This is a genomic window from Roseateles sp. GW821-FHT09B06 (genome assembly GCF_059418245.1).
This window is the reverse complement of record NZ_JBWKPM010000015.1, coordinates 1-55,434: the sequence shown is the minus strand read 5'-3', so window position 1 is coordinate 55,434 and position 55,434 is coordinate 1. Positions and strand designations below refer to the sequence as shown.

The window sequence follows — 55,434 nt, the reverse complement described above, 5'->3', positions numbered from 1 at the left end:
GCCCAGCTTCGTCGTGAAGAAGGGGTCGAAGATGCGACGTCGCACCGACTCGTCCATGCCGCGGCCGTCATCCTCGATGCGCAGTTCGACGCTCTCGTCGTCGGCCGGCGCGCAGCTCACGCTCACCGAGCCGGATTCGCGCCCCTCGAAGCCGTGGATCAGCGCGTTCATCAGCAGATTGGTGAGGACCTGGCCCAGGGCGCCGGGGTAGGAGTTCATCGCCAGGCCTTCGCACAGCCCGGTCCGGACGGTGAAGGGCGTGTGCTTGAAGCTGGGCTCCACCATCACCAGCACATCCTCCACCACCTGAGCCAGATCGAAGTCGCGGCGCGAGTCGGTGGTCTGGTCGATCGCCACCTGCTTGAAGTCGCGCACCAGGTCGGCGGCCTTCTGCACATTGCGTTGCAGGATGTCCTGGCCGCGGCGAGTGTCCTTGGCCAGGTCTTCGAGCAGGCTGCGCCGCATCGGCACCTGGCCGGCCAGCATGGTCTCCAGCTTGCCCCAGCGGTCGCCCAGCGCCGACACCACGGTCAGCGCATTGCCCAGCGGCGTGTTGAGCTCGTGCGCGACACCGGCCACCAGGCGGCCCAGCGAGGCCAGCTTCTCCGATTCGACCAGGTCGCGCTGCGCGGTCTTCAGCGTGGCCAGGGCCAGGGTCAGCTCGGCATTGGCGGCGGTCAGCTCCGAGGTGCGCTCGGCCACCTGCGATTCCAGCGTGCTGGCATGCTGGCGCAGCTCGCCGAAGGCGGCCAGCAGGGCCTGGCGCATGCGTTCCATGGCCTGGCCGACGCGCGCGATCTCGTTGCTGCCGCGCATGTCCATGCGCTGGTCCAGCGGCTGCTCCAGCTTGCCGGCGGCCAGGCGCTCGGCGGCCTCGCTCAGGCGGTCCATCGGCTGCAGCACGCGGCGCTGCATCACGAGCAGGATCAGCCCCAGCGACAGGGTCAAGGTGGCGCCGCTGCGCCACAGGGTGCTCAGCATGTCGGCGCGCCGGCGCTCCAGCAGCGGCGCCGCGCTCATCGTGACGGTGAGCTGGGCGATCTCGCGGCCGTCGCGCAGCACCGCGCGGGTCTGGCTCAGCGTCAGGTTGCGGTCGCTGGCCTCGCGCTGGAACTCCAGGAAGGGGCGGGGCGAGGAGGGCTCGACCACCAGCACCGAGACGAAGCGCGGGTCGTCCACCTGGGCCTTGATCATCGGCTCGGCCAGGTCGGGCGAGACCTGCCAGATCGGTTCGGACAGCGACAGCGCCAGCACCTCCACCACGCGCGTCAGGTCGCGCTGGAGGTCGTCCATGGCCTCGCGACGCGTGGCCTGGGCGTCGTACAGCAGCACCAGGCCGGTGGGCACCAGCAGGCCGGCCACCAGGGCCAGCACCACCGCGTTGCGCAGCGAGGAGCGCGCCAGCCGCATCATGCGGGCAGCCCCGGCACGACGGCAGGGCGGAGCGGCAGGGCGGGGCGGCGGGAGGGCATGCGCGCGATTATGGCGGCGCCGCCGCCGGCAGCGGCGCCGCGCCGGGGCCAGGTCTTGCGCGAGCGGGGAGCGCGGCTCATGGGGCGCGCAGCCCGCGTCGCGGGATCGGGCTGCTCAGCACGATGGAGGTGCGGGTCTCGCCGAAGCCGTTGATGCGCGCCAGCAGCGCCTCCAGCTCGGCCAGGCCGGTGGCCACCACCGTCATCACATAGGAATCGGCGCCGGTGACATGGTGGCATTCCAGCACCTCGGGCAGCTCGCGCAGCTTGTCGAGCAGCCGCGCCTTGGCCGGCTGGGGCACGGTGATGCCGATGATGGCGCGCACCGCATAGCCCAGCACCAGCGGATCCAGCTCGGCATGGATGCCGCTGATCACGCCAGCCTCCTGCAGGCGTTTCAGGCGCTCGGCCGTGGCCGGGATGGACAGGCCGGCGGCCGCGGCCAGGCCCTTCAGCGGGGCGCGGCCGTCGGCCTGCAGGGCTTGCAGCAGCAGCCAGGCCTTCTCGTCGAGTTGCAGGGCAGATCCCATCCAGGCCTGAAAAATCGTTGGCGTTCCATCGATGTTGCCTGAAATCCTGGCTTTGTTGCAGCGAGGGCCTGCCCTAGAGTGAGGCCCATGGACAACACCGCTGCGCTGCTGCCGTCATTGCTGCTTTTTTCCCAGGCCCTGCTGATCGGGCTGTCGATCGCCGCGCCCGTGGGGCCGATCGGGCTGCTGACCATCCAGCGCAGCCTGCAGCAGGGCCCGCGTGCCGGCCTGGCCACCGGCCTGGGTGCGGCGGTGGCCGATGCGCTCTACGGCGCGCTGGGTGCCTACGGCGTCAGCGCGGTGATCCAGGCCCTGAGCGCGGCGCGCGTGCCGCTGGCGCTGGGCGGCGCGCTGTTCCTGCTGTGGATGGCCTGGGGTCTGTGGCGCGCGCCGGCCGCGCAGCAAAGCGCCAGGCCGCGCGTCGAAGGCGCCGGGCTGTGGTGCTACTTCTTCGGCACCGTGCTGCTGACCCTGTCCAACCCGGCCACGATCATCTCCTTCATTGCCGTGTTCGGCGCACTGTCGGCGCGCAGCGGCGGCGCGGCCTCGCCGGGCCTGGTGGTGCTGGGCGTGTTCGTCGGCTCGGCGCTGTGGTGGCTGCTGCTCAGCGCCGGCGTCGGCCGGCTGCGCGAGCGGTTCGACGCACGCTGGCAGCGCCGCGTGCAGCGCGCCAGCGCGCTGCTGCTGAGCGCCTTCGCGCTCTGGCAGCTCGGCGCATTGGCGTAGCGCCCCTCGGCCGCGCCGCCGCGGGCCGGGTGCGCTCGTCCTCGAAACGGCGCTAGCGATCGGGATTCCAGTCCTGCATCGGCGCGACCCCTCGAACGGCGTCGGGGTGAAACTTGTCTTAGGTCTCATATAGGAAATCAGGCGAGCCGATGTCGCGAAGTGGCTCCATCAATCTTCTTCAAAGTGGATCTTCAATGGAGCCTCTTGCAAGCCCATCATCGACCCATCACCGCAACCCGGGAGATCCAGATGACGAGCTTGCCCGATCCCGCCGTGCTGCCGAGCGCGGCCCCATTCATTGCAGCGGCCGCCGCGCGTGCCGGCACCGACTGGATGCCCGACGGCGCGGGCAAATGGTCGCTGCCGCTGCAGTTCCTGCCCGATGACGCCGGCTGGGTCGAGCTGATGCGCGTCGATCCCGGCGTGCGCATCGGCCTGCACCGCCATTCCGGCGCGGTGCATGCCTTGAACCTGCAGGGCGCGCGCCGGCTCAGCGACGGCCGCCATATCGAGGCGGGCGGCTATGTGTACGAGCCCGCCGGCAATGTCGACTGGTGGGAGGCCACCGGCGAGGTGCCGCTGATCGTGCTGGTGCTCGTCAACGGCCAGGTCGAATACCTGGGCCCGGACGGCGGGCCGACCCGCCGCATCGGCGCCGCCGACCTGCGGACCGGCTACGAGCGGCATTGCCGCGGCCTCGGCCGGCAGCCGCGCGCGGAGCTGTTCGCATGAGCCCGGCGCCGCTCCCGAGGCAGGGGCTGCCGGCCCTGTTGCCGGCCCTGGTGGTGGGCGGGACCATGGCGCGCTTCGATGCCCGGCCGGCGCTGGCGCGTCTGCAGGTGCCGACCCTGATCACCGCCGGCCGTTACGATCCGGTCTGCCCGCCGGTGGTGGCCTACGAGATTCGCGATGCCTTCCCGGCGGGCGTGGCCCGCGTGCGCATCTTCGAGCACAGTGCGCATCGGCCCTGGGCCGAGGAGGCTCCGGCCTATTTCAACGAGCTGCGGAATTTTCTTGCCGACCCCAGATCCTGAAACCCCGCCGCGCCCGGCCCGCCGCCCGGCTCCGTTCGCGCTGGCTATCGCCTTGCCGGCGCCCGGCATGGGCCGGCTGCAGCCGGCGCTGCATGCGCAGCTGCGGGCCGGCGTCGCCGAGGGACGGCTGCGGCCCGGGCTGAAGCTGCCCTCTACCCGCGCGCTGGCTGTCGAGCTGGGCCTGGCGCGCAACACGGTGTCGGCGGTCTACGAGCAGTTGGTCGGCGAGGGCTTTCTCGAGGTGCGCGCCGGTGCCGGCACCTTCGTCGCCGATGTGCTGCCGCCGCAGCAGCGCGCGAGTGGTCCGCGCCGCCCGGCGCCGGGCCCGAGGCCGGACCCCGCGGCAGCGCCGCCGCCGCGCTTCGACTTCGGCACCGGCATCCCCGATCTCTCGACCTTTCCCTGCGCCGGCTGGAGCCGCCTGCATGCGGCGGCCCTGCGCGAGATGGCGCGCGCCAATCTCGACTACGGCCCGGTGGAAGGTGCGCCGGCCCTGCGCGCCGCGATGGCCCGGCATGTCTCGGCCATCCGCGCGCTGGCCTGCGAGGCCGACGATCTCATCGTCACGGCCGGCGCGCAGCAGGCCTTCGAGCTGATCGCCCGTGTCCTGGTCAGACCGGGCGAGACCGTGGTGGCGGTCGAGGACCCGGGCTATCCGCCGCTGCGCGCGGCGCTGACGGCGGCGGGCGCGCGCCTGGCCTTCGTGCCGGTCGATGCCGAGGGGCTCGTGGTCGAGCGGCTGCCGCCGCAGGCGCGGCTGGTCTGCGTGACACCCTCGCACCAGTTCCCCTGCGGCGTGCCGCTGTCGGCGCGCCGCCGGCTGGCCCTGCTGGAGTTTTGCCGCGCGCGCGGCGCCAGCGTGATCGAGGACGACTACGACGGCGAATTCCGCTTCGAGGGCGCGCCGGCCGATGCGCTGCAGACCCTGGACCGCGCGGCCGCGGTGTTCTATGTCGGCACCTTCTCCAAGTCGATGTTCCCGGGCCTGCGCCTGGGCTATGTGCTGGCGCCGCCCTGGGCGCGCGCGGCACTCGTCGAGGCCAAGCGCGGCGCCGCCTGGTATGCGTCGCTGCCCGACCAACTGGCGCTGGCGCGCTTCATCGCCGACGGCCACCTGGGCCGGCATGTGCGCCGCATGCGCCGGGTCTACGGCGAGCGGCGCGAACGCCTGCTGCGGGCGCTGGCGCCGCAGGCCGCGCTGCGGCCGCTGTTCGGGCGCGCCGGCCCGGCGGGCCTGACGCTGGCGCTGCGGCTCGATCCCGGGTTGCCGGCGCCGGCGCTGGCCGCCGCCGCGGCGGCCGGCGGCGTGGCGCTCGAGCCGCTGCAGCGCTATGCCGCCGACGCCGGGCCGGCCGTGCATCTCAACGGCCTGGCGCTGGGCTTCGGCCGCCTGCCGACCGCGCAGGTCGATGCGGCGGTGCGGGCGCTGCTGGATGGCGTGCATCGGCTCGCGCGCGCGGGTCTCGCCTGATCCTGCACAAGGCCGGTCCGGTCGCGCTCAGTGCGACATCAACACGGGCACCGTCATCGCCTCCAGCAGGCCGCGGGTCGCGCCGCCCAGCACGCGCTCGGTCCAGCGGGCGTGGCCGTAGGCCCCCATCACGATCAGATCGCTGCCCAGATCGGCCGCGCGCGACAGCAGGGCCTCGGCCACGCCGATGTTACTGATCTCCTCGCGCGCCTCCGCGGCCACGCCTTGCCAGGCCAGCCATTGCTTGAGCGCGGCCAGGCGCGGCGCCATCGGTTCGGCCGCCGCGCCTTCGCGCCAGCTCAGCACCTGCACCTCGTCGGCGCGGCGCAGCAGCGGCAGGGCATCGCTGAGCGCGCGCGCCGCTTCGCGGCTGTCGTCCCAGGCCACCAGGGCGCGGCGGCCCAGGCGCTCGCCCGCTGCCGCCGCATGGGCGGCATAGGGGAGCAGCAGGGTGGGGCGGGCGCTGTGCAGCAGCACCTGCTCGGCCATCGCGCGCAGCTGGCCGTGGCCGCTACGGGCCGGATCGGGCTGACTCAGGATCACCAGGTCCGAGCAATGCGCGTGGCGCACCAGCGAGGTCGCGGTGTCGGCGCTGTCGCTCAGCGCTTCGCAGGATTTCAGGCCGGCCGTCTGGCAGGCCGCGCCGAAGCGCGCAACGGCCAGCTGGGACTGCTCGAGCAGCAACTCCCAGGCCATCGCATTGAACTGGCCCAGTGCGGCCGCGGCCTCGGGCGCGACCGGCATGCTCAGCAGGCCGGTCGGCGCCAGGCCGACCAGATGGCAGTCCATGGCCAGGGCCAGCTCGATGGCCTGGGTCGTGCGCGCCGCGCAACTGGGCTCGCTGTCCAGATGCACGAGAAGGCTGCGATAGGTCATGGCGGCTCCGGCGATGCGCTCACTGGACTGCGATTGTGCGACTCCCCGTGCCTTCGCGCTTGGACAGGGTCAGCCTGAGCACCCCGTCCTCGAACCTGGCGACGACGCGGCCGACATCGATTTCGTGCGCCAGCGAAAGGCCGCGCGAGACGCTGCCGTGGAAGCTCTCCTTGAGCCTAGGCAGCCCCGCGGCGAGCGTGTTGCGCTCGATCAAGCGTTCTTGCGCAAGGCCGGGCTTTCTTTTCCCGCGGGGCGCGCGGGGAGCCGCCGGCGCGCACCTCCGGGCCGAGCGCGCCATTGAGCCAGGCATTGCGCCAGGTCTTGCGCGGGGCAGGGCGGAGCCCACCGGCAGGACAGCATCATCCTGCCGGCAATCCAGGGCCGGCATGGCAGGGCGCCTGCCGCGATGAGCCGGCCGGCTCGGCCGCTCAGGCGAGCTGCTCGGTGCCCGGCTGCCAGATCAGCCAGGGCGGCGGCAGCTGCGGCCGGGCCCATGGGCTGGCCGCATAGCTGGTCTGCAGCGCCCAGACGGTGGCGAACCAGTTGGCTTGCAGCGTCAGCACCTGGCCCAGCCAGCGCCCATACTCGTCCAGCGCGGCCGCGCCATAGGGAAAAACCGTCTCGTCCATCAGAGTCTCCTCGCGGGCTTGTTGCGCCACTATTGCGCCCCTATTGCGCCAAAATGCCGCCGTCCGCCGCGTCATAGCTGCCGGGCATGAAAGAGGCCGCCGGCGAGGCCAGCCGCAGCGTCAAGGCGGCACTTCCCCTGGCCGCCCCGGGGCGACCCCGGGCGGCCGCCAGGACGCGGCGTGATCGGGCGCTGCAGGGGGGGCGGTTCTGGTCCAAGCGCTCGATCATCGGCGTGCGGATGAAGGCCGGCCCCTACCGCATTGATGCGTACGTCCTGACTACCATACTCCAATGCGGCGATGCTGCCAGCGCCGGCGGCGGAACAAGGTTACAATGCCTAGCTCATGGCGTGTCTTGCTCACTAGCACGTCATCTGTCGTCTGACATGGTCCCCGGCCGCCGCCGCGCACCAGCCCTCCCGACCCGAGTACCGCGGTTCGCCTGGTGTCAGCCACTTCAACTGGCGAGCTTCATCCCCGGTCCCTCCCACCCCTCGTGACCGGATCCCGGCCCTGCCCGCATGGCGGTGGGCCGCACACCCGAAGCCGCCCGCCTTCCCGGCGATTCCCACCCGTTTTCATCGCGCGACCCGCGCAGGGCCCGCGCGACCGTTCACCCTTTCACACCGATCAGCAAGGAGATCCGTTGGCTAAGGAAGACTTGATTGAAATGCACGGCAAGGTCGAGGAAGTGCTTCCCGACTCACGTTTCCGCGTCACGCTGGATAACGGCCACAGCCTCGTGGCCTACACCTCCGGCCGCATGCGCCGGCACCACATCCGCATCCTGGCGGGTGACAAGGTGTCGCTGGAGCTGTCGCCCTACGACCTGAGCAAGGGCCGCATCACCTTCCGCCACATCGAAACGCGTGGCGGCAGCAGCGGCCCGGTGCGCCGCAATACCCGTTGAGCGGGACGCCCGCGTCCACGCCCATCCCCTGTTTCCCGCGCCGCCGGCCGCACCGCGGTCATGCGCGCATCCACTGAAAGGCAACCCAAATGGGTAACAAACTCTACGTCGGCAATCTGGCCTATTCCGTGCGCGACGACGATCTGCAGCAGCGCTTCTCGGAGTTCGGCACGGTGTCCTCCGCCAAGGTCATGATGGACCGCGACAGCGGCCGCTCCAAGGGCTTCGGCTTTGTGGAGATGGGCTCGGACAGCGAGGCCCAGGCGGCGATCCGCGGCCTGAACGGCCAGTCGGTGGACGGCCGAGCCCTCGTCGTCAACGAGGCACGTCCGCGCGAAGAGCGCCCGGGCGGCTTTGGCGGCGGCGGCAATCGCGGCGGCGGTCATGGTGGCTATGGGGGCGGGCGCGGCTATTGAGCGCTGAGTCCCGGCATCGCATGAGCGCCAAAAGCTCCGCCGCCTCCGGCGTCAAGGCCAAGCCCTTGCGCATGAAGGTGCCCAAGTCCAAGGAACGGGCCCTGGTGCGCGAGTTCGGCCTGGAGGTGGCGACGCTCACCGAGGCCGAGGCCGAGAAGCGCCGCGCCGAGCTGAAGGCGCTGGTCACCTTGGGCAAGACGCGCGGCTTCCTCACCCAGCAGGAGGTCAACGACCATCTGCCCGAGCGCCTGGTCGATGCCGAGGGGCTGGAAGCGATCGCGAAGATGCTGCGCGAGATGGGCGTCGAGGTCTACGAGCGCGCGCCCGATGCGGGCACGCTGCTGGTGGCCGGCGGCGGCATCGCCGCGGCGAGCGAGGACGAAGCGGAGGAGGCGGCGGAAGCGGCGCTGTCCACGGTCGACTCCGAGTTCGGGCGCACCACCGATCCGGTGCGCATGTATATGCGCGAGATGGGCGGTTTCGAGCTGCTGACGCGCGAGGGCGAGATCGAGATCGCCAAGCGTATCGAGGCCGGGCAGCAGGCCATGATGCAGGCCATCTCGGCCTCGCCGATGGTGATGGCCGAGCTCCTGGCCTGCGGCGAACGCCTGGCCAGCGGTGCCGTCGGCGTCGCGGAGCTGATCGATGGCGTGGCCGGCGAGGCCGACGACTATGTCGCCGAGGAGGACGTCGACGCCTTCGACGAGGCCGACGATGACGACGGCAGCCGGGCCACGACCCGGCGACTCGAGGAGTTGCGCGCCACCGCCCTGGAGGCCTTCGCGGCCCTGCGCGCCGGTGTCGACAAGCTGCGCAAGGCGGGCGAGCGCTCGGGACATGGCTCCGCCGCCCATCTGCGGGCGCAGCAGGCGCTCAGCGTCCGGCTGATGGGCATCCGCTTCGGCGTCAAGACGATCGAACGGCTGTGCGGCCTGCTGCGCGCGCAGGTGGACGAGGTGCGCCGCTGCGAACGCGAGATCCGCAAGATCGCGGTGGATCGCTGCGGCATGCCGCAGCAGCAGTTCGTCGAGCGTTTCCCGCCCCGGGCGCTGGATCTGGCCTGGGTCGACGCGGAGGTGGCCGCAGGCCTGCCCTGCAGCGCCGCGCTGGGCCGCCATCGGCCCGCGATCCAGGAGCAGCAGCAGAAGCTGATCGAGCTGCAGGCCGCGGCCGCGGTGCCGCTGGACGAGCTGAAGGCGATCGCCAAGCGCATGAGCGAGGGCGAGCTGGCGGCGCTGGCGGCCAAGAAGGAGCTGATCGAGGCCAATCTGCGCCTGGTGATTTCGATCGCGAAGAAATACGTCAACCGCGGCATGCATTTCCTCGACCTGATCCAGGAAGGCAATGTCGGGCTGATGAAGGCGGTGGACAAGTTCGAGTACCGCCGCGGTTTCAAGTTTTCGACCTATGCGACCTGGTGGATACGCCAGGCCGTCACGCGCGCGATCGCCGACCAGGTGCGCACCATCCGCGTGCCGGTGCACATGATCGACGCGCTCAACAAGATGAACCGCCTGAGCCGGGCCCATCTGCACGAGTTCGGCTTCGAGCCCGATGTCGCGACCCTGGCGCTCAAGCTGGCGCTGTCCGAGGACCGGGTGCGCCAGATCATGAAGATCGCCAAGGAGCCGATCTCGCTGGAGCGGCCGATGGGCGAGGAGGGTGACGCCACCGTGGGCGACTTCATCGAGGACAGCCATGGCCTGGCGCCGGTGGACGCGGCGATGCAGGCGGGCCTGCGCACGGTCGTCTGCGACCTGCTGGACGGCCTCTCGACCCGCGAGGCCAAGATCCTGCGCATGCGCTTCGGCATCGACATGAGCACCGACCACACGCTCGAAGAGGTGAGCCAGCAGTTCGATGTGACCCGCGAGCGCGTGCGCCAGATCGAGGCCCGCGCCATGCGCAAGCTCAAGCAGCCGAGCCAGGTGGCCAAGCTGCGCGGCTATATCGAGGATTGAGTCGGGCCGGCCGGGGCGGCGACTCGCCGTCCGCGCCCGCCGGTGCGCCGATCTGCCTTCAGGCCGCCCTGGCGGCCAGCACCGTCACGCAGTTGCGGCCGCTGCGCTTGGAGGCGTAGAGCGCGCGGTCGGCGCGCTCGAAGAATTCGTTGGCACTCTCGCCGCGCGCCAGCTGGGTGACGCCCAGCGAGAGCGTGACGCGCTCCAGCGTCTGCGCCGATTCGCCGCGGCGGATGCGGCTGGCCGCGATATTGCTGCGCAGCTGCTCGGCCAGGGCCTGGGCCTGGGCCAAGCCAGCCTCGGGCAGCAGCAGCGCGAACTCCTCGCCGCCGACGCGGGCCGCCAGGCTCGGTTCCGCGGTCAGGCGCTTCATGCTCTGGGCCACGGCGCGCAGCACCTGGTCGCCGAAGGAATGGCCGAAGCTGTCATTGACGCGCTTGAAGAAATCGATGTCGCCCAGCACCAGGCAGGGCGCGCGGTCGGGCGCGTCGCCGACGCTGCTCATGCAGCGGGCCAGCCGCTGCTCGAAGGCGCGGCGATTTGCCAGACCGGTCAGCGCGTCCACCAGGGCCTCGCTGCGCGCCTGGCTGACCTCCTCGCGCAGCGCGGCGATCTCGGCCTGATTGGCATCCAGGCGCTGCTGCAGCGTGGCCATCGCCACACGCATCTCGCGCGTGCTGTCCACCAGGCCCTGCAGCTGCCGGGCCTGATCCTGGTCCTGCGATTCCAGCAGTTGGCGGCTCCATTGCAGCAGCGACTGGTCGAAGCGCGCGGTCTGGTCGCCGGCCTGGGCGGCGGTGCTGGCCATATTGTCCAGCACGCGGCTCAGGCCCTCGCTGACGCGGCGCGCCTCGTCGTGCTCCAGCGCCGGTGCGGCCACATGCTCGCGGTACAGCGCGGCGGTGCCGTCCTCGTCGAGCGCGGCGCCGTCGCGGGTGCGTTCCTGCAGCGCGAGGATCAGCGCCGCATTGCGGCCGCTGACGAATTCATACCAGACGGCATAGCTGATCGGGTGCAACGCGGTGCGCTGGCGCGTCATCAGGGGCAGGGCCAGGCGCAGGTATTCGGCGCTCCGTTCCATGCTGTCTTGGTATCGCATCCGCAGTCCCTCCATCTGTTGTTCGTCTCCGGCGTCGCGCTGCTGGTGGCGTGGTGGCCGGATCGTCATGGCTCACCGGCTGTATCGGCCGCCAGCCCGTCCGCTTGATGCGGCCTAATTCGCCGGACCGTGATTATTGTCAACTTTGCACGGGAGTCGCGGCCTTAGGGTGTGTGGCTTGTTCGTATGGCCTGACCCCTCCCATCATGTCCGACTCTATCTTGATCGATCCCCAGCTGCAGCCCTGGCTGACCCGCAGCGGGCTGGCCCCCTTGCGCCTGCGCGGCGATCGCACGCTGCTGCCCATCGTGCAGGGCGGCATGGGGGTGGGCGTCAGCGCCCAGGGCCTGGCCGGCGCGGTGGCGGCGGCCGGCGCGATGGGCACGCTCAGCTCGGTGGACCTGCGCCGCCTGCACCCGGACCTGATGGCGCGCTGCGAAGGCCGGCATGCGGGCGAGGCGGCCAAGCGCGTGATCGAGCAGGCCAACCAGGAGGCGCTGGCTCGAGAAATAGCCGGAGCCCGGGCGCGCAGCCAGGGCCGCGGCCTGCTGGCCCTGAACGTGATGCGGGCATTGAGCGACTACGCCGCTTCGGTGAAGACGGCGCTGGCCGCCGGCATCGACGCCCTGGTGGTGGGCGCCGGCCTGCCGCTGGACCTGCCCGAACTGGCCCAGGATCATCCCGACACCTTGCTGATCCCGATCCTGAGCGACGCTCGCGGCGTGCAGCTGATCGTCAAGAAATGGGAGCGCAAGAAGCGCCTGCCGGACGCCATCGTGATCGAGCATCCGCGCCTGGCCGGCGGGCATCTGGGCGCGGCCAAGGTGGCCGATCTTCGGGACCCGCGCTTCGACTTCGAGCGCGCCATTCCCGAGAGCCTGGAGTTCTTCGAGAAGGCCGGCCTCGCCGGCCGCATCCCGCTGATCGCGGCCGGCGGCATCCGCAGCCATGCCGAGATCCGCCATCTGCAGGGCCTGGGTGCGGCGGCGGTGCAACTGGGCACACCCTTCGCGGTGACGGCCGAGGGCGATGCACACCCCATGTTCAAGCGCGTGCTGGCCGAGGCGCAGGAGGGCGAGCTGGTGGAGTTCACCAGCGTGGCCGGCCTGCCGGCGCGCGCGCTGGCCACGCCCTGGCTGAAGGCGTATTTGAAGGCCGAACCGCGGCTGCAGGCGGTGGCCCAGGTGAAGGCGCGCTGCACCAAGGCCTTCGACTGCCTGGCGCAATGCGGGCTGCGCGACGGCCTCAAGGGCTGGGGCCAGTTCTGCATCGACAACCAGCTGGCCGCGGCGCTGCGCGGCGACGTGGCCAAGGGCCTGTTCTTCCGCGGCGCCGGCGCCTTGCCCTTCGGGCGCGAGATCCGCTCGGTGCGCGAACTGCTGCAGCGCCTGCTGGACGGACCGGCCGCGCCGGCGCTGGCCTAAGCGGCGCCGCGGCTACAGTCCTTCCCCAAGATCCGCTCGGAAGGAACCGTCGTTATGCTGAAGACCCGGCCGCTGCTTTGCGCCCTCTCGTTGCTGCTGCCGGCCACCCAGGCCCAGGCCCACCAGCTCTGGATCGAACAGGACGCCGCCGGCGCCCGCCTTTACCTGGGCGAGTTCGCCGACAAGCTGCGCGAGAGCTCGCCGGGCATGCCGGACAAGCTGAGCCGGCCCACGGCCACGCTGATCACCGCCCGGGGCGAGCAGGCGGCCCCGCTGGTCAAACGCGCCAACGCCTTCGGCATCGACGCGCGCGCCATCGCGGGCGAATCCATCCTGGCCCAGGAATCCGGCTACCCGGGCTGGGAGCACAAGCAGGGCGACAAGGTCGAGCGTCATGTCTGGATCCCGGCGGCGCGCTGGATCAGCGACTTCGTGGCGCGGCCGCCCAAGCTGGCGCTGGACCTGGTGCCCACCGGCAAGGCGGGCGAGTTCCAGGTCTTCTACAAGCAGCAGCCACTGCCCGAGGCCAAGGTGCAGGTGGTGGCCGCCTTCGGCTGGGGCCGCGCGGTGCAGGCCGACAAGAGCGGCGTCTTCAGCGTGGGGCTGCCCTGGAAGGGCGTCTATGCGCTGGAGGTCAGGCACACCGACAAAAGCGGTGGCCAGCGCGACGGCCAGGCCTGGGATGTCGGGATGTTCGTCACCACCCTGAGCTTCCGCCAGCCGCAGGGCCTTGAATCGCCGGCCCTGCCGCCCAAGTAAGCCGGCCGCTTCCGCTCTCCATTCTTCCCGCTGCCGAGCCCGCGGGCGCGCTGCTAAGCTGCGCGCATGACGAACAGCGCAAGCCCCACACGGCAGGCCCGTGGCCGGTTCACGGTCAAGATGACGCCCTGCGACGAAACCCAGACCGGCCCCGGCGCCAGCCTCGGCCGGCTGGCGCTGGACAAGCTGTTCAGCGGCGATCTGCAGGGCGAGGGCCATGGCCAGATGCTGACCGCGATGAGCGGCACCGAGGGCTCGGCCGGCTATGTGGCGATCGAACGCTTCAGCGGCAGCCTGCACGGCCGGCGCGGCGGCTTCGTGTTCCAGCACAGCGGGCTGATGGAGCGCGGCGCCCAGCAGCTGACGATCAGCGTGGTGCCCGATTCGGGCCATGGCGAGCTGAGCGGCATTACCGGCCGCTTCAGCATCGCGATCGTCGAGGGCCAGCATTGCTACGAGTTCGACTACAGCCTGCCGGGCTGAACCGGAAGAGGCACCGCATGTACACCTTGTTCGGCAGCCAGGGCTCGGGCTCGGCCATCGTCGAGCTGGCGCTGGAGCGCGCCGGCCTGCCCTTCCGTACCGTGCGGGCCTCGTCCTGGGAGGCCGATTCGGCCCGGGACGAGTTGCGCCGCCACAATCCGCTGCTGCAGATCCCGACCTTGCTGCTGCCGGACGGCTCGGTGCTGACCGAAAGCGCCGCCATTCTGATACATCTGGGCCTGGCACATCCCGACGCCAGGCTGCTGCCCGCGGATCCGGCGGCGCGCGCCCAGGTGCTGCGCGGCCTGGTCTTCATCGCGGCCAACTGCTACAGCGCGATCGGCATCATCGACTTCCCGCAGCGCTTTTGCGCCGACATCGACGCGTCGGCAGCCGCGCGCATCGACCGCGGCACGCGCGCCCAGCTGCATCGCCAATGGGAGATCTTTGCCGACCAGTTTGCCGGCCACCCCTTCCTGAACGGCGCATGGCCCGGCGCGCTGGATTTCATGGCGGTGATCGTGTCCAGATGGTCGGGCAGCCGGGCCCATCTGGCGAGCCAGCGGCCGGCGTTCCATGAACTGCTGCAGGGCATCGAGGCCCGGCCCGAGGTGGCCCCGGTGCTGGCCCGGCATTGGCCGGCGGCCTGAACAGGCATTTGCTCACACCTTTGCCGTCCGCGGTCCCGCCGCGGGCCGTGAGCTTTGCCACAATCCGCGCCCGGAGGTAAGCGAGACATGATGCGATTGCGTTCCATGATGACGGTGGCTGCCCTGATGGCCAGCAGCCTGGGCGGCAGCGCCTGGGCCCAGATCAAGATCGGCCAGACGGCGGGCTTCACCGGCCCCGTCGCCGCCGGTGTCAAGGAGGTGACCGACGGCGCCAAGCTGTTCTTCGATGCCGTGAACGCCCAGGGTGGCGTGCAGGGCCAGAAGATCGAGCTGATCTCGCTGGACGACAAGTTCGATCCCAAGCTCAGCGCGCCGAATGCCAAGCAGCTGATCGACCAGGGCGTGCTGGCCCTGTTCCTGACCCGCGGCACGCCGCAGAGCCAGACCATCCTGCCGCTGCTGGCCGAGCACAAGCTGGCGCTGGTGGGGCCGTCCACCGGCGCGATGCTGCTGCACAAGCCGGTGAACCCCTATGTGTTCAATGTGCGCGCGACCTACCAGCGCGAGGCCGAGCGCGCCGTCCAGCATCTGGCCGGCATGGGCGTCAAGCGCATCGGCCTGGTGCAGGTGGACGACACCTTTGGCGAGGACGGCACGACCGGTGCGCTGAAGGGCCTGCAGGGCGCCGGCCTGACGCCTGCCGCCCACCTGAAATATCCGCGCGCCAAGCCCGAGCTGACGCCGCTGATGAAGCAGATGGCCCAGGCCGACGTGCAGGCCGTGGTCTTCATCGGCGCGGCCGAGGCGGTGGCCGAGGGCGTCGAGGCGCTGCGCGCTGCCGGCTCGAACGCGCAGCTGGTGACCCTGTCGAACAATGCCTCCTCGGGCTTCATCAAGCTGCTGAAGGGCCAGGCGCGCGGCGTGGTGGTCAGCCAGGTGTTCCCGTCGGAACGCTCGATCAACACGCCGCTGGTGCGCGAGGCGCAGGGCCTGGCCAAGGCGCGCGGGGTCGAGCTGACGCCGCAGAACCTGGAGGGCTTCGCGGCCGCCAAGGTGCTGGTCGAGGGCCTGAGGAAGGCGGCCAAGGACAAGGACCTGAGCCGCACCGGCCTGTTGCGGGCGCTCGACTCGCTCGGCAAGTTCGACATCGGCGGGCTTGAGGTGAGTTTCAGCCCCAACGACCATTCCGGCCTGGACTATGCCGACGTCTCCATCGTGGGGCCGGACGGCAAGTTCTGGCGCTGAACTGAACCACCCCCTACGCGCTGCGCGCGCCCCCTCAAGGGGGCACGTCCGGCAGCCCGGCAAAGCCGGATCTGCGGACGCCGCTTGATCGGAGGCATCGCTTCGAGCGACGGAATCCGCATTGCGCCCTTGCGAAGGCTCGGGGCATCGGGGCTTTTCTAGAATGCCGGCGATGTCTTCCGATACCAAGCCGCTGTGGCCAGGCTTGGCGCTTGCTTCGCTGGGCGCCGTCGCTTTCTCGGGCAAGGCCATCATCGTCAAGCTGGCCTATCGGCATGGCGTCGATGCGGTCACCCTGATCATGCTGCGCATGCTGTTCGCGCTGCCGCTGTTCCTGCTGCTGTCCTGGTGGGCCGGGCGGGGCAGGCCGGCGCTGACCCGGCGCGACTGGATCGTCGTGCTGGGCCTGGGCTTCTCGGGCTACTACCTGGCGAGCTTCCTGGACTTCGCCGGCCTGGCCTATGTCTCGGCCAGTTTCGAGCGCCTGATCCTCTACCTCAATCCGACCCTGGTGCTGTTCCTGGGCTGGATCCTGTTCAAGCGGCGGGTCGGCGGCAGGCAGCTGCTGGCGCTGGGCGTCAGCTATGCCGGTGTGCTGCTGGTGTTCGGCCAGGAACTGCAGCTGCAGGGCGGCGATGTGGTACTGGGCGCGGCCCTGGTGTTCGGCAGCGCGGTCAGCTATGCGCTCTACCTGGTCTACAGCGGCGAGGAGGTCAAGCGCCTGGGCGCGATGCGCCTGACCGGCCTGGCCACCACGGTGGCCTGCCTGCTGTGCATCGCGCAGTTCCTCGTGCTGCGACCGGTCTCGGGCCTGGCCGATCTGGCCCCGCAGGTTTGGTGGCTGTCGGTGCTGAATGCGACGGCCTGCACCTTCGCACCGGTGCTGATGGTGATGATGGCAATCGAGCGCGTCGGCGCCACGATCGCGGCCCAGACCGGCATGATCGGCCCGATGTCCACGATACTGATGGGCGTGTGGATTCTCGGCGAGCCCTTCACCCCCTGGGTGGCGGCCGGCACGGGGCTGGTGCTGGGCGGGGTGTGGCTGCTGACCAAATGGAGATAGAGCAATGGACTTTGGACTGAAGGGCCGCTGGGCCCTGGTATGCGCGGCCAGCAAGGGCCTGGGCCGCGGCTGCGCCGAGGCGCTGGCGGGCGAGGGCGCGAACGTGGTGATCACGGCGCGCGGCGCCGAGGCGCTGGAGGCCACGGCCGCCGCGCTGCGGGCGGCCTATCCGGGCGTCGAGGTGCGCACGGTGGCCGGCGACATCGCCACCATCGAGGGCCGCACCGCGGCGCTGGCGGCCTGCCCGCAGGTGGACATCCTGGTCAACAACGCCGGCGGCCCGCCGCCCGGCGATTTCCGCGACTGGGGCCGCGAGCAGTGGCTGGCGGCGCTGGACGCGAACATGCTGACCCCGATCGAGCTGATCAGGACCACGGTGGACGGCATGGCGGCGCGCGGTTTCGGCCGCGTCGTGAACATCACGTCCGGCGCGGTGAAGGCGCCGATCGACGTGCTGGGCCTGTCGAACGGCGCGCGCTCGGGGCTGACCGGCTTTGTCGCCGGCCTGTCGCGCCAGGCCCGCCTCGCCGGCCGCAACGTGACGATCAACAACCTGCTGCCCGGCGCCTTCGACACCGAGCGCCTGCAGAAGACCATGGCCGCCGGCGCGGCCAAGAGCGGGCTGTCGGCCGAGGAAGTGGCGGACAAGCGCCGCGTCACGATCCCGGCGCAGCGCTTCGGCACGGCGGCCGAGTTCGGCGCGGTCTGCGCGATGTTGTGCAGCCAGCAGATGGGCTATCTGACCGGGCAGAACATCCTGCTGGACGGCGGGGCCTACCCGGGCACCTTCTGAGCCGGGCTACTGCTTGCGCACCAGCACCTTCTTGATCCAGCCCTCGCCCTTGCCGGCCTGGACCTTCAGGAAGCCGTCGCGTTCCTCGCCGAGGAACAGCACCTCGTCGCTGCGGGCCAGGGTCTGCAGTTCGGCCGCGCCGTCGCGCGGCTGGCGCAGCACCTTGGCGCCGCCGATCTTGGGCACCATCACATCGCCCTCGGCCGCGGCATTGGCCTGCACGCTGCCGACCGCATTGCGCTGCGCCGCCTCGCCGGCGCGGGCCTGGATCAGCGAGGGGCTCGAGCGGATCGCGCGCACGATGTTGTTCCAGTTGTCGATGAAGGAGGCGGCGATCACCTTGCCTTCATTGGTGTTGGAATAGCCGCCCAGGCCGGCACCGCCGCCGCCGCCGAACAGCGCGCCGCCCAGCGAGAAATCGGCCTTCTCGGCGCTGCCCTCGGCGGCCGCGACCTGGATGCCCGAGCGCGAGTCCGCCAGCAGCAGGCTGGTCTGCGCCTGCTTGAACTTGAGCCCGCCGGCGATGCCGCCGATCAGCCGCCCGGCGCTGCCGCCAAACACGCCCAGCAGGCCGCCGCCGACGCCGCCGGCGTTGTTCTCGCTGAACACCACATTGGGCGTGACCAGGAAGTCGGCCGTCACCATCTGGCCCTTGCCCATGTTCTGGTCGGCCTGCAGCTGGCCGGACTGGGCCAGCGCGCGCTCCTGCATCATGTTCTGCATGGCCATGCCGCGCTCGACCACCTGGAAGCAGTTGGACTGCTGGATCAGCATGCGGATCACGCTGGTGGGCGAACCGAGCTGGTAGCGCTGCAGGGCGACCGCCAGCGAGGACTGCGGCTCGACCACCGCGACCGTGCCCTTGGGGGCCTCGCATTTCTCCAGCTCGGCCGAGGCGTTCTGCGCGCCGTCGGGGCCGGCACTGCCGGTGGCCTTGGAGCCGCCCTTGCCCAACTCCTGGCCAAGGCCCGGCAGCGGGGCTGCCAGGGCGGCGCCGGCCAGGCCGCAGGCCATGAAACGCCAGGCCTTGTATCGCATTGCCATGACTGCCTCCTTCTGCTCGAAGCAGGGAGGATGCTGGCACGAATTTACATTCGATTACAAGCCCTAGCCGGTGACATCAGCGCCGCGCGGATACCGCGATGCCGGCGGCGATCAGCACGAAGGCCAGGCCGTGATACCAGGCCGGCCATTCGCCCAGCAGGGCGGCCGACATCAGCGCGGCGAACACCGGCGTCAGGTTGACAAAGAAGGCCGCCAGGGTCGGCCCGGCCTCGGCCACCCCCTGGCCCCAGCAGCGGTAGGCGATCAGCGAGGGGCCGATCGCGACATAGACCAGGGCCAGCGCAAGACCCGGCCCCCAGACCAGGGGCTGCTCGGTCCAGGCCTGTTCCAGCCCGGCGCTGCCGCCGGCGAACAGCAGGCCGAAGACCAGCTGGCTCATCATGGTCTCGGCCCAGTTCCAGGCCGGCTTGCGCTCGTCCAGCATATGGGCCGGCGGCTTGGCGAGCAGCCAGCTGTAGACGGCCCAGGAAAAGATGGCCAGCAGCATCAGCAGATCACCCGGCAGGAAATGCAGCGCGGCCAGTTGCCCGAGCTGCCCGCGCGTGATCACGAAGGCCACCCCCAGCAGCGACAGCAGGGCGCCCCAGAGCTGCTGGCGCGAGGGCCGCACGCCGTACATCAGGGCGCCGACGCCCAGCATCCAGACCGGCATGCTGGCCGTGATCAGCGTGACGTTGAGCGCGCTGGAACTGCGCAGCGCCTGGTACTGCAGGGCGTTGTAGCAGCCCATGCCGAGCACGCCGATCAGGCTCAGGTAGCGCCAGCGCGCCAACAGCGCGGCCGGATGGCGCAGGAAACGCCAGGCCAGCGGCAGCAGCAGCACGAACACCAGGGCCCAGCGCATCGCGTTGAGCAGCAGCGGCGGCACGCTGCCGGACACCATGCGCCCGACGACGGCATTGCCGGCCCACATCAGGGGCGGCAGGGTCAGCAGCAGGGCCAGGCGGGGCGTCAGCATCGCGAGCAGGAAAAAGCAAAGGCTGGCACGATAGCGGAATTCATCCATCCACTTGAGGAGCGAGTTCATGAGTCGTGGCGAAAAAGCCGTGCAGATCGAGGTTCCGGGCGGCCCCGAGGCGCTGCAGATCGTCGATGTCGAGGTGGGCGAGCCCGGCCCGGGCGAGATCCGCATCCGCCACAAGGCCATCGGCCTGAACTACATCGACGTCTATCACCGCAACGGCTCCTACCCACTGCCCCTGCCCGCGCGCCTGGGCATGGAAGGGGCAGGCATCGTCGAGGCGGTGGGCGAGGGCGTCGCGCACCTGCAGGCGGGTGACCGCGCCGCCTACGCCAGCCAGCCGCCCGGCGCCTATGCGACGGCGCGCGTGATGCCGGCGCGTTGCGTTGTGCGATTGCCGGAAGCCATCTCCTTCGAGACCGGCGCGGCGATGATGCTCAAGGGCCTGACGGCCCAGTACCTGCTGCGCCGCACCCTGCCGCAGGGCGGGCTGGCCGCCGGCGACTTCGTGCTCTTCCATGCGGCGGCCGGCGGCGTCGGTCTGATCGCCTGCCAATGGGCGCGCGCGCTCGGTCTGCAGCTGATCGCCACCGCCGGTTCGGACGAGAAATGCGCGCTGGCGCTGGCCTCGGGGGCCGCGCATGCGATCAACTACCGGCGCGAGGATTTCGCCACCCGGGTGCGCGAGATCACCGCGGGCAAGGGCGTCAAGGTGGTCTACGACTCGGTGGGCCTGGATACCTTCGAGGGCTCGCTGAACAGCCTGGCGCCCTTCGGCCTGATGGTCAGCTTCGGCAATGCCTCGGGCTTCGCGCCGCCGCTGGCGCTGGGCAGCCTGGCGGCCAAGGGCTCGCTGTATGTGACGCGGCCGACCCTGTTCACCCATCTGTCCAGCCGCGCGGCCACGCAGGAGATGGCCGACGACCTGTTCGGCGTGGTCGGCAGCGGCGCGGTGAAGATCCATGTGGAGCAGCGCTACGCGCTGGACCAGGTGGTGCAGGCCCATCAAGACCTGGAAGCCCGCAAGACCGTGGGCTCAGGCGTGCTGCTGGTCTGATTCGCTCAAGGCGGTCGGCAGCCCCGATGAGGCCGGCGCCATGATCGCCGCCCCGCGCGCCAGTTCCAGCTCGAAGCTGAAGCAGGACCCGGCGCCGGGCTGGCTTTCCACCGCGATGTCGCCGCCCATCAGGTGCACCAGGCGCTGCACGATGGTCAGGCCCAGGCCGGTGCCGCCATAGCGGCGCGTGATGCTGCCGTCGGCCTGGGTGAAGGGGTCGAAGATCTGCGCGATCTGTTCGCGCGTCATGCCGATGCCGGTGTCATGCACCGAGAAGCGCAGCCGTGCCGCCGCTTCCGGCCCGGTTTCCATGGCCGCCGGTTCCAGGCGCTGCACCTCCAGCCGCACCTCGCCCCGATCGGTGAATTTCAGCGCATTGCCGACCAGGTTCACCAGCACCTGGCGCAGCCGCAGCGCGTCGCCGAGCACATGCAGGGGCACGCCCGGCTGCACGCGCGCATGCAGCGCGATGCCCTTCTCGTGCGCATGCAGCAGCAGCGGCTGCAGGGCCTCGCGCAGGCAGTCGTGCAGCGAGAAGGGGTGCTGCTCGATGTGCACGCGGCCGGCCTCGATCTTGGCCACGTCCAGCAGGTCGTTGATGATGACCATCAGGCCCTTGGCCGAGTTGTGGGCCAGCTCGATGAACTTGCGCTGGCGATCGGACAGCTCGGTCTGCAGCACCAGCTCGGTTAGGCCCAGCACGCCGTTCATCGGCGTGCGGATCTCGTGGCTCATGTTTGCCAGGAAGCTGCTCTTGGCCTGGCTGGCGGTCTCGGCGGCCTCGCGCGCCGCCTCCAGCGCCGCCTGCGAGGCTTTCAGGTCGGCGATGTCGCGGGCATTGAACTGCATCACCAGCTCACCGGTGACCGGGTCGCGCATCGGCCGGGCATCGACGCCGTGCCAGCGCCGGCCACCGGTGGTCTCCAGTTCCAGGTCGGCGGCGAAGCTGTGGCCGCGCTGCACCTGGCCGAAGATGCGCCGCGCCAGGTCGGCGTCGGGAAACATGGTCAGGAAGGCCTTGTTGCCGCGCTCCTCCGCCAGACCGAAGGCGGTGGCCGCGGCCGGGTTGCGCATCAGCACCGAGCCGTCCTTCAGGCTGAACATGGCGATGCGCACCGAGGTGTGCTGCAGCGCCTCGACGCCGCGCAGCATGCTCTTGTCCACGCCGGTGGGCAGGGCGTCGGCGGCGAACAGCATGACCTGGCGCCGCTCCGGCGTGCGGATGCCGCGCGACACCAGCAGCACCGTGGTGGCCTGGCCCTTGGGGTAGAGCGTCCACTGTTCGCGCACGATCTTGCCCTGGCCATGGTCGGCCGCGGTGACGGCCAGGCGTTCGCGCACCATTGCGCTGGTGTCGGAAAAATCGCTGGAGAGGAACTCCTCGGCGCTCTCCACCCGCCAGAAGGACAGGGCCGCCGCATTGGCCCAGAGGTTGCGCTGACGCTCCTGGTCGAACACCCACATGGGTACGTCGAGCCAGTCGTAATGCGTCAAGCTGGAGAAGTCGAGCATGGGCGGCAGCGTTTTCAAGCGGCGCATTGTCGCGTGAGCCGGCGGCCCGCAGATGACGAATCGGCGCCGTATTGTTCAGTCCATCACGGCCGAGCGGTATGCATGCCAGCTGGCATGGCCCAGCACGGGGCCGACGACCAGCAGGCCGGCAAAGCCGGGCAGCAGGGCCAGCAGCACCAGGATCGTGATCAGCGCGCCCCACAGCAGCATCACGCCGGTCTGGGTGAGCACCAGGCGCAGGCTGGTCAGGCCGGCGGTGACGGCGTCGGTGGGGCGGTCCAGCAGCATTGGCATCGCGACCACGCTGATCGCGTAGATCAGGCCGGCGAACAGGCCGCCGACGCCCAGGTAGGCCGCCATGAAGCCCAGGTTCTCGGGATCCAGCAGCCTGCCCAGCGAGCCGGCGAAATCGGGCATGCCGTCGAAGCTGACCGCGAACACCACCAGGGCCGCGCGGCCCCAAAGCATTTCTAGGATCAGCAGCACGCCGCCGAACAGGGCCAGCTGCGACAGGCGCGCCTCCCAGGCCAGCAGGGAGTCGCCGAAATCGGGGCGCTCGCCGCGCTCCAGGCGCTGGCTCACCCGGTACAGGCCCAGGCACAGGAAGGGGCCCATCAAGAGGAAGCCGGCCGACAGCGCCAGCGTGTAGGCCGGCGCGTGCCTGAAGACTCCCAGCAGCGCCCAGCCCATGCCCGTGAAGCACAGACCGTAGAACAGGCCGATGCCGGGCGCACGACGGAAATCCCGCCAGCCGGCGGCCAGCCAGCGCAGCGGGTCGAACCAGTCCAGCCTGCGCAGCCGGATGTCGAAGGCCGTGCCGGTCTGCGGTTCGGTGGGGGACATGGCGCCAGCCTAGATCAAGCCGGCCCTGCGCCCAAGGGGGTTAGCCCTTTCGCACGCGCCGCAACTCGTCCCAGATCAGCAGGATGGCGCCGACCGTGATCGCACTGTCGGCGATGTTGAAGGAGGGGAAATACCAGCCGCCCCAGTGCAACTGGATGAAATCGACCACATAGCCGTGCAGCAGCCGGTCGACCACATTGCCGATGGCACCGCCCAGTATCAGCGACAAGGCCGTGGCGAACAGGGTCTGGTGGCCGTGGCGGCGCAGCATCCAGGTGATGAAGACGGTGGCCACCACGCCCAGGGCGACAAAGAACCAGCGCTGCCAGCCCGAGGCGCCGGCCAGGAAGCTGAAGGCCGCGCCGGTGTTGTGCACCCGCACGACATTGAAGAAACCGGTCACGAAGCGGCTGTCGCCGAGCTGGAAATGGCCCAGGATCAGGGTCTTGCTGAACTGGTCCAGCACGATGATCAGCAGGGCGATGCCCAGCCATTGCAGCAGGCGGGGCGAAGACGGCGAAGACGGCGAAGACGATAACTTTGACATGAAATAGGAGCACTGTGCACAAATCTGGGCGCTACTGTAGCCGCTCGCTTGATGGGCACCGGATTAAGGAGTAGAAGAAAACTCTGTCGTGCCATGCGACGCAAGGTGCTGTCGCGGACACCGACCTGGATAGAGGAGAACTCCCATGCGCAAACGCATCTACTGGTTGCTGCCCGATCTGGACTGCGCGACCAAGACCATGAACGATCTGTTGCTGGCGCGCATCGGCGAGCAGCACATCCATTTCGCGGCGCGCGATGGCGCCGACATGAAGGGCCTGCATGCGGCCAATTTTCTGCAGACCTCGGATGTGATCGAGGCCGCGCAGCGCGGCATGCTGATGGGCGCGGGCGTGGGCGCGGCGATGGGCGTGGTCGCGGCCTATGTGCTGGCGGGTCTGGCGGCACCGGCGGCCATCGTGCTCGCGCTGGCGGTGCTGGGCTCGGTGCTGGGCACCTGGTGGTCCAGCATGATCGGCAGCTCGACGCCGAGCCGGCGCCTGCAGCGCTTTGCGAACGCGATCGCGGCCGGCCAGTACCTGTTGATGGTCGATGTGCCGCGCACGCGCGTCACCGAGATCGAAGCCCTGCTGCAACAAACCCATCCGGAGGCGCATTTCGAGGGCGTGGAGCCCAATGTGCCGGCGTTTCCCTGACCTACGGCCTTCGGCCGCCCCCTCAAGGGGGCACGTCCGGAGGACCGGCGGAGCCGGATCCTCGGACGTCGCTGGGTCGAAAAACAAGGGGCGCCGCGGCGCCCCTTGCTTCGTTCAGGCCACGGTGCGGGTTTCGCCGCTGCCGTGCAGATTGCTGTCGCAGCGGCCGCAGATCGTCGGGTGCGCGGGGTTGGCGCCGACATCGCTGCGGTAGTGCCAGCAGCGTTCGCATTTCTGCTGCGTGGACGGCGTCACCGTCACCGTCAGTTCCGCCGCCGCGGCCAGGGTCGCGGCCGAGGTGATCAGCACGAACTTCAGGTCCTCGCCCAGGCTTTGCAGCAGGGCCAGGTCTTCGGCGTTGACGCCGAGCAGCACCTCGGCCTGCAGCGATGAACCGACGCCACCGGCGGCGCGCACCTCCTCGATGGCCTTGTTGACCGCATCGCGGATCTCGTGGATGCGGTTCCACTTGGGCGTCAACTCGCTGGCCGGGGCGTCGAAGCGCCAGTAGGTCTCGGTGAAGATGCTGCTGCCCGCCGGGCCGCCGTCGAACAGCTTCCAGGCCTCCTCGGCGGTGAAGCTCAGGAAGGGGGCCATCCAGCGCAGCATCGCGTTCGTGATGTGCCACAGCGCGGTCTGGGCCGAGCGGCGCGCCAGGCTCTTCGGCGCCGTCGTGTAGAGGCGGTCCTTCAGCACGTCCAGGTAGAAGGCGCCCAGGTCCTCGGAGCAGTAGACCTGCAGCTTGGCCACCACCGGATGGAACTCGTAGCGCTGGTAATGCGCCAGGATCTCGGCCTGGAACTCGGCCGCGCGGGCCAGCGCATAGCGGTCGGCCTCCAGCAGCTGGTCCAGCGGCACGGCGTCCGTCGCGGCGTCGAAGTCCGAGGTGTTGGCCAGCAGGAAGCGCAGGGTGTTGCGGATGCGGCGGTAGCCGTCCACGACGCGGGCCAGGATCTTGTCGTCGCCGGCGATGTCGCCCGAGTAGTCGGAGGCGGCCACCCACAGGCGGATGATCTCGGCGCCCAGCTTCTTGCTGGTGTCCTGCGGGTCGACGCCATTGCCCTTGGACTTGCTCATCTTGTGGCCCTTGCTGTCCACGGTGAAGCCGTGGGTTAGCAGGCCCTTGTAGGGCGCGCGGCCGTTGATCGCGCAGGAGATCAAGAGCGAGGAATGGAACCAGCCGCGATGCTGGTCATGGCCTTCCAGATACAGGTCGGCCTCGGGGCCGCTCTCATGCGCGGCGCCGGCATGGCTGCCCTTCAGCACATGCTGGAAGGTGGAGCCGGAGTCGAACCAGACATCCAGGATGTCCTGGCCCTTGCTGTACTGCTCGGCGTCCGCACCCAGCCACTCGGCCGGGTCCAGCTTGGACCAGGCCTCGATGCCGCTCACCTCGACCAGCTGGGCGGCGCGCTCGATGAAGTCCAGCGTGCTGGGGTGGGGCAGGCCCGTGTCCTTGTGCAGGAAGATCGGCAGCGGCACGCCCCAGCTGCGCTGGCGCGAGATGCACCAGTCGGGCCGGCCGGCGATCATGTCGCGCAGGCGCACCTTGCCGTTCTCGGGGTAGAAGCTGGTCTGCTCGATCGCCTCCAGCGCGGTCTGTCGCAGGGTCTTCGGAGCCTTGTCGACGGTGAACACGCCGTCGCCTTCATCCATGCGCACGAACCATTGGGCCGCGGCGCGGTAGATCACCGGGCTCTTGTGGCGCCAGCAATGCGGGTAGCTGTGCGTGATCTTGCTGTGCGCCAGCAGGCGGCCGGCCTTCTGCAGGGCCTCGGCGATGACGGGGTTGGCCTTCCAGATGTGCAGGCCGCCGAACAGCGGCAGGCCGGCCTCGTAAGCGCCATTGCCCTGCACCGGATTGAGGATGTCCTTGAACGGCAGGCCATGCGAGATGCAGGACTGGAAATCGTCCAGGCCATAAGCGGGCGCCGAGTGCACGATGCCGGTGCCGTCGTCGGCGGTGGCGTAGTCGGCCAGATAGACCGGGCTCTCGCGGTCATAGCCGGCGTCCACATGGGCCAGCGGATGCTTGAACTTCAGCAGTTCCAGCTTCCTGCCCTCGGTCGTGGCCAGCACCTTGCCTTCCAGGCCCCAGCGCGCCAGGCATTTCTCCACCAGGGCCTCGGCCACCAGGAAGATGCCGCGCTCCGTGTCCACCAGCGCGTAGATCAGCTCGGGGTTCAGGTTCAGCGCCTGGTTTGCGGGAATAGTCCAGGGGGTGGTGGTCCAGATGACGGTGAAGGCTTCCTTGGCCAGCGCAGCCAGGCCGAAGGCGGCGGCCAGCTTCTCGGGCTCGGCGCAGAGGAACGCCACGTCGACGGCCGGCGACTGCTTGTCGGCATACTCGATCTCGAATTCGGCCAGCGAGGAGCCGCAGTCGAAGCACCAGTAGACCGGCTTCAGGCCGCGGTAGACGAAGCCGCGTTCGAACAGGCGCTTCAGGACGCGCAGTTCGCCGGCCTCGTTCTTGAAGTCCATCGTGCGATAGGGACGGTCCCAGTCGCCCAGCACGCCCAGGCGCTTGAAATCGGCGCGCTGCTGGTCGATCTGCTCGGTCGCATAGGCGCGGCTCTTGGCCTGCACCTCGTCGCGCGGCAGGCCGCGGCCGAAGGTCTTCTCGATCTGGTTCTCGATCGGCAGGCCGTGGCAGTCCCAGCCGGGGATGTAGGCGGCGTCATAGCCTTCCAGCTGGCGCGCCTTGACGATCATGTCCTTCAGGATCTTGTTGACCGCATGGCCCATGTGGATCTGGCCGTTGGCATAGGGCGGGCCGTCGTGCAGCACGAACTTCGGCGCGCCGCAGCGCGCATCGCGCAGCTTCTTGTAGACGCCCTGGTCCTCCCATTCCTTGACCCAGCCCGGCTCGCGCTTGGGCAGATCGCCGCGCATCGGGAAGGGCGTGTCGGGCAGGTTCAGGGTGGAGCGGTAGTCCGTCTTGGAGGTGTCAGCGGCGTCGTTCATGGCGGGCGGCAGCAAGGGGTGGGCAGACTTGGGGCGTCTGCGAAGCGTGGCGGGGAAAGGAGCGCTCAGCGCTTCAAATTCGGTCGCGCGTGGTCTGGCGACTGACCTTCACATACGAGGCCGCCTGGCTGGCCAGGTAGGCGCGCGCCTCGGCCACGTCCCGGCGAATGGCCGCGGTCAGGGCCGGCAGGCCCTCGAAGCGGGCCTCGTCTCGCAGTTTGTGCAGCAGTTCCACGCGCACGAGTTTACCGTAGGCCCCGTCGGCACCCAGTTCGGCCGGCCATTCGAGGCAATGCGTTTCCAGCAGCACGCGGCCGGCATGCTCCACCGTGGGCCGCACGCCCAGCGAGGCCACGCCGGGCAGCGGCTCGGCCGCCAGCCCATGGACCTGGACCACGAAGATGCCCTGGGCCGCCACCTTGTCATGCGCGAAGCGCAGGTTCAAGGTGCGAAAGCCGTCGCCCAGGCCCGGGGCCGATTCGCTCAGGCGCCGGCCGAGCTTGCGGCCATGCACCACATGGCCGGAGATCGAATAGGGGCGGCCCAGCAGCATGGCCGCGGATTCCATGTCGCCGCGGTCCAGGGCCTCGCGCACCGCCGAGCTGCTGACGCGCTGGCCGTGCACCTCGTAGCTCATCATGCGCGCCACATCGAAGCCCAGCTGCCCGCCGGCCGCGTCCAGGGTGGCGTAGTCGCCCTGGCGCTTGGCGCCGAAGCGGAAGTCGTCGCCGACCAGCACATAGCGCGCGCCCAGGCCGCGGTGCAGCACCTGCTGGATGAAGTCCTGGGCGGCCAGCGAGGCAAGCGCCGCGTCGAAGCGCAGCACGACGACCTGGTCGATGCCGCAGCGCTGCAGTTCGCTGAGCTTATCGCGCAGGGTGGCGATGCGCGCCGGCGCCAGCTCGGGCTTGTTCAGCCGGGCGGCGAAGAAGTCGCGCGGATGCGGCTCGAAGCTCAGCACGCAGGACGGCAGGCCGCGGTGCTGGGCCTCGGAGCGCAGCAGCGCCAGCATGGCCTGATGGCCGCGGTGCACGCCGTCGAAGTTGCCGATCGTCAGCGCGCAAGCGGGCGCGATGCCGGGATGATGGAAGCCGCGGAATACCTGCATGCGGGGCATTATCCCCGCCCGTTCAGACCGGCGTTGCGACGCGCAGATGCCGCTGCACCATGGCCAGCAGATCGGCCATCTCGAAGGGCTTGACCAGGTAGTCGTCCATGCCGGCCGCGATGCAGCGCTGGCGGTCGCTGTTCACCGCGCTGGCGGTCAGCGCGACGATGGGCAGCGGCACCAGCCCCTGGCGGCGCTCATGCGCGCGCCAGCTCTGGGTGGCCTCGAAGCCGTCCAGCTCCGGCATCTGGCAGTCCATCAGCACCAGGTCGTAGGGACCGGCCTTGAGCCGCTCCAGCGCCTGCAGCCCGTCCTCGGCCTGCTCCACCGCCAGGCCGCAACGCTCCAGCATGCTGGCGGCCACCAGCAGGTTGACCGGGCTGTCGTCGACCAGCAGCACGCGGCCCTCCAGCTGCGGCAGCGGCATGGCCGCGGCGGCCGGGGCGGGCGCCTCGGCACAGACCTGCAGCGGCAGCGTGAATTCGAACACCGAGCCCTCGCCGGGCGTCGAGCCGCAGCGCAGGTCGCCGCCCATCGCGCGAGCCAGTTCGCGCGAGATCGTCAGGCCCAGGCCGGTGCCCTCGGGGCGCGGCGACTGCAGGCGGTAGCTGCGCTCGGCCTGCTCGAAGGGTGCGAAGACGCGCTCCATCTGGTCGGCCGCGATGCCCTCGCCGGTGTCGCGCACCGCGAAGCGCAAGAGGGTGCCGGCGCGCATGTCCAGCACCGTGCCGACCTCCACCGTGACGCTGCCGGCCTGGGTGAACTTGATCGCATTGCCCACCAGGTTGTGCAGCACCTGCTTGATGCGCGCGGTATCGCCCAGCACGCATTCGGGCAGGCTGGGGCTGCATTGCAGCCGGAAATCCAGCCCCTTCGCGCGCGCGCCGGCGGCCAGCAGCTGGCAGACATCGTCCACCGCCTCGCGCAGCAACAGCGGGCCGGGCTCGATCACCAGCTTGCCGGATTCGATGCGGGCCAGGTCGAGGATGTCGTTGATCAGGGTCAGCAGATGGCGGCCGGAGCGCCGCACGATGTCGACCTGCTCGCGCTGCTGGGGGTCCAGCGCGGAGCGCTCCAGCAACTGGGTGATGCCCAGGATGCCGTTCAGCGGCGTGCGGATCTCGTGGCTCATCATCGCGACGAAGCGGCTCTTGCTGCGGCTGTCGCGCTCGGCCGACTGCAGGGCCGCCTGGCGCTGCTCGGCGATCCAGGCGTTCTCGTGGCGCAGGCGCAGCAGTTCGGTGTTGCGCGCCTGCAGCCGGCGCGACGCGAACACCGACAGGCCCAGGAACACGAGCAGGCCCAAGGCCACGAAGCGGCCGGTGGGCGTGCCCTGGCTCAGGTGGTAGACGGTCAGCGGCGCGAACACGAGGGCGGAGAACAGCAGATGGGCGCGCCACATGCTGCCCAGCACAAACAGGCTGACGGCGCCCAGACCCACCAGGCTGGCCAGGATGATGCCGTCCAGCTCGGGCAGGGCGGGGCTCGGGTACAGCCAGCCGACCATGCCGGCCGCGCCCCAGCTCAGGGCGTCCAGCGCCAGCAGGACCATGAAGCGGCGGCGCCAGGAGGCGTCCCGGCCGGCGTCGGGGCGGGCGCGCTGGAACTGCAGCAGATCCAGGCAGCGTAAGGCGCTGACCAGGGTGCGCAGGGCCAGCCAGCCCAGCAGCACGCCGTGCGGCAGATGGGGCCAGAGCCAGACGACCGGCGCACAACAGAACAGCAGACCCACGATGGTGGGAGCCACGCTCATGTCGTGCATGGCGGCTAGGCGGTCGGATCGCATCTGCTGGGCGATCCATTCCGCATGCGCCGCATGACCTCCATCCTCGATGGGTGTGGCGCTCATTTTCTTGTCAATCTATCAAACCAACGACAGGCTCGTCTCTCTATCGGACGAAGCTCTGCGCGCTTTCTACCGGCGCAAGGTGACAAGAGGCCTAGTGGGAACCCTGGAGCGTGGCGTGGGCGCCGCAAAGCCGGGGGCAAACCCGGGGAGTTTCAGGTGCTGATCAGCGCGGGGCTGCTGACCCAGGTCCATTCCCCGGGCTTGAGCTCGGGCGGCAGCGCCAGGGCGCCGAAGCGCGGTCGGTGCAGGGCCTCGACGCGGTTGCCCACCGCGGCCACCATGCGCTTGACCTGGTGGTACTTGCCCTCGATCAGGGTCAGCCGCAGGCCCAACTCGTCATAGGCCTCGGCACCCTCGGCCCTGGTGAACTCGGGCTGCTGCTGCGGCCTGGCCGGCTTGGTGGCGGATTCGGGCTCGCGCAGCTCGACACCGGCCAGCAGCCGCGCGACCTGCTCGGCCGTGACCGGGTGCTTGCAGCGCGCCTCGTAGACCTTGGGCACATGGTGCTTGGGGCTGGTGAGCTTGTGGATCAGGCTGCCGTCATCGGTCAGCAGCAGCAGGCCGGTGGTGTCCTCGTCCAGGCGGCCCACCGGCTGCACATTGCGCTCGCGCAGCGGCGCGGGCAGCAGGCTCATCACGCTGGGGTGGTGCTTGGGCTTCTGCGAGCATTCATAGCCGGCCGGCTTGTGCAGCAGGATCAGGGCCTTCTCGTAATAGGGCCAGGACTTGCCGCTGACCTCGAACTCGAGGCCCTGGGGCTCGAAGTCGGCGTCGGGGTCGTCGACCAACTCGCCATGCACGCGCACCTCGCCGTGCTGGATCAGGCCGGCGCAGAGCCGACGGGTGCCGAAGCCTTGGGAAAACAGGATCTGGGACAAACGCATGCCGGGATTATCCGGGCAGCTCGCCGAGCGCCGGCAGACCGGGCAGTCCGGTGGCGGCGCGCAGCGCACGCAGCACCGCGCGGCTCGTGACCTCGGCCGCCAGCGGCCCGAGCAGGCGCAGGTCGCCGGCGGCGGCCCCGCCGGTGGCGAGGGCGAACATCACGTCGCCGTCGCTGACCGTGTGGACCGGGTTGATGCAGCGCGCCAGCCCGTCGTGCGACATCTGGGCCAGCTTGGTGGCGCCGGCCTTGGTGAGGCGCGCATTGGTGGCGACGATGCCCAGCGTGGTGGCGGTGCCGGTCAGTGGCACGCTGGGCAGCTCGCCGCGCAGCATCGCGGCCATCATGCCCAGCGGGCGGCCGTCGTCGCCGCGCGCGCCGGCCAGCAGCCGGCCGTCGGCGGGGTCGACGATGTCGCCGATGGCGTTGACGACCACCAGCGCGCCGACCGTGATGCCGCCCACGGTCGCCGAGGCGGTGCCGATGCCGCCCTTCATCGCATGGGCGATGCCGCGCAGCTTGCCGACCGTGGCGCCGGCACCGGCGCCGGCATTACCCTCGGCCGGCGCCGCCGTGCTGGCGGCCTGGCAGGCGGCATAGCCGGCGGCGGCGTCGGGCGTGATCGATGGATCGCCGAGCCAGAGGTCGAAGATCACCGCGGCCGGCACGATGGGCACGCGCGCCGGCCCGACCGGCAGGCCGTGGCCACGCTCGGCCAGCCAGCGCATCACGCCGGCCGCCGCATCCAGGCCGAAGGCGCTGCCACCGGCAAGCAGGATCGCGTGCACCTGCTCGACCGTGTTCTCGGGCGCCAGCAGATCGGTCTCGCGCGTGCCGGGGGCGGCGCCGCGCACGTCGACGCCGGCCACCGCGCCCTGCTCGCACAGCAGCACGGTGCAGCCGGTCGGGCGCTGCGCCGAGGTCCAGTGCCCGACTTTCAGGCCGGGGATGTCGCAGATGGAACTGGTGTCTGGGCTGGCCTGCATGGCACGTGATTGTGCCGTGCGGGCCGTGGTCACGCGAACGTCAGGCGAACACGCCGGCGCCGTCCTGCATGCGGGCGCTGACCTCGCCCAGATGGTGCAGGCTGTCGCCGAACTGCATCTCCATTGCGGTCAGGCGCTTGAAGTAATGGCTGCCGACATATTCGTCGGTGACGCCGATGCCGCCATGCAGCTGGATGCATTGCTGGCCGACGAAGCGCATCGACTGGCCCAGCTGCAGCTTGGCCTGCGACAGCGCGCGGCGCCGCGCGGCGGGTGCCTCGCCCAGCTTCAGGGTGGCGAAATAGCTCATCGAGCGCGCCAGCTCCAGCTGCATCTTCACATCGGCCATGCGGTGGCGCAGGGCCTGGAAGCTGGCGATCGCGACGCCGAACTGCTTGCGCGTGTTCAGGTACTCGACGGTCAGCCCGACCAGCTTGTCCATCGCGCCGACGGCTTCGGCGCACAGCGCGGCGATGCCCACGTCGACGGCCAGCTCCAGCACGGCCAGACCCTGCTCGGGCCCGACCAGCAGGGTGGCGGGCGCCTGGTCCAGGCTCAGCTCGGCGGCCCGCGAGCCGTCCTGCAGGCCGTAGGGTCGGGTCGCGACGCCGGCGGCGCCGCGCTCGACCAGGTAGAGCGCGATGCCGTCCGCGCCGCCGTCCGCCGTTCGGGCCGGCACGATGAAGGCGTCGGCCCGATCCCCGGCGGGCACCAGGCTCTTGGCGCCGCTGAGCGTCTGGCCCTCGGCGCGCGTCGCGACCCGGTCGAGCCGGTAGCGGGCGCCGCGTTCCTGATGGGCCAGCACGATCAGGGCCTCGCCGCCGGCGATCCTGGGCAGCCAGGCGGCCTGCACCGCAGCCGGCGCATGGCGCAGCACCGTGGGGGCGATCAGGCCGGCCTGGGCATAGGGCTCCATCACGATGCCGCGGCCCAGTTCCTCCATCACCACCATGGCCTCGACCGGGCCGAAACCCAGTCCGCCCTGGTCCTCGGGCACGGCCAGGGCCGTCAGGCCCAGGCCCACCAGGCCGTCCCAGGCCGCGCGGTCGAAGCCGCCGGCCCGGGCGATGGCATGGCGGCGCTCGAAGCCATAGTCCTTGTCCACCCAGCGGCGCACCGCATCGCGCAGCGATTCCTGGTCCTCGGTGAAATCGAAATCCATGTTGTCGTCTCCTGGTTCAGCCGAGCAGGGTCTGGGCCACGATATTGCGCTGCACCTCGTTGGAGCCGCCGTAGATCGTGGTCTTGCGATAGTTGAAATAGGTGCTGGCCAGCGGCGCGCAATGGGCGGCGGCGCCCGGCCAGAGGCCGCCCAGGGCCTGGTCGCCCTGCCAGCCGGCTTCCATGGCCTCGTGGATGAAGGGCAGGGCGTAGGGGCCGGCCGCCAGCATCATCAGCTCGGTATAGCGCTGCTGGATCTCGCTGCCGCGGATCTTCAAGAGACCGGCCACCTCCAGCGACTGCTTGCCCGATTTCTCGGCCGACAGCACGCGCAGCACCATCATCTCCAGCGCCACCAGGTCCACCTCCAGCTGGGCGATCTGGTCGCGGAAGCGGCTGTCCTCGAACACGCCCTCGGCCTTGGCGATGCGCTTCAGGCGCTCCAGCTCGCGCTTGCCGCGGTTCACGTCGGCGATATTGGTGCGCTCATGGGCCAGCAGGTATTTGGCATAGGTCCAGCCCTTGTTCTCCTCGCCGACCAGGTTCTCGGCGGGCACCTCGACATTGTCGAAGAACACCTCGTTCACTTCGTGCTCGCCATCCAGCATGATGATGGGGCGCACCGTGACGCCGGGCGACTTCATGTCGATCAGCAGGAAGGAAATGCCGGCCTGCGGCTTGACCGTTGGATCGGTGCGCACCAGGCAGAAGATCCAGTCGCCATACTGGCCCAGCGTGGTCCAGGTCTTCTGGCCGTTGACGATGTAGTGGTCGCCACGGCGCTCGGCGCGGGTCTTGACCGAGGCCAGGTCCGAGCCCGAGCCCGGCTCGCTATAGCCCTGGCTCCACCAGACCTCGCCGCTCATGATGCCCGGCAGGTGCTGGCGCTGCTGCTCTGGCGAACCGAAAGCCATGATCACCGGGGCCACCATCACCGGGCCGAAGGGCACGACCCGCGGTGCACCGGCCAGCGCGCACTCCTCCTCGAACAGATGGCGCTGCACCGCGTTCCAGCCCGGGCCGCCGAACTGCTTGGGCCAGGCCCAGCCATGCCAGCCCTTCTTGCCGAGGATCTTGGCCCAGCGCTGCAGATCGTCCTTGTTCAGGCGCAGGGCGTTGTGCACCTTGTGGCTGATGTCCTTGGGCAGGTTCTCGGCCACCCATTGCCGGATCTCGGCGCGGAAGGCCAGTTCCTCCGGGGTGAAGTTCAGGTCCATGATGTCGGTCTCCTCATTCGGCGCTGCTGAGGTTTTAGCACGATCGTTCGGTTTTTCCTTGTCTCTGGCGAGACAAGGGCCGGGTTTCTACCGACGGATGCCCTCATCGGAGACCGGCCGGCGCGGCGCGCCGGCGGGCGTCGTGGACCGGCTTCAGTAGCGCAGATCCAGCGTCATCAGGTCGTTCTCGCGCCGCATCTGGAAGCGCGTCAGGAAACTGTTGCCCAGCAGCACATGGCTCATCTGTGCGGGTACCACCAGGGCATCGACATTGCGCACCTCGACATCGCCGATGCGCAGCGTGGCCAGCTGCAGCAGATAGGCGGGCACCGAGCCGTTGGCGGTCTGCGTCATCACGCGCCGGCCTTCGCGGAAGTTCAGACCCAGGCGCTCGGCCTCGGCCTGGGCCAGCGACACATTGGTGGCGCCGGTGTCGACCAGGAACTGGGTGGCGCGGCCGTTGATGCTGCCGCTGGCGACGAAATGGCCGCCGGGTCCGGAGGACAGCACGATCTGCCGGCCCGAGCCGCCCGCGGCCTGGCCGCCGCCGACCCGCGCAGGCGAGGCACCCAGCAGCAGGGTCTGGCGCTTGCCGCCCGACTCCACCACGGCGCGGTCGTTTTCGAGAGAGAGCAACGTGATGCCGGCGACGGTCTGGCCCAAGGGCACGGTGCGCGGCTCGCCGTTGATCAGGAGCAGGGCGGCCTTCTGGCCCAGGCTGCCCTGCAGGCTCAGGCTGGGGCCGTCCTGCCGGGGCGCGGGCTGGGCTGGCGCCAGCAGCGGCACCAGCAGTGCGCACAGGATCAGCTTGCCGCAGAGTCCGGGGAAGGCGGGCCGCATGGGGCGACTACTTGCGGTAGTTGTCGAAGCTCAGCGGGAGCTCAGCCATGTCCTTGCGCAGCACGGCCTGGGCGGCCTGCAGATCGTCAAGGTTCTTGCCGGTGATGCGCACCATATCGCCTTCGATGGCGGCCTGCACCTTGAGCTTGCTGTTCTTGATGGCGGCGACGATCTTCTTGGCATCGGCCGCCTCCAGGCCGGCCTTGATCTTGTAGACCTGCTTGACCCGGTCGCCGCCCAGCTTCTCGATCTTGTCCTGCTTGTCGACGAAGCCCAGCACCACGCCCTGCTTGGTCAACTTGGCGTAGAGCACCGCCTCGATCTGCTCGAGCTGGAACTCGGCGTCGCCGGTGGCGTGGATCTCCTTGTCCTTGTCCTTGAACTCGATGGCGGCGCTGGTGCCCTTGAAATCGAAACGGGTGGCGATTTCCTTGGCGCTGGCGTCCACGCTGTTGCGGACCTTGACCATGTCGGGCTCTAGAACGGTGTCGAAGCTGGGCATCTTGAATCTGGCGGCTGGGTGGCTGGGACGGGCGGGGCCGGGCCCCGGGGAATCTTCTGGGAGAATTCTGCCATGCAGTCCGCCGCCTTCCCCCCGTCCGAACCGCGCGCCAGCGTCGCGATCGAGGCGGACGTCAATCTCAAGCCCTACAACAGCTTCGGCCTGCCGGCGCTCGCCCAGCGCCTGGTGCGCATCCGCGAGGAGGCCGATGTGCGCCGCGTCGTCGACCATCCCGAGCTGGGCCGCGCGCCCAAGTTCGTGCTGGGCGGCGGCAGCAATATCGTGCTGACGCGCGATGTGCAGGCGGTGGTGCTGAAGATGGAGATTCCCGGCATCCGCCTGCTGGAGGAGCGCGCCGACGCCTGGATCGTCGAGGCCGGCGCCGGCGTGGCCTGGCATGATCTGGTGGCCTGGACCGTCGAGCAGGGCTACCCCGGACTGGAGAATCTGGCCCTGATCCCGGGCACGGTGGGCGCCGCGCCGGTGCAGAACATCGGCGCCTATGGCATCGAGCTGAAGGACCGCTTCGACAGCCTGGACACGGTGGACCTGGTGACCGGCCGCAGCGTGTACCTGCCGGCCTCGGTGTGCCGCTTCGGCTACCGCGACAGCGTCTTCAAGCAGGAGGGCTTTGGCGGCCTGGCCGGCAAGAGCGTGATCACCAAGGTGCGGCTGCGCTGCCCCAAGCCCTGGGTGCCGCAGCTGGACTACCTGGACCTGCAGCGCAAGATCGCCGAGACCGGCATCACGGCGCCGGACGCGCGCCAGATCTTCGACTGGGTGTGCGAGATCCGCCGCGCCAAGCTGCCCGACCCGGCGCGCATCGGCAATGCCGGCAGCTTTTTCAAGAATCCGGTGGTCAGCGAGGAGCAATGCCGCGACATCATCGGCCGCGACCCCGGCATCGTGCATTACCCGATGCCCGACGGCAGCATCAAGCTGGCCGCCGGCTGGCTGATCGACGCCTGCGGCTGGAAGGGCAAGTCGGTGGGCGGTGCGGCGGTCTACGAGCGCCAGGCCCTGGTGCTGGTGAACCGCGGCGAGGCGCGCGGCGCCGAGGTCGTGACCTTGGCGCGGGCCATCCAGGAAAGCGTCTACGGGCGCTTCGGCATCCGCCTGGAGCCCGAGCCCCTGCTGCTCTGAGCCCTAGATCAGGCCGCGCTCGGCGCACAGCGCCGTGCTGCGCTCCAGCGCGGCGATCAGCGCGCTGCCGTGGCGGCCCAGCACCGGCGGCGCCGCACCGCGCTTGGCTTCCTGTTCCAGTTCGCGGGCCGCCGCGGTCACCTCGCTGAGGCCCAGGCTGGCGCTGGCGCCCTTGATCGCATGGGCGGTGGCGCGCAGCGCCGGCGCATCGACCGGCTGCAAGGCCTGGCGCAGGCGCTGCAGGCTGAGCGGCAGCTCGTCCACGAAGCTGCGGTACAGGCCCGGCACCTTGCCCGGCGGCAGGGTGCGGCGCAGGATCTGCAGCACCTGGTCGTCGAAGTCCGTGGCCGAGGGCGGCATGGGCGCGGCGGCCGGCGCCGGATGCGCCTGGCGATGGATCGCCGCCGCCAGGGTCTGCATGTCCACCGGCTTGGCCAGGAAGTCGACCATGCCGGCCTGCAGCGCGCGCTCGCGCGATTCCTCGAAGGCATCGGCCGACAGCGCGATGATCGGCACCCGCGCCCGGGCGCCGGGCAGCGCGCGGATCGCGCGGCAGGCCTCGTAGCCATCCATCACGGGCATGTGCAGGTCCATCAGCACCAGGTCGAAGCCCTGCAGCTCCAGGCGCTGCAGCGCCTCGAAGCCGTTCTCGCAGAACACCGCGCGGTGGCCCAGCCGCTCCAGCACGGCCTCCATGAACTGCCGGTTGGTGGCATGGTCCTCGGCCACCAGGATCTGCAGCGGGCGCGTCGCCGGCTGCGCGCCGGGCTGCGCCTCCAGGCGCGGCGCGGGCGCTGCGCAGGCGGGCAGCGGCAGTTCCACGCTGAAGCGCGAGCCGCGGCCCGGCTCGCTGCTCACCAGGATGTCGCCGCCCATGGCGCGCGCCAGATTGCGCGAGATCTCCAGGCCCAGGCCGGTGCCGCCATGGCGGCGCGAGCTGGTGGCGTCGCCCTGGCTGAAGCGCTGGAACAGGCGTTCCTGCAGCGCCGGTTCGATGCCGGCGCCGGTGTCGCTGATCGTGAAGCGCAGCCGCGCGCCGTCGCCGCGCGTGAGCTGAAGGTCCACGCGACCCTGCTCGGTGAACTTGAGCGCATTGCTGAGCAGGTTCAGCAGGATCTGGCGCAGCCGCGTCGGGTCGGCGCTGATCCAGGCCGGCACGTCGTCGGCCTGGCCGATGGCCAGACCCAGACCCTTGGCGCGCGCCTGCGGCTGGCACAGCTCCTCCAGCTCGCGCAACAGGCGGGCCGGCTGCACCGGCTCGGGCTGGATCGTGATCGCGCCGGCCTCCATCTTGGACACATCGAGGATGTCGTTCAGGATGGCCAGCAGGTGGCGCGCCGAGTTGCTGGCCGACTGCAGCTGCAGATGCTGATCGGGGCGCAGCGGCGTTTCCTTCAGCAGGCCCAGCATGCCCAGCAGGCCGTGCAGCGGCGTGCGCAGCTCGTGGCTCATATTGGCCAGGAACACGCTCTTGGCGCGGCTGCCGGCCTCGGCCTCCAGGCGCGCCTCGCGCAGGTTCTGCGTCAGCTTCTCCTGGGCGCGGGCATGGCGTTCCAGGCTGCGCAGCTGGCGCGCCACGATCAGCGCGAAACCGAGGATCAGCGCGCATTGCAGCACCGTCAGCCACAGGCTCAGCGCGCTCTGCCGGCGCACCAGCTCGTTGCGCTCGCTGACCTGGGCCGCCACATGATGGGAGGCGGTCAGCGACAGGTCGTGGATCGGGTGGGCCAGCGTGGCCAGCCGCGTCAGCGCCTCTTCCACGCGCGCCGGCTGCGCGGCGATCAGCGCGGCGTCCAGCGGCAGCGCGTCGGCCCATTGCACGAAGGCGCGGCTGCTTGTCAGCGTGGCGCGGTAGTCGGGGTGGTTGCTGAGCACCTTGGCGCCATGCTCGCCTTCCACCAGACTCAGCCGGCTGACAAAGATCTCATAGCGCTGCGCCGCCGCCTGGGCCGATCCCGGCCCGGGCAGGCGCAGGCTCTCGCCCAGCTGGGTGCGCAGCTTCAGGTATTCGCTCTCCAGCTGGAACAGGCTCCAGACCAGGTAGTCGTCCTGGTAGGAGCGGGTGGCGTTGAGCTGCTCCAGCTGGCGCGTCTGCAGCACGCCGACGGTGCCGAACACCAGCAGCAGCAGCGCGCCCATGGCCGCCAGCAGCCGGCGCAGGCGGCGGCGCGGATCGGGCTTGAGATCCTGGCCGCTCATGCTCACCGGATTTCCAGCGCCTTGAGCTGCCAGGCCGAGCGGCTGTAGTAGATGCTGTTGCGCAGCTTGGCGTCGCTGTCGAAGGGGTAGACGATGAACAGCGGGCCCTTGTCGCGCAAGGGCATCGGCCGCTCGTCCAGCAGCAGGGCCAGCAGCACATCGTGCTGGCGCACATCCTCCATCGGAATCGTCACCTTGTAGTCGTTCAGGGCGATCGCCTCGATGCTCCGGCCCTGGGCGCCCGCGGCGTCCAGCACGTCGCGCAGCAGCGGGCCGGTGAACTTGCGCGGCCCCGGATACCAGGGCGTTTTCTGGGTGATGCTGCGCTGGGGCAGGGCGGCCAGCATGTCCATGTCGAACAGGGCCTGGCCTTCGCGGTTGGGCTTGCCGACGCGGCCGCCGATGCTCAGCACCACCGCGCCGGCGGGCGATTGCAGGGCCTGCGCCGGGCCGGCGAGGCCCAGCAGGGGCAGGCCGAGCGCTCCCAGGGCGAAGCGGCGACGGGTCGGACGGGGCACGGAATCCCTCATGTTGTACTTTGTGCGATAGGCGGCGAGCGCATTCTAGGGGCGGGGCGGGGCGGGCCGTCTCAGCGCTCGCCCTAGTCCAAGGTGCGGCGATATCGTGCCAGCGCCAGCGCACCGGCCGCCAGCAGGAAGGCCAGCATCGGCCAGAGCTCGGGCAGCAACTCGGCCGCGCTGCTGCCCTTGAGCATGATGCCGCGCACGATACGCAGGAAATGTGTCAGCGGCAGCAGCTCGCCCAGGGTCTGGGCCCAGCCGGGCATGCCGCGGAAGGGGAACATGAAGCCCGACAGCAGGATCGAGGGCAGGAAGAAGAAAAAGGTCATCTGCAGGGCCTGCAGCTGGTTGCGCGCCAGGGTCGAGAAGGTGAAGCCCACGCCCAGATTGGCCAGCATGAACACGCCGATCAGGGCCAGCAGCAGCGGCAGGCTGCCCAGCATCGGCACCTCGAACAGCAGGAAGGCCGCCCCCATGATCACCGCCAGCTGCAGATAGCCGATCAGCACATAGGGCAGGATCTTGCCCGCCATCACTTCCAGCGGACGCACCGGCGTGGCCAGCAGGTTCTCCATCGTGCCGCGCTCGCGCTCGCGCGTCATCGCCAGCGCGGTCAGCATCACCATGGTCATGGTCAGGATGGTGCCGATCAGGCCCGGCACGATGTTGTAGCGCGACAGGCCCTCGGGGTTGTAGCGCCGGTGCAGGCGCAGCTCGAAGGGGGCGGGGTCGGCGCGTAGCGGCGCCAGCGCGCCGCTCAGTTCGCGGTTCAGCGCGGTCTGCGCCAGCTGCTGCAGCGCCGCGATCGCGTTGCCGGAGGCCGAGGGGTCGGTCGCGTCGGCCGCCACCAGCAGGGCCGGTCGTTCGCCGCGCAGCAGCGTGCGCGTGAAGCCGGGCGGCACCACGATGATGAACTGCAGCTCGCCGCGGGCCATCAGCGCGTCGGCCTCGGCCTCGCTGGCCGGCTGGGCCGCGAGGCGGAAATAGCCGCTCAGGGCCAGGCCGCTGACCAGGCTGCGCGCCAGCGGTCCGGGGTCCTGCACGATCACCGCGGTGGGCAGGCCCTTGGGGTCGGTGTTGATCGCGTAGCCGAACAGCACCAGCTGCAGCACCGGCACGCCGACCGCCATCGCGAAGGTCAGGCGGTCGCGCAGCATCTGCTGGAATTCCTTGACGAAGATCGCGCCCATGCGGGCCCAGGACCAGGCCTTCATGCGGCGCCGCCGGCGAAGTTGTCCTGCGCCCGCGCGATCAGGCTGATGAACACATCCTCCAGATTGGCCTCGGCGCGCGTGAGCCGCAGGCCCGGCGCGGCGCGCAGCGGCGCCAGCGCCCGCTCCAGCAGGGCCGGGTCCCGCCCCGCCACATGGATGGCATTGCCGAAGGCCGCCACGCTCAGCACCCCCGGCGCGGCCTTCAGCGGCTCGAGCCAGCGCTGCAGCCCCTCGCCCCGCAGCGACCAGACCGCCAGGCCGGCGTCGCGGATGATCTCGGCCTGGCTGCCGCGCGCCAGCAGCCGGCCGTAGGCGATGTAGACCAGCTCGTGGCAGCGCTCGGCCTCGTCCATGTAGTGGGTGGACACCAGCACCGTGATGCCCGCGTCGGCCAGGTGGTGGATCTGGTCCCAGAAGTCGCGCCGCGCCTTCGGGTCGACGCCGGCGGTCGGTTCGTCCAGCAGCAGCAGGCGCGGGGCGTGCAGCAGGCAGGCGGCCAGCGCCAGGCGCTGCTTCCAGCCCCCCGACAGCGCGCCCGCCAGCTGGCGCTGCCGGCTCGCCAGGCCCAGGCGTTCCAGCGCGTCGTCCACGGCCGCGCGCCGCTGCGGCAGCTCGAACAGGCGGGCGACGAAGTCCAGGTTCTCGCGGATCGACAGGTCCTCGTAGAGCCCGAACTTCTGCGTCATATAGCCCACCTGGCGCTTCAGCGCCGCAGCTTCGCGGCGGAAGTCCAGACCCAGGCAGCGCCCCTCGCCGGCATCCGGGGTCAGCAGGCCGCAGAGCATGCGCAGCGTGGTGGTCTTGCCGCTGCCGTTGGGGCCCAGGAAGCCGCAGATGCGGCCGCGCTGAACCTGCAGATCGATGCCGTCCACCACCGCGCGGCCGGCGTAGCGCTTCACCAGGCCGCGCACGTCGATCGCCAGTTCGGTGCTCATCGGGCGGCGGCCTCCGGCCGCACATCGAGCGGCTGACCCGGGTGCAGACGCTCGGCATCCGCGGTGCGCTCGGGCCGGGCCTCGACCATGAAGACCAGCTTGGCGCGCTGGGCGTTGGAGTAGATCACCGGCGGCGTGTACTCGGCCTGCGCCGCGATGAAGCTGATGCGTGCGGCGATCGGCGCGCCGCAGCCGTCGCAGGCCAGCCGCACCGGCTGACCCAGGGCCAGGCGTCCCAGCTCGGCCTCGGGCACGAAGAAGCGCGCCTTGCGTCGCTCGGCCGGCAACAGGGACAGCACCGGCTGGCCGGCCGGCACCCATTCGCCGCCGCGGTAGAAGACCCCGGTGATGCGGCCGGCCTGGGGGGCGTTCTGGCGCGTCTGCTGCAGGCGCCAGTCGCTCTGCGCGCGCACGCCGCTGGCCGCCTCGGCGAGCGCATGGGCGGCCTGGCGCGAGTCCTCGCGCGCCGGCAGGCGGGCGCTCAGCAGCGCGGCCTCCAGCTCGGCCACCCGGGCCTCGGCCTGGCGCAGCTGCAGCGCCGCGTCGTCGACGCGGGCCCGGGCCACGAAGCCCTGGCCCAGCAGCTCATGCTGGCGCTGCCATTCGGCGCGCGCCAGCGCGGCCTGGCTCTGGGCCTGGCGCAGCTGGGCCCGGCTGATGGCCAGCTCCTCGCGGCGCCGGCCCTTGTCGCTGTCCTCGGCCTGGAAGCGCGCGCTGTCCAGCCTTGCCCGCGCCTCGGCGGCGGCGGCGCGCTCCAGCGTGCCTTCCAGTGCGAACAGGGGCTGGTCCGCGCGCACCGCGTCGCCCTCGCGCACCGCCAGCTCGGCCAGGCGTCCGGCCACCGGCGCCGCCAGATAGAGGGTCTCGCCCTCGGCGTAGCCCGACCAGGCCGGCGGCTCGGCGTCGCGGCCGCAGGCGCTCAGGATCAGCAGCAGCGCGAGCGGGGCGGTCTTGTGCATGGGCCGATGCTAGCCCGATCGGCCGCGCCGCCACCGCTTGTCGCTCGCGCGACAAACGGGCGCGGCGTCGCATCGGAAGATGCGGCGAAACAAGGAGACCGACGGAATGACGCATGCGCAGCCCAGCCCGACCCAGCGCCCGACCCAGCATTACTGGCCCAGGCGCCTGCCGCGCCGCCTGGCCGTGCCGCAGACCTCGCTCTGGTTCAACCTGGAGGTGGCCGCGGCCCGCTATCCCGACAAGGCCGCCACGCTGTTCTGCGGCGCCGAGCTGAGCTACGCCGAGTTGCGGCGGCAGGCCGAGGCCCTGGCCGGCTGGCTGCGGGCCCAGGGCGTGGCCAAGGGCGACCGGGTGGCGCTGTTCATGCAGAACTGCCCGCAGTACCTGGTCGCCTTCTATGCGGTGAACCGCGCCGACGCGGTGGCCGTGCCGGTCAACCCGATGAACAAGGCCGAGGAGTTCGGCCACTACATCAGCGATCCCGAGACCAAGGTGGTGATCTGCAGCGCCGAGCTGGCCGGCATCGTCGAGAACGCCAACGCGGCCCTGCCCGAGGCGCGGCGCCTGCGGGCCCTGCTGGTGACCCGCTATGCCGACATGCTGCCGGCCGCGATCGATCCCGAGCTGGGCCTGCCCGGGCCGATGCTGGACTGGCTGCGCGCCGACCCGGCGCTGCCGGCCGGGGTCACGCGCTGGCAGGCGGCGCTGGACGCCGGTCTGGCGCCGGGGCCGCACAGCGCCGGCCCCGACGACCTGGCGCTGCTGCCCTACACCTCGGGCACCACAGGCCTGCCCAAGGGCTGCATGCACAGCAACGCCACCCTGATGAGCAATGCCTGCGGCGGCAGCCAATGGGGCTTCGCCTCGGCCGAGAGCGTCGCGCTGGCCGTGGTGCCGATGTTCCACATCACCGGCATGCTCTACGGTGTGCTGGGCCCCATCTATCAAGGCCTGACCCTGGTCATCATGCCGCGCTGGGATCGCGAGCTGGCGGGGCGCCTGATCTCGCGCTACCAGGTCACGCATTGGACCTGCATCCCGACCATGATCATCGACCTGTTCGGCAGCCCCAACTACCAGAGCTTCGACCTCTCCAGCCTCAAGTACCTCAGCGGCGGCGGCGCGGCCATGCCGCAGGCGGTGGCCGAGCGGCTGCAGCGGGAATTCGGCCTGACCTTCGCCGAGGGCTACGGCCTGACCGAGACGGCCGCGCCCACCCATGCCAACCCTCCCGAGCATGCCAAGCTGCAATGCCTGGGCATCCCGATCTTCGGGGTGGACTCGCGCGTGCTCGATCCCGAGACCCTGGACGAGCTGCCCGCCGGCGCGGTGGGCGAGATCGTCAGCCATGGCCCGATGGTGTTCAAGGGCTACTGGCGGCAGCCCGAGGCCACGGCCGCGGCCTTTGTCGAGATCGAGGGCAAGCGCTTCTTCCGCACCGGCGACCTGGGCCGGGTGGACGAGGAGGGCTTCTTCTTCATCACCGACCGCCTCAAGCGCATGATCAACGCCAGCGGGTACAAGGTCTGGCCCTCCGAGGTGGAGATGCTGCTTTACAAGCACCCGGCGGTGCAGGAGGCCTGCATCATCGCGGCCAAGGACGCCTACCGCGGCGAGACGGTCAAGGCCGTCGTCGTGCTGCGCGCCGGCGCCGAGGGCACGACGGCCGAGGACATCGTGGTCTGGGCGCGCGAGCACATGGCGGCCTACAAGGTGCCGCGCATCGTCGAATTCGCGCCGGCCCTGCCCAAGTCCGGCTCGGGCAAGGTGATGTGGCGCCTGCTGCAGGAGCGCGAGCAGGGCGCGGCCTGAGCCGGCCGGAACCAGGTCTCAGGCGCCGCCGAACTTCAGGAAGGCCGCGACCGCGGCTTTCGACATACTGGTTCGGCGTGTCGACGGCGGAGGGCATGGATTCGCGTGCGCTCATGGAGCTCCTGCGGCGTTCATAACGCCCGCGGCAGGGCCGCGAGCAGCTCCTCGGTGGACAGGATGGCGTGGGCGTAGCTGGGCCCGTTGATCTCGTGGGCGGCGCGCATCGCGTCGGCCGAGAAGGCGGCGGTGGCGTCGCGCACCAGGGTGACGTGGTAGCCCAGTTCGGCCGCGAAGCGGCCGGTCGTCTCCACGCAGGTGTTGGCCAGCATGCCGATCAGGATCAGCCGGTGCACGCGGTGCTGCTTGAGCTGCAGATCGAGATCGGTGTTGGCGAAGCCGCTGCCCGACCAATGCTCCTTGATCATCACGTCCGCGGCCTGCGGCGCGAAGTCCGGATGCCATTCGCCGCCCCAGCTGCCGGCGGCGAACACCTGCATCTTGTGGCCGCCCAGCTGATAGGGCGTCGGATGCTTCCAGCCCCTGAAGTCGTCGGGCAGGGCGCGGTGATGCGGCACGTAGAAGACCGTGATGCCGGCCGCGCGCGCGGCGGCGACGATGCTCCGCATATGGGCGACCGTCTGCACCGCGTCCGCCACCAGCCTGGCCAGCGCCTGCAGCTTGCCGCCATCGCTGAGGAAGTCGTTGTAGGGATCGATCAGCAGCAGGGCGGTGTCGTCGCGGGTGTAGGCGTTCATGGTCGGCTCGGGTGGATGGAGTCCCCCCAGCATGCCCGGCGCGCCCGCGGCACGCATGGCTGTTAAGCCCTGGAGCGCATCGTCCCGCCGGTCGGGGGCCGGGCTACTCCTTTTGGGGAATGGCGTTGGCGATCGCGCCCGGCTCGGCCATCATCCCGGCATGAACCCCGCTTCGATGCCGCGACGGCGCGCTTTGCTGTTGGCCATGCTGGCCGCCGCGACCGGGCGCGCCCGCGCCGAGGCGCCGCTGCGGCTGCTGGTGGCCTATGCCGCCGGCGGGCCGGCCGATCTGGTGGCGCGCCAGTTGATGAGCGTGCTGCAGCCCGGCCTGCCGCGGCCGGTGCGGGTCGAGAACCTGCCCGGCGCCGGCGGCGCCCTGGGCGTGCAGCGCCTGCTGGCCGGGCCCGCCGACGGCAGCCAACTGCTGGTGGGCACGCCCAGCGAAGCCATCGTCGCGCCGCTGCTGAACCCGGCCCTGCAGTACCGGCCCCGGCAGCTCCGGCTGCTGGGGCTGGCCAGCCGCGTGCCGATGGCCCTGGTCGGCGGTGTCCACCTGCCGCAGACCGGTCTGGCGAGCCTGCTCGCCGCGCACCGCTCCCAGGGGGCGCAGGGCCTGAACTACGGCAGCTTCGGCGTGGGCTCGCTGGCCCATCTGGCCGGACATGATTTTGCCGAGCGCACGGGCTTGCAAATGCTGCACGTGCCCTTTGGCGGCGCCGCGCCGCTGCAGCGCGAACTGCAGGCGGGGCGGGTCGATCTGGCCTTCCTGCCGCTGAGCGCCGGGCTGGCCGAGCAACTGGCCGCGGGCCGCCTGCGCCTGTACGGCCCGGCCACGGCGCAGCGCGATCCCCGCTACCCGGCCACGCCGACGGTGGACGAGGGGGCCGGCATTCAGGGCAGCAGGCACGGCATCTGGACCGGCCTGTTCCTGCCGGGCCAGGCCGGCGACGCCGCGGCGGGCGCGGCCAAGGAACTGCTGGACCGGGTGCTGCGCGGCCCGGCCTACCGCCAACTGAAGCTGTCCGAGGGCGTCGAGCCCGGAACCCCGCTGAGCCTGCCCGAGGCCCAGCGGTTCTACGATGAAGAGATTGCCCGCTACCAGGGCATCGTGGCCGGTGTCAGCCTGCGGCTTGACTGAGGCTGGCCTCGATCCGCCGGGTCCAGGCCGCGGCGCCCTGGGCCTGCGCCAGCGCCAGCGCCGCCGCCAGCCGCTGGCGCAGCGCGGCGAGGTCGATCTCGCCCCGCTGCCAGGCCGTGACGGCCAGCATGCGCTGCAACTCGGCCGCGCACCAGCCGGCCGCGCCCTGCCGCAGGCGCTGCAGGGCCTGCGGACTGACGAGGCGCGCGTCCAGCGTGGCCAGCAGGTCGGCGCGGCTGGGATGGCGGGCGAACTCGTCCAGCCAGTCGGGCGCCGCGTCGCCGCCCGGGGCCTCCAGCCAGTCCAGCAGGCATTCGTACATGCGGCTCCAGCCCAGCCAGAAGCCCAGCGAATGCTGGTGCACGCAGCGGCTCAGCAGCGCCGCGCGTTCGCGCGCCAGCGCGATGTCGCCGGCCCACAGCGCCAGCGGCAGGCCGATCAGGGCCAGGGTGAAGGTGAGCGTGAAGCCATGCTGCTGCTCGGTCGCGCGCCGGATCGCGTCGGCCACCAGGGCCTGGGCCTCGCCGGTCTCGCCCTGCAGCCACAGGATGCGCGCCAGCGTGGCCTGGGCCGCGGCCTGGTGATCGAGCTGGTGGATGCTGCCGTGCAGGAAGCGCAGCTGGGCCGCCCCCGGCTCCAGCGCGCGCCGTGCCAGGGCGCTGGCCTGCGGCTGCGCGCCGCGCATGTGCAGGCTCAGTGCCAGCAGGCGGTGCGCGGCCAGCTCGGCCTGGGCATCGCCCAACTCGGCCGCGAGCCGGGAAAAGTCTTCGGCAAAGCCCAGCGCGGCGGCATAGTCGGCGCGCATCACCTGCAGGGTGAACAGGCTCCACAGCGCGCGCAGCTGGTCGCGCGGCCGCGCCTGCGCGCGCGCCAGCGCCAGCGCCCGGCCCAGGGCGGCGGCGCCGGGCTCGCCAGGCCCCTCGATCTGCAGCCGCGCATGACCTTCGGCGAGGGCCAGGCGCAGGCCCTGCAGCGCATCCTCGGGCAGCCCGGCGGCCAGCGCCTGGGCCTGCCGCAGGCGCGGCAGGTACTCCTGCAGCAGGCCCAGATGGAACCACAGCGGCGCCGAGGCCCCGCACAGCGCCACGGCCAGCCCGGCATCGCCGCCGGGGCCGGCGGCCCAGTCCAGCGCGGCGCGCAGATCGGCAATGTCCTGTTCATGGGCGGCGCGCCAGGCGGCCGGCGAAGCCTGGCGATCGGCCTCCTGGGCCGCCTCCATCAGGCTCAGCAGGTGCTCGGCATGGCGGCGCGCCAGGGCCGCATCCTCGCCGCTGTGCTGCAGCCGGGCGAGCGCGAATTCGCGGGTGCTGGCCAGCAGGCGGAACTGCGGGTCGCTGCCGCCGGCATGCGGGCTTAGCAGCGATTTGGCCACCAGGCTGGCCAGGCCGGCGATCACCTGCTCGGCGGTCAGCGGTTCGCCTGCCGTGACCGCCAGCGCCGCGGCCAGCGTGAAGCGGCCGCGGAACTGCGCCAGGCGGCGCAGCAGGCGCTGCTCGGCGGGGGCCAGGGTCTCGTAGCTCCAGGCCAGCGTGGCCTGCAGGCTTTGCTGGCGTGCCGGCGCGGTGCGCGGTCCCGGGCCCAGCAGCGACAGGCGCCGCTGCAGCAGGGCGGCCAGCTCCGGCAGGCCGAAGGCCGCGAGCTTGGCGGCCGCCAGCTCGATGGCCAGCGGATTGCCCTCGAGCCGCTCGCAAAGCCCGACCAGCAGCGGCAGCTCGACGGCCGTGGGGCGGAACTCCTGCATCTGGGCCTGGGCGCAGTCGACGAACAGGGCCAGGGCCGGGTACTGCAGGGCCTGCTCCAGCGCGGCCTCGGGCGGCGGCGCCGACAGCGGCGCCAGGCGCAGCACCGCCTCGCCCCGGATGCGCAGCGGCTCCCGGCTGGTGGCCAGGATGCGCAGCCGCGGCGCCCCCTGCAGCAGCGCCTCGGCCAGGCCGGCGGCGGCGTCGATCACATGCTCGCAGTTGTCCAGCACCAGCAGCAGCGCGCGCTCGTGCAGATAGGCCAGCAGCCGCGCCAGCGGTGCATCCGGCACCGGCAGGCCCAGGGCCATCGCCACGGCGGCGGGCAGCAGCGCGGGATCGGTCAGCGGCGCCAGGTCCACGAAGCAGGGCGCGCCCAGGTCCATGCCCTGGTCCGCGGCGAGGCGCTCGGCCGCGGCGCAGGCCAGGGTGGTCTTGCCGATGCCGCCCGGGCCGGTCAGGGTCAGCAGGCGCTGGCCGGCCGCGCGCACCAGCAGGGCCTGCAACTCGGCCGCGCGCCCCAGCATGGGGCGCAGGCGCAGCGGCAGCGCCGTGCCCGGCACCGCTGCCGCCTCCGCAGGCGGCGTGACCGGTGCAATGAACCGGTAGCCGCGCCCCGGTATGTTCTCGATCCAGCGCTGGCCTGCGCTTTCGCCCAGGCTGCGGCGCAGGTTGGAGATGTGCACCCGCAGGCTGCCTTCCTCCACCACCGTGCCGGGCCAGGCCTGCGCCATCAGCGCGCGCTTGTCCTGCACCTGGCCGGGGCGCTCGGCCAGGGCCAGCAGCAGCGCCAGCTCGCGCGCGCCCAGCGGCACCGGCGTGCCATCGCGCAGCAGACGGCGCCGGGCCGGCTGCAGCAAGAAGGGGCCGAAGCGCAGCTCGACGGCCCCGGACGGAGAGGCGGGTTCGGGATTCAAGGCCGGCTCATGCTACGTCATTCGGGGTGGGGCCAGGTCTTGACATCGCATACCATGACGACAGCCCTCGAAAGCAGCACAACGCCATGCAGACAGAACCGGCGCTGAATTTCGGTCCCTTCACCCTGCAGCCGGCCCAGCGCGTGCTGCTGGAGGGCGCGCAGCCGGTGCACCTGGGCGGGCGCGCCTTCGACCTGCTGCTGGCCCTGCTGGAGCGGCCCGGCGAGGTGCTGTCGACGCCGGAGCTGCTGGCGCGGGTCTGGCCCGGCAGCGTGGTCGAGCCGGGCAGCGTGCGCGTGCACCTGTCGGCGCTGCGCAAGGCGCTGGGCGATGGGCGCAACGGCCGGCGCTTCATCATCAACGTGCCGCCCGGCGGCTACTGCTTTGTCGAGCCGCTGGGCACGGCCGCCGCCGCGGCGGCGGTCGCGGATCCTGCGCTGCTGCTGCCCGGCCTGCCGCCGGCGCCCATGCTGATCGGCCGCGCCGAGCTGGTCGACGAACTGGTGCGGCAACTGCCGCAGCGCCGCCTGCTCACCCTGGTTGGACCCGGCGGCATCGGCAAGACCTCGCTGGCCCTGGCCGCGCTGCCGCGCCTGGCGGGTGCCTATGCCCAGGGGCTGCGCTATGTGGAGCTGGCGCCGCTGAGCGACGAGCCGCGCGTGCTCGGCGCGCTGGCCGCGGCCCTGGGGCTGGCCTTGCCGGCGCGCGATCCGCTGCAGGGTCTGGCCGCCTATCTGCGCGACAAGAACATGCTGATCGTGCTGGACAACTGCGAGCAGGTGATCGACGCGGTGGCGCGCCTGGCCGAAGCCCTGCTGCTGGCCGCGCCCGAGGTGCATCTGCTGGCCACCAGCCGCGAGCCGCTGCGCATCCCGGGCGAATGGGTGCAGCGCCTGGGCTCGCTGCGCGTGCCGCCGGCCGGCGCGCTCGATGCGGCCGAGGTGCTGACCTATCCGGCCGCCCAGCTCTTCCTGGAGCGCGCCAGCGCCAGCCTCGGCGCGATCGAGCTGGCGGCCGACGAGGCCCAGGCGCTGGGCGCGATCTGCCGCGGGCTGGACGGCATCCCGCTGGCCATCGAGCTGGCCGCGGCCAGCGTCGACGCCTTCGGCCTGCGCGGCCTGGCCGGCCAGCTGGACCATGGCCTGGCGCTGCTGACCCATGGGCGGCGCACCGCGCTGCCGCGCCATCGCACCCTGCGCGCCACCTTGGACTGGAGCCATGGCCTGCTGTCCGAGGGCGAGCGGCGCCTGCTGCGCCGCCTGGCGGTGTTCCGCAGCCATTTCACGCTGGCGGGCGCGCTGGCCATCTGCGACGACGATGGCTGCGGCGACAGCGCCGAGCTGCTGGCCAGCCTGGTGGCCAAGTCGCTGCTGAATGCCGATATGCGCGGCGAGCCGGTGCAGTACTGGCTGCTGGAGGTCACGCGCGAATACGCGGCCGAGCGCCTGGCCGAGAGCGGCGAGGCGGCGCTGCTGGCGCGCCGCCACGCGGCCTATCTGTGCAGGCTGTTCGAGCAGGCCGCGGCCGAGCGCGAGCGCAGCGTGCCGGCGCAGTGGCTGGCCCGCTACGGCCGCGGCATCGCCGACCTGCGAACGGCCATGGCCTGGGCGCTGGGCCCCGCCGGCGATGCGGGGCTCGGCGCGGCCCTGCTGGCCCAGGCCGCGCCGCTGTGGTTCGGCCTGTCGCTGATGGCCGAGTTCCGCCAACTGGCCGAGCAGGTGCTGGCCCTGGACCTGGCCACGCCGGCCCAGGCCCTGGCCCTGCACGAGGCCTACGGCCATGCGCTGTGGCACACGGCCGGCGCCGATCCGGCCACGGCGCGCAGCTTCGGCCGTGCGCTGGAGCTGGCCGAGCAGTTGGGTGCCACGGCGCACCGGCTGCGCGCGCTGTGGGGCCTGTGGCTGATCTGCAATACCAACGGCGACTATGCCGGCTCGGTGAGCCTGGCCGAGCGCTTCGGCGACATCAGCGCGCGGCTGCCGGATCCCGCCACGCGCCTGACCCACGAGCGCATGATGGCGCTGGGCCTGCATCTGCACGGTCAGCAGGCGCGCGCCAGGACGCATGCGCAGCATCTGCTGGACCAGCCGGTCAGCATCAATCTGGCGGCGCGCAACAGCGGCTTCCAGTTCGACCAGCGCGTCGCCGCGCTGACGGTGATGGCGCGCACGCTGTGGATCCACGGCCGGGCCGAGCAGGCGCTGCGCTGCGCCGAGGCCGCCGTCGAGGAGGCGCTGAGCATCGGGCATGCGCTGTCGCTGTGCTACGCGGTGGCCAACGGCTGCGCGCCGGTGGCCTTCTGGGCCGGCGAGCTGGCGCTGGCGCGGCGCTTCAACGCGCTGCTGCTGGCGCGCGCGGGCGAGCATTCGCTGGCCTTCTGGCAGGCCTTTGGCGAGGGCTACGCCCTGCTGTTGCGCGAGGACGCGCCGTGCGCCAGCCTGCGCGAGTTGACGCATCCGGCGCAAAGCCTGCTGCTGCTGGAAACCATGTGCACGGTGCGGCCGCATCTGATGGACGAGCGCCTGAGCGCGCGCGCCGACAGCGGCCTGGGGGGCTGGTGCGCGGCCGAGCTGCTGCGCATCCGGGGCGAGCAGCGGCTGGCGCGCGCCGGGGCCGCCTCGCCCGACGCCCGGCCCGATGCCCAGTCCGATGCCGGGGTGCTGTTCCGCCGCGCCATGGCCCTGGCCGAGGGCCAGCAGGCGCTGGCCTGGGCGCTGCGCGCGGCGACGAGCCTGGCACGGCTGCTGCGCGAGCAGGACCGGCGCGCGGCCGCGCGCGCGACGCTGGAGCCGGTGCTGGCGCGCTTCACCGAGGGCTTCGACGGGCCCGATCCGCGCGCCGCCGATCAGCTGCTGCAATCGCTCTGACGCAATTGCTGCAGCAGGGCGGGCCTGTCCAGGAAGGCGCGCCCGAAGCCGACGGCGTCGGCCCGGCCCTCGGCCAGCAGCCGCTCGGCGCTCTCGGGGTCGAAGCCGCCGGAGACCAGCAGGGGGCAGGGCGGTCGCGCCGCCGGGACCGCGTCCGGCCGCGGCCCGTTCCCCGGCAGCGCCGGCCAGGGGGCGGCGAGGTGCAGATAGGCCAGCTGCGCCAGCGGCAGCTCCACCGGCAGCGCGCCGCGCTCCAGGCACAGGCCGATGCGGGACGCGCCCCACAGGCCGACCAGCATGGCCAGCAACTCCGTCAGCAGCGCCAGCTCGCCGTCCCGCAGCAGCCGCGCCGGCAGCGCGCCATGGGCGGCGAGCAGCTCGATGGCGTCGAAGCCGGCGTCGCCGGCGTTCTCGGCGGCATTGCGGTAGTCGTCCAGCGCGGTGTCGAGCTGGCGCGGGCTCAGCGCCATGTCGGCGGCCAGCGGCTGGCCCAGCTGGGCGACGAGCAGGCCGCCCTGCTGCTGCAGCGCCCGGCTGATGTCGCGCCAGGGGTTGACCTGGGCGGCGCAGTAAAGCCCGCTGCTGCCCGGGTCGTGATGCAGCCAGGGCGAGACCGCCAGCGCCGCGCTGATCTGCAGGCCGCCGGGGCTGGCGCGCGCCAGATGGTGGCCGGCCAGCGCGCTGCCGGGCCGCCCCTCCTCGGCCAGGCCCAGGCTCAGCGCCGGCAGCACGACGCGGTGCTGCAGCGCCAGCGCGCCCAGGCGCAGCGGGGCCAAGAGATGGGGCCAGCGCGATCCCGACATGCATACTCCCGAGCGAGACAAGCCCATCTTGGTGCGCCCGCGCTCGCGCGGCCAGTTAATTGCTGTCAAGACTTGCAAACGGCGCCGACGGTCGGGCGGCGTCGGGAGCGGCGTTAGGGCCGGACTTTGCAAGTCTTGACAAGAGATAACTGGCGCGCGCCGGGCCCGGCGCCGAACATGCAGATGCCGCGGAACTCGGGCCGCCGCCAGCCGCAGCCCGCCGCTACCAGTTTCCTTCTCAACCTTCTGCCAGGAGCCACGACGATGGAACGCCACGATTCATCCTCTTCCCTGCTACCCGCGATCAAGGTGCTGCTGATGCATGCCGACCCGCTGCTGGCCCTGGGGCTGGCCGCGGCCCTGCAGCAGCAGCGCGACGTGCGGCTGTGCGGCTCGGCGCTGGAGCGCGCCGATGTCGTGATCGCCGACTATCCGACCGGCCGCCGGCTCGCCGCCGCACGGCGCCGCGGCATGGACGGCGAGGCCCGCATCCTGGTCGTGACCATGCAGGACCGCGAGCAGGAGGTGCGCGCCGCGCTGGAGGGGGGCGTGCACGGCTATATGCTGCTGGGCGCCTCGGTGGACGAGCTGCTGCAGGGCGTGCGCAGCCTGGCCCAGGGCGGGCGCTATCTGAGCCAGGCGGTGGTGCAGCGCATGGCCGACAGCCTGACGCGCGAGGCGCTGACCGCCCGCGAGACCGACGTGCTGCGGCTGCTGGCCCGCGGCGACTGCAACAAGAGCATCGCGCGCGAGTTGGATATCGCGGTGGGCACGGTCAAGGCCCATGTGAAAGGCATCCTGAACAAGCTGGAGGCCAGCTGCCGTACCCAGGCCGCCAGCATCGCGGCACAGCGCGGCCTGGTGGCGGCTCCCGCCGCCCCGGCGCGGCGCCTGCAGCCGCGGCCTGCGCAGAGCGCCACGCCGGCCTACGCCTGAACGGGGACAAGGCGGCGGCTTGATCTGGATTAATCGCGGCGGCGCCCGGACAGGCTCCAATGCCTGTCGGCTTACCGATGATCTTCTGCTGACATGCCGCTTCTCTTGGGGCCCGAGCGGGCCAAGGCCTCGCGCCACGCCGCGGGGCTGATGTTCTTGCTGGCCCTGCCGGCGCTGCTGCCGGTCGCGGCCCATGCGGGCCTGGGCCTGCCGCAGGCGGCCGCGCTGGCGCTGGCCCTGCTGTTGAGCCTGCTGGCGCAGACCTACTGGCGCCGCCTGGCCTTGCGGCTGGAGCGGGCCGAGCGCCGCTGGCATCTGCTGGCCGACCAGCTGGACCAGATGGTCTGGGTGTCGCAGCCGGGCCGGTCGGGGCTGACGGTGCTGAGTTCGGCGGCAGAGCGGATCTGCGGCCGCGCGGCCGGCGAGCTGCAGACCGAGCCGCGTGCGTGGCTGGAGCTGGTGCATCCCGAGGACCGTGCCGGCGTCGAGGCCTGCTGGCCGCTGCGCCCGGGCAGCACGCGCCGCATCGAATACCGCATCCGTCACCGCGACGGCGGCTGGCGCTGGGTGCGCGACCGCGCCACCGAGTTGCGTGACGAGCGGGGCGCCCCGCTGGGGCGGGCCGGCATCGTCGAGGACATCACGCGCCAGCGCGAGGCCGAGCTGCGCCTGCAGGCCCGCCAGCAGCAGCTGCTGGGCATGGTGGAAACGGCGACGGATGCGGTGATCACGGTCGATGCGCGCCAGCGCGTCGTGCAGTTCAACCGCGCCGCGGCCGCGCTGTTCCGCCTGCCGCAGCGCAAGGCCCTGGGCCGGCGCCTGGACCGCTTCCTGCCCGATGCGCGGCGCCACGCCGAACTGGTGGCCGGCCCGGCCATGGCCGAGGGGATTGCGTGCCGTGTCGGCGAGCACCAGGTGATGAAGGGCCTGCGCGCCGATGGCGAGACCTTTCCCTTCGAGGGCTCGATCTCGCGCTTCGGCGAGGGCGCGCAGCAGCTGATGACCGTGGTGTTGCGCGATGTCAGCGAGGCGCGGGCCATGGAGGCCGCGCGCCGCGCCCAGGAGCTGGCCGAGGCGGCCAACCGTGCCAAGACCGATTTCCTCTCGCGCATGAGCCATGAGTTGCGCACGCCGCTGAATGCGGTGCTGGGCTTCGCGCAGCTGCTGCGTGGCGGCCACGAGCTGCCCGAGGCGCAGGGCCAGCAGCTGGCGCAGATCGAGCGCGCCGGCTGGCACCTGGCCGAGCTGATCGACGATGTGCTGGATGTCTCGCGCATCGAGGCCGGGCGGGTGGCGGTCAGCCTGGGCTGCGTCGGCGCGCGCGCGGCGCTGGCCGAGGCGCTGCAGCTGAGCCTGCCGGCGGCGCAGCAGCGCGGCCTGCGTGTCCGCGCAGCGTTCAACGAGGCGCCGGACCTGCGCCTGCGCGCCGATCCGGTGCGGCTGCGCCAGGTGCTGCTGAACCTGCTGTCCAACGCGACCAAATACAACCGCGAGGACGGCGAACTGAGCCTGAGCCTGCGCGCCGAGGCGGGGCAGGCGCTGATCGAGATCGCCGACACCGGCATCGGGATGAGCGAGCAGCAGCTGGCCCATCTGTTCGAGCCCTTCAACCGCCTGGGGCGCGAGCACAGCGGCATCCAGGGCACCGGCATCGGCCTGGTGCTGTCGCGCCAGCTGATGGCGCTGATGCAGGGCGCGCTGGAGGTCGACAGCCGGCCCGGCCAGGGCACCCGCGTGCGGTTGCGCCTGCCGCTGGCGCAACCGGCCGCCGAGCCGGAACCGGCCGCGAGGCCGGCGGCGGCGCCCGCGGCGCGCGGGGGCGCGCCGCGGGGCACGGTGC

49 protein-coding genes and 1 pseudogene (1 of these 50 only partly in view) are annotated in these 55,434 nt (G+C 71.3%); 22 read left to right on the top strand and 28 right to left on the bottom strand.

From position 1 onward, the window contains the following. Positions 1-1,413, bottom strand: the 5' portion of a protein-coding gene (locus AC07OQ_RS14450) for a sensor histidine kinase (protein WP_495053826.1). The gene continues 162 nt to the left of window position 1, outside the view; the window shows 1,413 of its 1,575 coding nt (coding positions 1-1,413); it begins with the start codon at positions 1,411-1,413; its stop codon lies off the left edge, out of view. A gap of 136 nt (positions 1,414-1,549) precedes the next feature. Beyond that, on the bottom strand, positions 1,550-2,002 hold the full coding sequence (locus AC07OQ_RS14445) for an Lrp/AsnC family transcriptional regulator (RefSeq protein ID WP_495053825.1): 453 nt from the start codon (positions 2,000-2,002) through the stop codon (positions 1,550-1,552). An 87-nt stretch (positions 2,003-2,089) separates the two neighbouring features. On the opposite strand from AC07OQ_RS14445, the gene AC07OQ_RS14440 reads away from it, so the two are divergent. The 4 genes from AC07OQ_RS14440 (at position 2,090) to pdxR (ending at position 5,233) form a co-directional block, all read left to right on the top strand. Further along, positions 2,090-2,728 carry a LysE family translocator gene (locus AC07OQ_RS14440; RefSeq protein ID WP_495053824.1) on the top strand — a complete coding sequence of 213 codons (639 nt, stop codon included), beginning with the start codon at positions 2,090-2,092 and terminating at the stop codon, positions 2,726-2,728. Between the two features lie 249 nt (positions 2,729-2,977). Continuing rightward, positions 2,978-3,460 carry a cupin domain-containing protein gene (locus tag AC07OQ_RS14435; RefSeq protein ID WP_495053823.1) on the top strand — a complete coding sequence of 161 codons (483 nt, stop codon included), beginning with the start codon at positions 2,978-2,980 and terminating at the stop codon, positions 3,458-3,460. Next, entirely contained in the window at positions 3,457-3,762 is a 306-nt protein-coding gene (locus AC07OQ_RS14430; protein WP_495053822.1) for an alpha/beta fold hydrolase, read from the top strand. The genes AC07OQ_RS14435 and AC07OQ_RS14430 overlap by 4 nt, the downstream gene beginning before the upstream one ends. 67 nt (positions 3,763-3,829) lie before the next feature. Further along, positions 3,830-5,233 (top strand): MocR-like pyridoxine biosynthesis transcription factor PdxR, encoded by a 1,404-nt coding sequence (gene pdxR / locus AC07OQ_RS14425; RefSeq protein WP_495053821.1) that lies wholly within the window; start codon positions 3,830-3,832, stop codon positions 5,231-5,233. 27 nt (positions 5,234-5,260) lie between these two features. On the opposite strand, the gene AC07OQ_RS14420 is transcribed toward pdxR, so the two are convergent. The 3 genes from AC07OQ_RS14420 to AC07OQ_RS14410 all read right to left on the bottom strand — a co-directional run bounded on the left by AC07OQ_RS14420 (position 5,261) and on the right by AC07OQ_RS14410 (position 6,738). Continuing rightward, positions 5,261-6,109 (bottom strand): universal stress protein, encoded by an 849-nt coding sequence (locus AC07OQ_RS14420; RefSeq protein WP_495053820.1) that lies wholly within the window; start codon positions 6,107-6,109, stop codon positions 5,261-5,263. 19 nt (positions 6,110-6,128) lie between these two features. After that, positions 6,129-6,323, bottom strand: coding sequence for an Hsp20/alpha crystallin family protein (locus AC07OQ_RS14415; protein WP_495053819.1), 195 nt, complete (start codon positions 6,321-6,323; stop codon positions 6,129-6,131). A 214-nt stretch (positions 6,324-6,537) separates the two neighbouring features. Beyond that, positions 6,538-6,738: a hypothetical protein gene (locus AC07OQ_RS14410; RefSeq protein ID WP_495053818.1), complete on the bottom strand. Its 201-nt coding sequence runs from the start codon at positions 6,736-6,738 to the stop codon at positions 6,538-6,540. 646 nt (positions 6,739-7,384) lie between these two features. On the opposite strand from AC07OQ_RS14410, the gene infA reads away from it, so the two are divergent. From infA to rpoD, 3 genes and pseudogenes are all read left to right on the top strand, one after another. Beyond that, positions 7,385-7,648, top strand: a complete 264-nt coding sequence (gene infA / locus AC07OQ_RS14405; protein WP_495053817.1) for a translation initiation factor IF-1 — start codon at positions 7,385-7,387, stop codon at positions 7,646-7,648. A gap of 89 nt (positions 7,649-7,737) precedes the next feature. Then, positions 7,738-8,058, top strand: a pseudogene (gene rbp, locus AC07OQ_RS14400) (RNA-binding regulator); the annotation flags it as partial. A 26-nt stretch (positions 8,059-8,084) separates the two neighbouring features. Beyond that, a complete protein-coding gene (gene rpoD / locus AC07OQ_RS14395; protein WP_495053816.1) occupies positions 8,085-10,025 on the top strand; it encodes an RNA polymerase sigma factor RpoD in 1,941 nt (646 codons plus the stop codon). Positions 10,026-10,083: 58 nt separating this feature from the next. On the opposite strand, the gene AC07OQ_RS14390 is transcribed toward rpoD, so the two are convergent. Next, entirely contained in the window at positions 10,084-11,106 is a 1,023-nt protein-coding gene (locus AC07OQ_RS14390; protein ID WP_495053815.1) for a GGDEF domain-containing protein, read from the bottom strand. Between the two features lie 224 nt (positions 11,107-11,330). On the opposite strand from AC07OQ_RS14390, the gene AC07OQ_RS14385 reads away from it, so the two are divergent. The 7 genes from AC07OQ_RS14385 (at position 11,331) to AC07OQ_RS14355 (ending at position 17,505) form a co-directional block, all read left to right on the top strand. Continuing rightward, complete coding sequence (locus tag AC07OQ_RS14385; RefSeq protein WP_495053814.1) at positions 11,331-12,548, top strand: NAD(P)H-dependent flavin oxidoreductase; 1,218 nt, start codon at positions 11,331-11,333, stop codon at positions 12,546-12,548. A gap of 54 nt (positions 12,549-12,602) precedes the next feature. Continuing rightward, positions 12,603-13,307 carry a DUF4198 domain-containing protein gene (locus AC07OQ_RS14380; protein ID WP_495053813.1) on the top strand — a complete coding sequence of 235 codons (705 nt, stop codon included), beginning with the start codon at positions 12,603-12,605 and terminating at the stop codon, positions 13,305-13,307. 66 nt (positions 13,308-13,373) lie between these two features. Next, complete coding sequence (locus AC07OQ_RS14375; RefSeq protein WP_495053812.1) at positions 13,374-13,790, top strand: DUF3224 domain-containing protein; 417 nt, start codon at positions 13,374-13,376, stop codon at positions 13,788-13,790. Between the two features lie 17 nt (positions 13,791-13,807). Continuing rightward, positions 13,808-14,440 (top strand): glutathione S-transferase family protein, encoded by a 633-nt coding sequence (locus AC07OQ_RS14370; RefSeq protein ID WP_495053811.1) that lies wholly within the window; start codon positions 13,808-13,810, stop codon positions 14,438-14,440. A gap of 90 nt (positions 14,441-14,530) precedes the next feature. After that, positions 14,531-15,646 (top strand): ABC transporter substrate-binding protein, encoded by a 1,116-nt coding sequence (locus tag AC07OQ_RS14365; RefSeq protein WP_495053882.1) that lies wholly within the window; start codon positions 14,531-14,533, stop codon positions 15,644-15,646. A gap of 172 nt (positions 15,647-15,818) precedes the next feature. Further along, positions 15,819-16,712, top strand: coding sequence for a DMT family transporter (locus AC07OQ_RS14360; protein ID WP_495053810.1), 894 nt, complete (start codon positions 15,819-15,821; stop codon positions 16,710-16,712). Between the two features lie 4 nt (positions 16,713-16,716). Continuing rightward, the gene (locus AC07OQ_RS14355) at positions 16,717-17,505 is read left to right on the top strand and encodes an SDR family oxidoreductase (protein ID WP_495053809.1); all 789 of its coding nucleotides are present in this window, start codon (positions 16,717-16,719) and stop codon (positions 17,503-17,505) included. 6 nt (positions 17,506-17,511) lie between these two features. Here AC07OQ_RS14355 and AC07OQ_RS14350 read toward each other — a convergent pair whose 3' ends face one another. Together AC07OQ_RS14350 and AC07OQ_RS14345 are read right to left on the bottom strand one after the other, a co-directional pair. Next, entirely contained in the window at positions 17,512-18,549 is a 1,038-nt protein-coding gene (locus AC07OQ_RS14350) for a CsgG/HfaB family protein (RefSeq protein ID WP_495053808.1), read from the bottom strand. Positions 18,550-18,625: 76 nt separating this feature from the next. Further along, positions 18,626-19,597 carry a DMT family transporter gene (locus AC07OQ_RS14345; RefSeq protein WP_495053807.1) on the bottom strand — a complete coding sequence of 324 codons (972 nt, stop codon included), beginning with the start codon at positions 19,595-19,597 and terminating at the stop codon, positions 18,626-18,628. On the opposite strand from AC07OQ_RS14345, the gene AC07OQ_RS14340 reads away from it, so the two are divergent. Further along, the gene (locus AC07OQ_RS14340) at positions 19,596-20,588 is read left to right on the top strand and encodes a quinone oxidoreductase family protein (protein ID WP_495053806.1); all 993 of its coding nucleotides are present in this window, start codon (positions 19,596-19,598) and stop codon (positions 20,586-20,588) included. The two genes, AC07OQ_RS14345 and AC07OQ_RS14340, sit on opposite strands and share 2 nt — an antisense overlap. Here the strand turns inward: AC07OQ_RS14340 and AC07OQ_RS14335 are convergent. From AC07OQ_RS14335 to lspA, 3 genes are read right to left on the bottom strand one after another with little or no spacing between them, the layout of a single operon-like run. Next, positions 20,568-22,118 carry a sensor histidine kinase gene (locus tag AC07OQ_RS14335; RefSeq protein ID WP_495053805.1) on the bottom strand — a complete coding sequence of 517 codons (1,551 nt, stop codon included), beginning with the start codon at positions 22,116-22,118 and terminating at the stop codon, positions 20,568-20,570. The two genes, AC07OQ_RS14340 and AC07OQ_RS14335, sit on opposite strands and share 21 nt — an antisense overlap. 57 nt (positions 22,119-22,175) lie before the next feature. Then, positions 22,176-22,943 (bottom strand): DUF2189 domain-containing protein, encoded by a 768-nt coding sequence (locus tag AC07OQ_RS14330; RefSeq protein WP_495053804.1) that lies wholly within the window; start codon positions 22,941-22,943, stop codon positions 22,176-22,178. Positions 22,944-22,983: 40 nt separating this feature from the next. After that, entirely contained in the window at positions 22,984-23,490 is a 507-nt protein-coding gene (gene lspA, locus AC07OQ_RS14325) for a signal peptidase II (protein WP_495053803.1), read from the bottom strand. Positions 23,491-23,635: 145 nt separating this feature from the next. Here lspA and AC07OQ_RS14320 point away from each other — a divergent pair, with 145 nt between their 5' ends. Beyond that, positions 23,636-24,145: a DUF1269 domain-containing protein gene (locus tag AC07OQ_RS14320; RefSeq protein WP_495053802.1), complete on the top strand. Its 510-nt coding sequence runs from the start codon at positions 23,636-23,638 to the stop codon at positions 24,143-24,145. A 114-nt stretch (positions 24,146-24,259) separates the two neighbouring features. On the opposite strand, the gene ileS is transcribed toward AC07OQ_RS14320, so the two are convergent. From ileS to AC07OQ_RS14275, 9 genes are all read right to left on the bottom strand, one after another. Continuing rightward, positions 24,260-27,109 carry an isoleucine--tRNA ligase gene (gene ileS, locus AC07OQ_RS14315; protein ID WP_495053801.1) on the bottom strand — a complete coding sequence of 950 codons (2,850 nt, stop codon included), beginning with the start codon at positions 27,107-27,109 and terminating at the stop codon, positions 24,260-24,262. 73 nt (positions 27,110-27,182) lie between these two features. After that, a complete protein-coding gene (locus AC07OQ_RS14310) occupies positions 27,183-28,217 on the bottom strand; it encodes a bifunctional riboflavin kinase/FAD synthetase (protein ID WP_495053800.1) in 1,035 nt (344 codons plus the stop codon). 22 nt (positions 28,218-28,239) lie between these two features. Next, complete coding sequence (locus AC07OQ_RS14305; RefSeq protein ID WP_495053799.1) at positions 28,240-30,066, bottom strand: ATP-binding protein; 1,827 nt, start codon at positions 30,064-30,066, stop codon at positions 28,240-28,242. A 152-nt stretch (positions 30,067-30,218) separates the two neighbouring features. Next, positions 30,219-30,950, bottom strand: coding sequence for a pseudouridine synthase (locus AC07OQ_RS14300; RefSeq protein WP_495053798.1), 732 nt, complete (start codon positions 30,948-30,950; stop codon positions 30,219-30,221). 7 nt (positions 30,951-30,957) lie between these two features. Continuing rightward, on the bottom strand, positions 30,958-31,935 hold the full coding sequence (locus AC07OQ_RS14295) for a P1 family peptidase (protein WP_495053797.1): 978 nt from the start codon (positions 31,933-31,935) through the stop codon (positions 30,958-30,960). A gap of 40 nt (positions 31,936-31,975) precedes the next feature. Continuing rightward, a complete protein-coding gene (locus tag AC07OQ_RS14290) occupies positions 31,976-33,097 on the bottom strand; it encodes an acyl-CoA dehydrogenase family protein (protein ID WP_495053796.1) in 1,122 nt (373 codons plus the stop codon). Between the two features lie 16 nt (positions 33,098-33,113). Beyond that, positions 33,114-34,313 (bottom strand): acyl-CoA dehydrogenase family protein, encoded by a 1,200-nt coding sequence (locus AC07OQ_RS14285; RefSeq protein ID WP_495053795.1) that lies wholly within the window; start codon positions 34,311-34,313, stop codon positions 33,114-33,116. 153 nt (positions 34,314-34,466) lie between these two features. Continuing rightward, complete coding sequence (locus AC07OQ_RS14280) at positions 34,467-35,153, bottom strand: retropepsin-like aspartic protease family protein (RefSeq protein ID WP_495053794.1); 687 nt, start codon at positions 35,151-35,153, stop codon at positions 34,467-34,469. Positions 35,154-35,160: 7 nt separating this feature from the next. After that, entirely contained in the window at positions 35,161-35,655 is a 495-nt protein-coding gene (locus AC07OQ_RS14275; protein ID WP_495053793.1) for a YajQ family cyclic di-GMP-binding protein, read from the bottom strand. A 72-nt stretch (positions 35,656-35,727) separates the two neighbouring features. Here AC07OQ_RS14275 and murB point away from each other — a divergent pair, with 72 nt between their 5' ends. Then, the gene (gene murB / locus AC07OQ_RS14270) at positions 35,728-36,798 is read left to right on the top strand and encodes a UDP-N-acetylmuramate dehydrogenase (protein ID WP_495053792.1); all 1,071 of its coding nucleotides are present in this window, start codon (positions 35,728-35,730) and stop codon (positions 36,796-36,798) included. A 3-nt stretch (positions 36,799-36,801) separates the two neighbouring features. Here murB and AC07OQ_RS14265 read toward each other — a convergent pair whose 3' ends face one another. The 5 genes from AC07OQ_RS14265 to AC07OQ_RS14245 form a co-directional block, all read right to left on the bottom strand. Further along, complete coding sequence (locus tag AC07OQ_RS14265; RefSeq protein ID WP_495053791.1) at positions 36,802-38,997, bottom strand: ATP-binding protein; 2,196 nt, start codon at positions 38,995-38,997, stop codon at positions 36,802-36,804. 2 nt (positions 38,998-38,999) lie between these two features. Then, positions 39,000-39,515 (bottom strand): putative pterin-binding protein, encoded by a 516-nt coding sequence (locus AC07OQ_RS14260; protein ID WP_495053790.1) that lies wholly within the window; start codon positions 39,513-39,515, stop codon positions 39,000-39,002. A gap of 83 nt (positions 39,516-39,598) precedes the next feature. After that, the gene (locus AC07OQ_RS14255) at positions 39,599-40,732 is read right to left on the bottom strand and encodes an ABC transporter permease (RefSeq protein ID WP_495053789.1); all 1,134 of its coding nucleotides are present in this window, start codon (positions 40,730-40,732) and stop codon (positions 39,599-39,601) included. Beyond that, entirely contained in the window at positions 40,729-41,667 is a 939-nt protein-coding gene (locus AC07OQ_RS14250) for an ABC transporter ATP-binding protein (RefSeq protein WP_495053788.1), read from the bottom strand. Before AC07OQ_RS14250 ends, AC07OQ_RS14255 begins: the two co-directional genes overlap by 4 nt. After that, complete coding sequence (locus AC07OQ_RS14245) at positions 41,664-42,626, bottom strand: HlyD family secretion protein (protein WP_495053787.1); 963 nt, start codon at positions 42,624-42,626, stop codon at positions 41,664-41,666. The genes AC07OQ_RS14250 and AC07OQ_RS14245 overlap by 4 nt, the downstream gene beginning before the upstream one ends. 106 nt (positions 42,627-42,732) lie before the next feature. Between AC07OQ_RS14245 and AC07OQ_RS14240 the strand changes: the two genes are divergently transcribed. Beyond that, positions 42,733-44,439 carry a long-chain fatty acid--CoA ligase gene (locus AC07OQ_RS14240; RefSeq protein WP_495053786.1) on the top strand — a complete coding sequence of 569 codons (1,707 nt, stop codon included), beginning with the start codon at positions 42,733-42,735 and terminating at the stop codon, positions 44,437-44,439. A gap of 131 nt (positions 44,440-44,570) precedes the next feature. Here AC07OQ_RS14240 and AC07OQ_RS14235 read toward each other — a convergent pair whose 3' ends face one another. Beyond that, positions 44,571-45,194 (bottom strand): cysteine hydrolase family protein, encoded by a 624-nt coding sequence (locus AC07OQ_RS14235; RefSeq protein WP_495053785.1) that lies wholly within the window; start codon positions 45,192-45,194, stop codon positions 44,571-44,573. 160 nt (positions 45,195-45,354) lie between these two features. Between AC07OQ_RS14235 and AC07OQ_RS14230 the strand changes: the two genes are divergently transcribed. Next, positions 45,355-46,332: a tripartite tricarboxylate transporter substrate binding protein gene (locus AC07OQ_RS14230; protein WP_495053784.1), complete on the top strand. Its 978-nt coding sequence runs from the start codon at positions 45,355-45,357 to the stop codon at positions 46,330-46,332. Here AC07OQ_RS14230 and AC07OQ_RS14225 read toward each other — a convergent pair. Next, positions 46,313-48,988 (bottom strand): ATP-binding protein, encoded by a 2,676-nt coding sequence (locus AC07OQ_RS14225; protein WP_495053783.1) that lies wholly within the window; start codon positions 48,986-48,988, stop codon positions 46,313-46,315. The genes AC07OQ_RS14230 and AC07OQ_RS14225 overlap by 20 nt on opposite strands. 86 nt (positions 48,989-49,074) lie before the next feature. Between AC07OQ_RS14225 and AC07OQ_RS14220 the strand changes: the two genes are divergently transcribed. Beyond that, positions 49,075-51,855: an ATP-binding protein gene (locus AC07OQ_RS14220; RefSeq protein WP_495053782.1), complete on the top strand. Its 2,781-nt coding sequence runs from the start codon at positions 49,075-49,077 to the stop codon at positions 51,853-51,855. Here the strand turns inward: AC07OQ_RS14220 and AC07OQ_RS14215 are convergent. After that, positions 51,834-52,658 (bottom strand): oxidoreductase, encoded by an 825-nt coding sequence (locus AC07OQ_RS14215; protein WP_495053781.1) that lies wholly within the window; start codon positions 52,656-52,658, stop codon positions 51,834-51,836. The genes AC07OQ_RS14220 and AC07OQ_RS14215 overlap by 22 nt on opposite strands. A 264-nt stretch (positions 52,659-52,922) precedes the next feature. On the opposite strand from AC07OQ_RS14215, the gene AC07OQ_RS14210 reads away from it, so the two are divergent. Then, a complete protein-coding gene (locus AC07OQ_RS14210) occupies positions 52,923-53,594 on the top strand; it encodes a LuxR C-terminal-related transcriptional regulator (RefSeq protein ID WP_495053780.1) in 672 nt (223 codons plus the stop codon). Between the two features lie 93 nt (positions 53,595-53,687). Continuing rightward, on the top strand, positions 53,688-55,434 hold a 1,747-nt coding region (locus AC07OQ_RS14205), incomplete at its 3' end, for a sensor histidine kinase (RefSeq protein ID WP_495053779.1).

Excerpts from the sequence above, each read along its gene's own strand:
- AC07OQ_RS14430 (WP_495053822.1), top strand. The coding sequence starts at position 3,457 with ATGAGCCCGGCGCCGCTCCCGAGGCAGGGGCTGCCGGCCCTGTTGCCG.
- AC07OQ_RS14275 (WP_495053793.1), bottom strand. The coding sequence starts at position 35,655 with ATGCCCAGCTTCGACACCGTTCTAGAGCCCGACATGGTCAAGGTCCGC.
- AC07OQ_RS14280 (WP_495053794.1), bottom strand. The coding sequence starts at position 35,153 with ATGCGGCCCGCCTTCCCCGGACTCTGCGGCAAGCTGATCCTGTGCGCA.
- AC07OQ_RS14215 (WP_495053781.1), bottom strand. The coding sequence starts at position 52,658 with ATGTCGGGATCGCGCTGGCCCCATCTCTTGGCCCCGCTGCGCCTGGGC.
- AC07OQ_RS14305 (WP_495053799.1), bottom strand. The coding sequence starts at position 30,066 with ATGAGCGCCACACCCATCGAGGATGGAGGTCATGCGGCGCATGCGGAA.
- AC07OQ_RS14370 (WP_495053811.1), top strand. The coding sequence starts at position 13,808 with ATGTACACCTTGTTCGGCAGCCAGGGCTCGGGCTCGGCCATCGTCGAG.
- AC07OQ_RS14285 (WP_495053795.1), bottom strand. The coding sequence starts at position 34,313 with ATGGACCTGAACTTCACCCCGGAGGAACTGGCCTTCCGCGCCGAGATC.
- pdxR (WP_495053821.1), top strand. The coding sequence starts at position 3,830 with ATGGGCCGGCTGCAGCCGGCGCTGCATGCGCAGCTGCGGGCCGGCGTC.
- AC07OQ_RS14420 (WP_495053820.1), bottom strand. The coding sequence starts at position 6,109 with ATGACCTATCGCAGCCTTCTCGTGCATCTGGACAGCGAGCCCAGTTGC.
- rpoD (WP_495053816.1), top strand. The coding sequence starts at position 8,085 with ATGAGCGCCAAAAGCTCCGCCGCCTCCGGCGTCAAGGCCAAGCCCTTG.
- AC07OQ_RS14245 (WP_495053787.1), bottom strand. The coding sequence starts at position 42,626 with ATGCACAAGACCGCCCCGCTCGCGCTGCTGCTGATCCTGAGCGCCTGC.
- AC07OQ_RS14380 (WP_495053813.1), top strand. The coding sequence starts at position 12,603 with ATGCTGAAGACCCGGCCGCTGCTTTGCGCCCTCTCGTTGCTGCTGCCG.
- AC07OQ_RS14330 (WP_495053804.1), bottom strand. The coding sequence starts at position 22,943 with ATGTCCCCCACCGAACCGCAGACCGGCACGGCCTTCGACATCCGGCTG.
- AC07OQ_RS14235 (WP_495053785.1), bottom strand. The coding sequence starts at position 45,194 with ATGAACGCCTACACCCGCGACGACACCGCCCTGCTGCTGATCGATCCC.
- AC07OQ_RS14300 (WP_495053798.1), bottom strand. The coding sequence starts at position 30,950 with ATGCGTTTGTCCCAGATCCTGTTTTCCCAAGGCTTCGGCACCCGTCGG.
- AC07OQ_RS14295 (WP_495053797.1), bottom strand. The coding sequence starts at position 31,935 with ATGCAGGCCAGCCCAGACACCAGTTCCATCTGCGACATCCCCGGCCTG.
- AC07OQ_RS14210 (WP_495053780.1), top strand. The coding sequence starts at position 52,923 with ATGGAACGCCACGATTCATCCTCTTCCCTGCTACCCGCGATCAAGGTG.
- AC07OQ_RS14255 (WP_495053789.1), bottom strand. The coding sequence starts at position 40,732 with ATGAAGGCCTGGTCCTGGGCCCGCATGGGCGCGATCTTCGTCAAGGAA.
- AC07OQ_RS14440 (WP_495053824.1), top strand. The coding sequence starts at position 2,090 with ATGGACAACACCGCTGCGCTGCTGCCGTCATTGCTGCTTTTTTCCCAG.
- AC07OQ_RS14290 (WP_495053796.1), bottom strand. The coding sequence starts at position 33,097 with ATGGATTTCGATTTCACCGAGGACCAGGAATCGCTGCGCGATGCGGTG.
- AC07OQ_RS14360 (WP_495053810.1), top strand. The coding sequence starts at position 15,819 with ATGTCTTCCGATACCAAGCCGCTGTGGCCAGGCTTGGCGCTTGCTTCG.
- AC07OQ_RS14220 (WP_495053782.1), top strand. The coding sequence starts at position 49,075 with ATGCAGACAGAACCGGCGCTGAATTTCGGTCCCTTCACCCTGCAGCCG.
- AC07OQ_RS14365 (WP_495053882.1), top strand. The coding sequence starts at position 14,531 with ATGCGATTGCGTTCCATGATGACGGTGGCTGCCCTGATGGCCAGCAGC.
- AC07OQ_RS14350 (WP_495053808.1), bottom strand. The coding sequence starts at position 18,549 with ATGGCAATGCGATACAAGGCCTGGCGTTTCATGGCCTGCGGCCTGGCC.
- murB (WP_495053792.1), top strand. The coding sequence starts at position 35,728 with ATGCAGTCCGCCGCCTTCCCCCCGTCCGAACCGCGCGCCAGCGTCGCG.
- AC07OQ_RS14435 (WP_495053823.1), top strand. The coding sequence starts at position 2,978 with ATGACGAGCTTGCCCGATCCCGCCGTGCTGCCGAGCGCGGCCCCATTC.
- AC07OQ_RS14390 (WP_495053815.1), bottom strand. The coding sequence starts at position 11,106 with ATGGAACGGAGCGCCGAATACCTGCGCCTGGCCCTGCCCCTGATGACG.
- AC07OQ_RS14410 (WP_495053818.1), bottom strand. The coding sequence starts at position 6,738 with ATGGACGAGACGGTTTTTCCCTATGGCGCGGCCGCGCTGGACGAGTAT.
- AC07OQ_RS14375 (WP_495053812.1), top strand. The coding sequence starts at position 13,374 with ATGACGAACAGCGCAAGCCCCACACGGCAGGCCCGTGGCCGGTTCACG.
- AC07OQ_RS14265 (WP_495053791.1), bottom strand. The coding sequence starts at position 38,997 with ATGAGCGGCCAGGATCTCAAGCCCGATCCGCGCCGCCGCCTGCGCCGG.
- AC07OQ_RS14345 (WP_495053807.1), bottom strand. The coding sequence starts at position 19,597 with ATGAACTCGCTCCTCAAGTGGATGGATGAATTCCGCTATCGTGCCAGC.
- AC07OQ_RS14445 (WP_495053825.1), bottom strand. The coding sequence starts at position 2,002 with ATGGGATCTGCCCTGCAACTCGACGAGAAGGCCTGGCTGCTGCTGCAA.
- AC07OQ_RS14230 (WP_495053784.1), top strand. The coding sequence starts at position 45,355 with ATGAACCCCGCTTCGATGCCGCGACGGCGCGCTTTGCTGTTGGCCATG.
- AC07OQ_RS14310 (WP_495053800.1), bottom strand. The coding sequence starts at position 28,217 with ATGCAGGTATTCCGCGGCTTCCATCATCCCGGCATCGCGCCCGCTTGC.
- AC07OQ_RS14250 (WP_495053788.1), bottom strand. The coding sequence starts at position 41,667 with ATGAGCACCGAACTGGCGATCGACGTGCGCGGCCTGGTGAAGCGCTAC.
- AC07OQ_RS14340 (WP_495053806.1), top strand. The coding sequence starts at position 19,596 with ATGAGTCGTGGCGAAAAAGCCGTGCAGATCGAGGTTCCGGGCGGCCCC.
- lspA (WP_495053803.1), bottom strand. The coding sequence starts at position 23,490 with ATGTCAAAGTTATCGTCTTCGCCGTCTTCGCCGTCTTCGCCCCGCCTG.
- AC07OQ_RS14240 (WP_495053786.1), top strand. The coding sequence starts at position 42,733 with ATGACGCATGCGCAGCCCAGCCCGACCCAGCGCCCGACCCAGCATTAC.
- ileS (WP_495053801.1), bottom strand. The coding sequence starts at position 27,109 with ATGAACGACGCCGCTGACACCTCCAAGACGGACTACCGCTCCACCCTG.
- AC07OQ_RS14355 (WP_495053809.1), top strand. The coding sequence starts at position 16,717 with ATGGACTTTGGACTGAAGGGCCGCTGGGCCCTGGTATGCGCGGCCAGC.
- AC07OQ_RS14385 (WP_495053814.1), top strand. The coding sequence starts at position 11,331 with ATGTCCGACTCTATCTTGATCGATCCCCAGCTGCAGCCCTGGCTGACC.
- AC07OQ_RS14320 (WP_495053802.1), top strand. The coding sequence starts at position 23,636 with ATGCGCAAACGCATCTACTGGTTGCTGCCCGATCTGGACTGCGCGACC.